55 protein-coding genes (2 of these 55 running past the window's edge) are annotated in these 56756 nt (G+C 64.4%); 25 read left to right on the top strand and 30 right to left on the bottom strand.

What is annotated here, in order from left to right; genetic code table 11:
• From D3D01_RS05665 to D3D01_RS05655, 3 genes are all read left to right on the top strand, one after another.
• Positions 1-778 carry the 3' portion of a threonine-phosphate decarboxylase gene (locus D3D01_RS05665; protein ID WP_121511530.1) on the top strand. 281 nt of this gene lie to the left of the window's left edge, so only the last 778 of its 1059 coding nucleotides appear in the window; its start codon lies beyond the left edge, outside the window; the stop codon is at positions 776-778.
• The gene (locus D3D01_RS05660) at positions 771-1487 is read left to right on the top strand and encodes an adenosylcobinamide amidohydrolase (protein WP_121511529.1); all 717 of its coding nucleotides are present in this window, start codon (positions 771-773) and stop codon (positions 1485-1487) included. The genes D3D01_RS05665 and D3D01_RS05660 overlap by 8 nt, the downstream gene beginning before the upstream one ends.
• Before the next feature lie 69 nt (positions 1488-1556).
• Entirely contained in the window at positions 1557-2207 is a 651-nt protein-coding gene (locus tag D3D01_RS05655) for a cob(I)yrinic acid a,c-diamide adenosyltransferase (RefSeq protein WP_121511528.1), read from the top strand.
• 21 nt (positions 2208-2228) lie between these two features.
• Here D3D01_RS05655 and D3D01_RS05650 read toward each other — a convergent pair whose 3' ends face one another.
• Positions 2229-2498 (bottom strand): hypothetical protein, encoded by a 270-nt coding sequence (locus D3D01_RS05650; protein WP_121511527.1) that lies wholly within the window; start codon positions 2496-2498, stop codon positions 2229-2231.
• 75 nt (positions 2499-2573) lie between these two features.
• On the opposite strand from D3D01_RS05650, the gene D3D01_RS05645 reads away from it, so the two are divergent.
• From D3D01_RS05645 to D3D01_RS05635, 3 genes are all read left to right on the top strand, one after another.
• Complete coding sequence (locus tag D3D01_RS05645) at positions 2574-4052, top strand: cobyric acid synthase (protein WP_121511526.1); 1479 nt, start codon at positions 2574-2576, stop codon at positions 4050-4052.
• A gap of 61 nt (positions 4053-4113) precedes the next feature.
• Positions 4114-4881 carry a P-loop NTPase gene (locus D3D01_RS05640; RefSeq protein ID WP_121511525.1) on the top strand — a complete coding sequence of 256 codons (768 nt, stop codon included), beginning with the start codon at positions 4114-4116 and terminating at the stop codon, positions 4879-4881.
• A complete protein-coding gene (locus tag D3D01_RS05635) occupies positions 4878-5432 on the top strand; it encodes a hypothetical protein (RefSeq protein ID WP_101350833.1) in 555 nt (184 codons plus the stop codon). The genes D3D01_RS05640 and D3D01_RS05635 overlap by 4 nt, the downstream gene beginning before the upstream one ends.
• Before the next feature lie 203 nt (positions 5433-5635).
• Here D3D01_RS05635 and D3D01_RS05630 read toward each other — a convergent pair whose 3' ends face one another.
• From D3D01_RS05630 to D3D01_RS05620, 3 genes are all read right to left on the bottom strand, one after another.
• On the bottom strand, positions 5636-5869 hold the full coding sequence (locus D3D01_RS05630) for an HTH domain-containing protein (RefSeq protein WP_004515058.1): 234 nt from the start codon (positions 5867-5869) through the stop codon (positions 5636-5638).
• A 292-nt stretch (positions 5870-6161) separates the two neighbouring features.
• The gene (locus D3D01_RS05625) at positions 6162-6977 is read right to left on the bottom strand and encodes a winged helix-turn-helix domain-containing protein (protein WP_121511524.1); all 816 of its coding nucleotides are present in this window, start codon (positions 6975-6977) and stop codon (positions 6162-6164) included.
• A 68-nt stretch (positions 6978-7045) separates the two neighbouring features.
• Positions 7046-8641: an FAD-binding domain-containing protein gene (locus tag D3D01_RS05620; RefSeq protein WP_121511523.1), complete on the bottom strand. Its 1596-nt coding sequence runs from the start codon at positions 8639-8641 to the stop codon at positions 7046-7048.
• A 143-nt stretch (positions 8642-8784) separates the two neighbouring features.
• Between D3D01_RS05620 and D3D01_RS05615 the strand changes: the two genes are divergently transcribed.
• Positions 8785-9297 carry a hypothetical protein gene (locus D3D01_RS05615; protein ID WP_101350836.1) on the top strand — a complete coding sequence of 171 codons (513 nt, stop codon included), beginning with the start codon at positions 8785-8787 and terminating at the stop codon, positions 9295-9297.
• A gap of 57 nt (positions 9298-9354) precedes the next feature.
• Here the strand turns inward: D3D01_RS05615 and D3D01_RS05610 are convergent, their stop codons facing one another.
• The 7 genes from D3D01_RS05610 to D3D01_RS05580 are packed head-to-tail and all read right to left on the bottom strand — an operon-like array spanning position 9355 to position 16263.
• Entirely contained in the window at positions 9355-9888 is a 534-nt protein-coding gene (locus D3D01_RS05610; RefSeq protein WP_121511732.1) for a hypothetical protein, read from the bottom strand.
• The gene (locus D3D01_RS05605) at positions 9885-10289 is read right to left on the bottom strand and encodes a hypothetical protein (RefSeq protein ID WP_121511522.1); all 405 of its coding nucleotides are present in this window, start codon (positions 10287-10289) and stop codon (positions 9885-9887) included. The genes D3D01_RS05610 and D3D01_RS05605 overlap by 4 nt, the downstream gene beginning before the upstream one ends.
• Positions 10282-10986 carry a hypothetical protein gene (locus D3D01_RS05600; protein ID WP_121511521.1) on the bottom strand — a complete coding sequence of 235 codons (705 nt, stop codon included), beginning with the start codon at positions 10984-10986 and terminating at the stop codon, positions 10282-10284. Before D3D01_RS05600 ends, D3D01_RS05605 begins: the two co-directional genes overlap by 8 nt.
• Complete coding sequence (locus D3D01_RS05595) at positions 10983-11429, bottom strand: hypothetical protein (protein WP_121511520.1); 447 nt, start codon at positions 11427-11429, stop codon at positions 10983-10985. The genes D3D01_RS05600 and D3D01_RS05595 overlap by 4 nt, the downstream gene beginning before the upstream one ends.
• Positions 11422-12147 (bottom strand): type IV pilin, encoded by a 726-nt coding sequence (locus D3D01_RS05590; RefSeq protein WP_121511519.1) that lies wholly within the window; start codon positions 12145-12147, stop codon positions 11422-11424. Before D3D01_RS05590 ends, D3D01_RS05595 begins: the two co-directional genes overlap by 8 nt.
• Positions 12144-14036, bottom strand: a complete 1893-nt coding sequence (locus D3D01_RS05585) for a type II secretion system F family protein (protein WP_121511518.1) — start codon at positions 14034-14036, stop codon at positions 12144-12146. The genes D3D01_RS05590 and D3D01_RS05585 overlap by 4 nt, the downstream gene beginning before the upstream one ends.
• Positions 14026-16263, bottom strand: coding sequence for a type II/IV secretion system ATPase subunit (locus tag D3D01_RS05580; protein WP_121511517.1), 2238 nt, complete (start codon positions 16261-16263; stop codon positions 14026-14028). The genes D3D01_RS05585 and D3D01_RS05580 overlap by 11 nt, the downstream gene beginning before the upstream one ends.
• A gap of 287 nt (positions 16264-16550) precedes the next feature.
• Between D3D01_RS05580 and D3D01_RS05575 the strand changes: the two genes are divergently transcribed.
• The 5 genes from D3D01_RS05575 to D3D01_RS05555 all read left to right on the top strand — a co-directional run bounded on the left by D3D01_RS05575 (position 16551) and on the right by D3D01_RS05555 (position 21194).
• A complete protein-coding gene (locus D3D01_RS05575; protein WP_233563236.1) occupies positions 16551-17165 on the top strand; it encodes a hypothetical protein in 615 nt (204 codons plus the stop codon).
• An 86-nt stretch (positions 17166-17251) separates the two neighbouring features.
• Positions 17252-17929: a helix-turn-helix domain-containing protein gene (locus tag D3D01_RS05570; protein WP_121511516.1), complete on the top strand. Its 678-nt coding sequence runs from the start codon at positions 17252-17254 to the stop codon at positions 17927-17929.
• Positions 17930-18025: 96 nt separating this feature from the next.
• Positions 18026-18799, top strand: a complete 774-nt coding sequence (locus tag D3D01_RS05565) for an SDR family oxidoreductase (protein ID WP_121511515.1) — start codon at positions 18026-18028, stop codon at positions 18797-18799.
• 237 nt (positions 18800-19036) lie between these two features.
• Positions 19037-20257: an FAD-dependent oxidoreductase gene (locus D3D01_RS05560; RefSeq protein WP_121511514.1), complete on the top strand. Its 1221-nt coding sequence runs from the start codon at positions 19037-19039 to the stop codon at positions 20255-20257.
• A gap of 85 nt (positions 20258-20342) precedes the next feature.
• On the top strand, positions 20343-21194 hold the full coding sequence (locus D3D01_RS05555; protein ID WP_121511513.1) for a translation initiation factor eIF-2B: 852 nt from the start codon (positions 20343-20345) through the stop codon (positions 21192-21194).
• A gap of 6 nt (positions 21195-21200) precedes the next feature.
• Here D3D01_RS05555 and malQ read toward each other — a convergent pair whose 3' ends face one another.
• A complete protein-coding gene (gene malQ / locus D3D01_RS05550) occupies positions 21201-22691 on the bottom strand; it encodes a 4-alpha-glucanotransferase (RefSeq protein WP_121511512.1) in 1491 nt (496 codons plus the stop codon).
• 142 nt (positions 22692-22833) lie between these two features.
• Between malQ and D3D01_RS05545 the strand changes: the two genes are divergently transcribed.
• Positions 22834-23889: a glycosyltransferase family 4 protein gene (locus D3D01_RS05545; protein WP_101350849.1), complete on the top strand. Its 1056-nt coding sequence runs from the start codon at positions 22834-22836 to the stop codon at positions 23887-23889.
• Positions 23890-23899: 10 nt separating this feature from the next.
• Here D3D01_RS05545 and D3D01_RS05540 read toward each other — a convergent pair whose 3' ends face one another.
• The 4 genes from D3D01_RS05540 to malA form a co-directional block, all read right to left on the bottom strand.
• A complete protein-coding gene (locus D3D01_RS05540) occupies positions 23900-24229 on the bottom strand; it encodes a hypothetical protein (RefSeq protein WP_101350850.1) in 330 nt (109 codons plus the stop codon).
• A gap of 129 nt (positions 24230-24358) precedes the next feature.
• The gene (locus D3D01_RS05535; RefSeq protein ID WP_101350851.1) at positions 24359-25303 is read right to left on the bottom strand and encodes a sugar phosphate nucleotidyltransferase; all 945 of its coding nucleotides are present in this window, start codon (positions 25301-25303) and stop codon (positions 24359-24361) included.
• Between the two features lie 50 nt (positions 25304-25353).
• A complete protein-coding gene (locus D3D01_RS05530; protein WP_121511511.1) occupies positions 25354-29889 on the bottom strand; it encodes a glycoside hydrolase family 15 protein in 4536 nt (1511 codons plus the stop codon).
• A 126-nt stretch (positions 29890-30015) separates the two neighbouring features.
• The gene (gene malA / locus D3D01_RS05525; protein ID WP_121511510.1) at positions 30016-32013 is read right to left on the bottom strand and encodes an alpha-amylase MalA; all 1998 of its coding nucleotides are present in this window, start codon (positions 32011-32013) and stop codon (positions 30016-30018) included.
• A 97-nt stretch (positions 32014-32110) separates the two neighbouring features.
• Between malA and D3D01_RS05520 the strand changes: the two genes are divergently transcribed.
• Positions 32111-32446: a hypothetical protein gene (locus D3D01_RS05520; protein WP_121511509.1), complete on the top strand. Its 336-nt coding sequence runs from the start codon at positions 32111-32113 to the stop codon at positions 32444-32446.
• 913 nt (positions 32447-33359) lie between these two features.
• Here D3D01_RS05520 and D3D01_RS05515 read toward each other — a convergent pair.
• The 7 genes from D3D01_RS05515 to D3D01_RS05485 form a co-directional block, all read right to left on the bottom strand.
• On the bottom strand, positions 33360-33680 hold the full coding sequence (locus D3D01_RS05515) for a hypothetical protein (protein WP_121511508.1): 321 nt from the start codon (positions 33678-33680) through the stop codon (positions 33360-33362).
• Positions 33681-33842: 162 nt separating this feature from the next.
• Entirely contained in the window at positions 33843-35792 is a 1950-nt protein-coding gene (locus D3D01_RS05510; RefSeq protein WP_121511507.1) for an aldehyde ferredoxin oxidoreductase family protein, read from the bottom strand.
• A 160-nt stretch (positions 35793-35952) separates the two neighbouring features.
• Entirely contained in the window at positions 35953-36351 is a 399-nt protein-coding gene (locus D3D01_RS05505) for a diol dehydratase small subunit (protein WP_121511506.1), read from the bottom strand.
• Positions 36352-36353: 2 nt separating this feature from the next.
• Positions 36354-36926: a propanediol/glycerol family dehydratase medium subunit gene (locus D3D01_RS05500; RefSeq protein WP_121511505.1), complete on the bottom strand. Its 573-nt coding sequence runs from the start codon at positions 36924-36926 to the stop codon at positions 36354-36356.
• Positions 36927-36928: 2 nt separating this feature from the next.
• A complete protein-coding gene (locus tag D3D01_RS05495; RefSeq protein WP_121511504.1) occupies positions 36929-38656 on the bottom strand; it encodes a propanediol/glycerol family dehydratase large subunit in 1728 nt (575 codons plus the stop codon).
• Positions 38657-38889: 233 nt separating this feature from the next.
• Positions 38890-39300: a heme-binding protein gene (locus tag D3D01_RS05490; protein WP_121511503.1), complete on the bottom strand. Its 411-nt coding sequence runs from the start codon at positions 39298-39300 to the stop codon at positions 38890-38892.
• A 99-nt stretch (positions 39301-39399) separates the two neighbouring features.
• Entirely contained in the window at positions 39400-39825 is a 426-nt protein-coding gene (locus D3D01_RS05485; RefSeq protein ID WP_121511502.1) for an OsmC family protein, read from the bottom strand.
• Between the two features lie 126 nt (positions 39826-39951).
• Between D3D01_RS05485 and D3D01_RS23410 the strand changes: the two genes are divergently transcribed.
• A complete protein-coding gene (locus D3D01_RS23410) occupies positions 39952-40788 on the top strand; it encodes a universal stress protein (protein ID WP_147439899.1) in 837 nt (278 codons plus the stop codon).
• A 31-nt stretch (positions 40789-40819) separates the two neighbouring features.
• On the opposite strand, the gene D3D01_RS05475 is transcribed toward D3D01_RS23410, so the two are convergent.
• Positions 40820-41611, bottom strand: coding sequence for a CbiX/SirB N-terminal domain-containing protein (locus D3D01_RS05475; RefSeq protein WP_121511501.1), 792 nt, complete (start codon positions 41609-41611; stop codon positions 40820-40822).
• Positions 41612-41836: 225 nt separating this feature from the next.
• Here D3D01_RS05475 and D3D01_RS05470 point away from each other — a divergent pair, with 225 nt between their 5' ends.
• The 8 genes from D3D01_RS05470 to D3D01_RS05440 all read left to right on the top strand — a co-directional run bounded on the left by D3D01_RS05470 (position 41837) and on the right by D3D01_RS05440 (position 49645).
• On the top strand, positions 41837-43732 hold the full coding sequence (locus D3D01_RS05470; RefSeq protein ID WP_121511500.1) for a diol dehydratase reactivase subunit alpha: 1896 nt from the start codon (positions 41837-41839) through the stop codon (positions 43730-43732).
• Between the two features lie 112 nt (positions 43733-43844).
• Positions 43845-44216, top strand: a complete 372-nt coding sequence (locus D3D01_RS05465; RefSeq protein WP_121511499.1) for a glycerol dehydratase reactivase beta/small subunit family protein — start codon at positions 43845-43847, stop codon at positions 44214-44216.
• Between the two features lie 54 nt (positions 44217-44270).
• The gene (locus tag D3D01_RS23650; RefSeq protein WP_158600442.1) at positions 44271-44441 is read left to right on the top strand and encodes a hypothetical protein; all 171 of its coding nucleotides are present in this window, start codon (positions 44271-44273) and stop codon (positions 44439-44441) included.
• 7 nt (positions 44442-44448) lie between these two features.
• The gene (locus D3D01_RS05460; RefSeq protein ID WP_121511498.1) at positions 44449-44985 is read left to right on the top strand and encodes a cob(I)yrinic acid a,c-diamide adenosyltransferase; all 537 of its coding nucleotides are present in this window, start codon (positions 44449-44451) and stop codon (positions 44983-44985) included.
• Positions 44986-45087: 102 nt separating this feature from the next.
• Positions 45088-46029 (top strand): alpha/beta hydrolase, encoded by a 942-nt coding sequence (locus D3D01_RS05455; RefSeq protein WP_121511497.1) that lies wholly within the window; start codon positions 45088-45090, stop codon positions 46027-46029.
• Between the two features lie 108 nt (positions 46030-46137).
• Positions 46138-46950: an SDR family NAD(P)-dependent oxidoreductase gene (locus D3D01_RS05450; RefSeq protein WP_121511496.1), complete on the top strand. Its 813-nt coding sequence runs from the start codon at positions 46138-46140 to the stop codon at positions 46948-46950.
• 97 nt (positions 46951-47047) lie between these two features.
• Complete coding sequence (locus tag D3D01_RS05445) at positions 47048-48445, top strand: E3 binding domain-containing protein (RefSeq protein WP_199725370.1); 1398 nt, start codon at positions 47048-47050, stop codon at positions 48443-48445.
• Positions 48446-48565: 120 nt separating this feature from the next.
• A complete protein-coding gene (locus D3D01_RS05440) occupies positions 48566-49645 on the top strand; it encodes a 2,3-butanediol dehydrogenase (RefSeq protein WP_121511495.1) in 1080 nt (359 codons plus the stop codon).
• Positions 49646-49681: 36 nt separating this feature from the next.
• On the opposite strand, the gene D3D01_RS05435 is transcribed toward D3D01_RS05440, so the two are convergent.
• The 5 genes from D3D01_RS05435 to D3D01_RS05415 all read right to left on the bottom strand — a co-directional run bounded on the left by D3D01_RS05435 (position 49682) and on the right by D3D01_RS05415 (position 54429).
• On the bottom strand, positions 49682-50701 hold the full coding sequence (locus D3D01_RS05435; protein ID WP_121511494.1) for an NAD(+)/NADH kinase: 1020 nt from the start codon (positions 50699-50701) through the stop codon (positions 49682-49684).
• Between the two features lie 4 nt (positions 50702-50705).
• Positions 50706-51710, bottom strand: coding sequence for an alpha-ketoacid dehydrogenase subunit beta (locus tag D3D01_RS05430; RefSeq protein WP_121511493.1), 1005 nt, complete (start codon positions 51708-51710; stop codon positions 50706-50708).
• Positions 51707-52753: a thiamine pyrophosphate-dependent dehydrogenase E1 component subunit alpha gene (locus tag D3D01_RS05425; protein WP_121511492.1), complete on the bottom strand. Its 1047-nt coding sequence runs from the start codon at positions 52751-52753 to the stop codon at positions 51707-51709. Before D3D01_RS05425 ends, D3D01_RS05430 begins: the two co-directional genes overlap by 4 nt.
• Before the next feature lie 97 nt (positions 52754-52850).
• Positions 52851-53276 (bottom strand): hypothetical protein, encoded by a 426-nt coding sequence (locus D3D01_RS05420; protein WP_147439898.1) that lies wholly within the window; start codon positions 53274-53276, stop codon positions 52851-52853.
• A 388-nt stretch (positions 53277-53664) separates the two neighbouring features.
• A complete protein-coding gene (locus D3D01_RS05415; protein WP_121511490.1) occupies positions 53665-54429 on the bottom strand; it encodes an IclR family transcriptional regulator in 765 nt (254 codons plus the stop codon).
• Between the two features lie 412 nt (positions 54430-54841).
• Between D3D01_RS05415 and aceB the strand changes: the two genes are divergently transcribed.
• Entirely contained in the window at positions 54842-56149 is a 1308-nt protein-coding gene (gene aceB / locus D3D01_RS05410) for a malate synthase AceB (protein WP_121511489.1), read from the top strand.
• 43 nt (positions 56150-56192) lie between these two features.
• Here aceB and D3D01_RS05405 read toward each other — a convergent pair whose 3' ends face one another.
• Entirely contained in the window at positions 56193-56573 is a 381-nt protein-coding gene (locus D3D01_RS05405) for a VOC family protein (RefSeq protein WP_121511488.1), read from the bottom strand.
• A gap of 102 nt (positions 56574-56675) precedes the next feature.
• On the opposite strand from D3D01_RS05405, the gene D3D01_RS05400 reads away from it, so the two are divergent.
• Positions 56676-56756: the start of an FAD-binding and (Fe-S)-binding domain-containing protein gene (locus D3D01_RS05400; protein ID WP_121511487.1), read on the top strand. 2970 nt of this gene lie beyond the right edge of the window; only the first 81 of its 3051 coding nucleotides appear in the window; its start codon is at positions 56676-56678; its stop codon lies off the right edge, out of view.

Below are 56756 nucleotides of genomic sequence, written 5' to 3'. Positions count from 1 at the left end.
CGGCCTTGAGGCTATTCGCCTATCGATCCAGACGACGATTCAGACGGACGATAGCGTCCTGCTCCCGTATCCGAGCTTCGGCGAGTACGCCCGGGAAGTGCGGCTCCAGGGCGGAACTCCGGAGTTCATCCCGCACGACCAACTGCTTGCCGCCGACCCGGCGGGCCACGCGCTCGTCGTCGTCTGCAATCCGAACAATCCGACCGGCGAGACCGCCGAACCCGGGGCGCTCCGGGACTTCGCCGACCGCTGTCGAGCGGCCGGGACGACGCTGCTCGTCGACGAGGCGTTCCTCGGATTCACCGGCGAGCCGTCGCTGGCCGGTCGCGAGGGCGTCATCGTCGCGCGGTCGCTGACGAAACTGTTCGGCCTGCCCGGGATTCGGATGGGCTACGCCGTCGGGACCGGACAGGAGCGCGACCGCCTCGCGACGGCCCGGCGCGCCTGGTCGATGAGCGCTGCGGCAGCCGCGGTCGGGGCACACTGCTACGGGCAAACGGGGTTCGTCACGGAGACGAAAGCCCGCGTCGCTGAGGAACGAGCGCGGATGCGGGAGCGGCTCGCGACGCGGTTCGACGTGTTCCGTTCTGATGCGCCGTTCCTGCTGCTGTCGGTCAGTGACGCCGACACGTCCGTCGATGGTATCCTTGCCTCGGCCCGTGAGGCTGGCATCGCACTCCGGGACGCCCGGACGTTTCGCGGGCTGGACTCGCACATTCGGGTCGCTGTCAGAGCGCCCGAAGAAAACGACCGGCTGCTGGATGCGCTGGATGTTTGAAACGACCGTTCGGGATGGCGTCTGTCAGATTCGCCGCAAGGGTGCCCGCTGGCTTTCGACAGCGTGGGACGGCGGCTACCGGACCGCAGACGCCGTCTACAACGTCACCGTCCCCGAGGGGTTCGAGCGGACCGACCTCGCCGCCTACCGCGCCGAGCGGCTGTCGGGGGCTGGCTTCGCCATCGGCCCGACACTGCTCACCGGCGTCCACATGGAGCACGCCCGCTGTGCCCGGAGCGGGCCGGTGTCGGTGCTGGCGACAGCGGGCCTCTCGAACCCCGCCGCGTTGCCGATGTCGGCAGCGGGGCCAGCGGACGGCTTCGACGGGCGCGCGTCCGATCCGGCGGACCGCCCCGACTGGCGGCCCGGGACGGTGAATCTCGTCGTCGGGGTTGAGCGCGAACTGGACGATGGCGCGCTGGCGACGCTGCTCGCCAGCGCTGTCGAGGCGAAGGCCGCGACGCTGCTGGACGCGGCAGATGCGCCCGGAACCACATCGGACGCGGCCATCGTCGGCTGTGTCCCGAGCGCCGAGCGCGCGTCGTTCGCCGGGAGTGCGACCGAAATCGGGGCCGCTGCCCGTGTCTGTGTCCGCGACGCTATCAGGGCGAGTCTGGCCACCCGCTACGGGGGCGACGCCCTGCCGACCGTCGACGGCGCGGAGTACGGCGTCGTTACCGACCGGGGCACCGAGGTCTTCGAGCCGTGAAAGCGGAGTGTATCACACGACGGTCCTTCATTCCAAACGGCTAAACAGAATCCCGTCGAACAGGCAGGCATGACCAACAACACGGCCGGCCCGACCGCCGAACCAATCGAGCCGAGCGCGCCCGAGGAGTTCGGGCTGGTGCAGGTCTGGTGGGGCGACGGCAAGGGCAAGACGACAGCGGCGCTGGGGATGGCGACCCGCGCCGTCGGTCACGGCTACCGCGTCCACCTCCTGCAGTTCATGAAAGGCGGGACCAGCACCGTCGAGGACGTGCGCGGCGAGTACAACGCCATTGCCGCGCTGCCGGGCTTCTCATACGAGAACGCGGGCCACTACGGCTGGCACGGCTTCCTCGACGGCAGCGAGGACGACGAGCACGAGGCCCGTGCGAAAGGCGCACTCGACCGGGCACGGGACCTCGTTCAGGCCAGCGCCGACACCGACCTCTCGGAGCCGCTGGACGCCGACGGGCCGCCAGAAGAGGGCGTCAACATGCTCGTCCTCGACGAAATACTATACGCTGCAAACCGCGCCCTCGTCGACCCCGAAGACGTGATTGGGCTCATCGAAGCAAAGCCGGACGACCTCGAACTTGTCCTCACAGGCGGCCACGAGCGGCCGGAGTTCCTGTCTGACCACGCGGACCTCGTTACCGAAGTCAGCAAGGAGAAACACCCAATCGACGCCGGTCAGGGCGCGCGGAAGGGCACGGAGTTCTGAGTACGTTCTCCTCGGACGGAGTTACAGTTCGTCCAGCATGGTATCGACGATCTCGCGAGCCGCGTCGACGTGGTCGTCGGCAACGGCATCGGCAGTGCTCTCGATGTGTGACAGAATGTGGTCGACGGTTATCAGCCGCTCAGCTAGCACGTCTTCGGAGAGTTCACCCGCAGCGATGTCGGCGGCGACGGCCTCCGCCTCTCCGAGCCAGCGGCTGGCCGTGCGTTCGACCGGCCGCTCCCCGGTTTCCGCGAGGTGTCTATGCAGCGCCTGAAGGCGTTCGTCAGTCATAGATAGAACTCGGCGGGTCGGGACAAAGAACCCCTGCCGAATCACTGATGTTCGCGGCGGCCTCAGCACTGCCCGATGGCTCACACGCTGCTGGTCGCCGGGACGGCCAGCCACGTCGGCAAGTCGACCGTCGCGGCCGGACTCTGTCGCTATCTGGCCGACCGTGCTGTTTCGGTCGCGCCGTTCAAGGCCCAGAACATGAGCAACAACGCCCGGGCGACACCGGGCGGCGAAGTCGGGGTCTCCCAGTACGTTCAGGCCCGCGCGGCCGGCGTCGCGCCGTCGACTGACCACAATCCGGTACTCCTGAAACCGCGAGGGGACGGCGAATCCCAGCTCATTCTGGACGGCGAGGCGGTCGGGCATTTCGAGGCCCGTGGATACTACGACGAGCACTGGGAGGACGCGGTTGACACGGCTCGCACAGCCCACGACCGACTCGCCCGGTCCCACGACGTGATTGTCGCCGAAGGGGCGGGGTCGATTGCCGAAATCAATCTGCACGACCGCGACCTGGCGAACGTCGAGACGGCGCGCTTCGCCGACGCCGATATCCTGCTCGTCGCCGACATTGAGCGTGGCGGCGTCTTCGCCTCGCTCGTCGGGACGCTCGAACTCGTCCCCGAGGACGTGCGCGAACGGGTGGCCGGCGCGGTCATCACGAAGTTCCGCGGCGACCGCTCGCTGCTCGACCCGGGCATCGAAGAGTTCGAGGACCGGACCGGCGTCCCCGTCCTCGGCGTGGTTCCCTACGACGACCCGGGCCTCCCCGAGGAAGACAGCGTCGCGCTGCCGCCGGTCGGCGAGCGAGCCGTCGTCGGTGACGGTGACGGCGTTGCCGACGACGAGAGCGTTACCGTCGCGGTCCCGCGGCTCCCGCGTATCTCGAATTTCACCGACCTCCAGCCGCTCGCCCGCGAACCCGGCGTCAGAGTCGCGTACGTGCCACCCGGTGCCACCCTCGACGACGCCGACGCGGTGGTCCTGCCGGGGAGTAAGAACACGGTCGATGATCTGCGAGCGCTTACCGACGCTGGATTCGGGGACCGACTACGGGCGTTCGACGGCCCTGTCGTCGGCCTCTGTGGCGGCTACCAGATGCTCGGTGAGGCGATCACGAACGCCGCGGTTGAGGGGACTGGCGACGCGGACCACATCGAGGGGCTTGGGTTGCTCCCGGTGACGACAGCATTCAGCGAGGCGAAGACGGTCGAACACGTCGAGCGGACACTCAATGGTGTCGGCCCGCTCTCCGGAGCGAGCGGGACCGTCGAGGGTTACGAGATTCATATGGGCGACTCAAAACTGACAGGCGGGGCCGCCCGTCCCTTCGACAGTGACGGGGCGGCGACCGACAGTGTTCTGGGAACATACCTCCACGACCTCTTCGTCAACGACACTGCCAGAGATGCCTTTGTGCGAAACACCTTCGAAAGTGCTGGTATCGCCCTGCCAGAGGCACCCGAACGAGCCGACAGCGACCCGTACGAACGCGCGGCTGGGCTCATCCGCGACCACGTTGACCTGGGACCGCTCGGACTACCCGACCGATGAGTGTTTGATACTTCGTTAACTTCCGGAAATTTATATACAGCTAGCTCGCAATATTCCCTTAATGGTCGAAGTGTTCGCGGTCGCCAGTGGGAAGGGCGGGACTGGCAAGACGACGAGCACCGTCGCCCTCGGGATGGCGCTGTCCGACCGCTACGACGTGACGGTGGTCGACGCCGACACAGGAATGGCGAATCTCCTCTTTCACGCCGGGCTCTCCGACGCCGAGACGACGCTGCACGACGTACTAGCTGCTGACGCGCCGGTCGAGGCAGCCACCTACAACCGGTTCGGGCTGACGGTCGTTCCCTGCGGCACGAGCCTCGACGGCTTCAGGGACGCCGACCCGGCCCGGCTTCGAGACGTGGTTGCGACACTCGCAGCAGACACAGACATCATCCTGCTGGACTCGCCGCCGGCACTCGACAGTCGAACCGCCGTCCTTCCAGTCGTGCTGGCCGACCGTATCGTGGTCGTCCTCCAGCCGACGATTCCCGCTATTTCGGACGGGCTAAAGGTCCAGGAGTACGCGACGACCTACGACACGGACGTAGCGGGGCTCCTGTTCAACAAGGTTCGTGAGTCCGAGTCTATCGAGCAGGTCTCGGAGAAGACTGAGCGGTACTTCGACGGGCCGACGCTCGCATCGGTTCCCGAAAGCGAGCGAGCCCGCGAAGCACGTCGCGCTGGACGGCCGCTCCTTGCACACGCTCCCGAGTGCGAGGCCGCAACGGCCTATCGAGCGGCCGCCGAGGCGCTCACAGTACAGAACGGGACAGCCACCGACGCCGCCGACCGGTTCCAGAGCGCCGTCATCCCTGAGTCGCTATGAAACTCCCCTGCGGCCGACTCGACAAGTCCCGCGTCGTCACGGACCCGCGAGACACGCTCGCTGACGTGCTCAACCGCGAACTGACCGGCTACGCCGTCTTTGAATCTCAGGAGACACTCTTGCTTGACGGCAAGGGGCGGGGTGTCATCACGTTTACCGACGGTGTCCCCGTGCTGGTCTACCACACCGGGACAGACCGCGGTGGCCCGCCGGCGCTTGCTGACCTCGCTATCCCCGGGCCGTACCACGTCTCGTTATACGCACTCGACGCCGCCGACCTCGAATCGGCCCACGAGGCGGCCGACCTCCGAGTCCCACCCGGGATGCCCGCCGAACGGTTGGGCGGCGACCCGGCGCTGGCCGACAGTACCCGACGGGCGGCCCCCGACGAGCGACTGTCGGTAACGGACGACGATGCGACAGCAGTCGAGGACGAAGTCGCCGAGCAGAGTGCCGTCGAAGCGTTCCTTGACGATACCGAGAAAATCGAGGCGATCAAGCAGCAGGCACGTTCAGAGGCCCGCGAGCGCGCCCAACAATGGGATTTCTGACAGTCTCGCGTAAATAGGCTCGCTACAGCACCGGCGCTATCGGTCTGTATCATGACAGGTCTGCAGTACGTACGTCGCGACGCGGCCCCGGCGTCACTCCGAAACCGAACCGGTATGACGGTCCTTCCCTTTCGTAGCCGGTGCACCGGTGCGTGTCGACTCCGAGGCCGATACTGTCCGGCCACAACCGACACCAGTCGATATCAGTCTGCCCGAACCGGGATCCACCACACTCGCGACCGTCCCCCGACTTTCTTGCTCGTGATATCCGTCTCTGATTCGAGGTCGTGGAGTTTGTTCAGTGCTGTCCGGCGCGAACAGCCGAGTCTGTCCGCTACCTCTGACGCCGTGAGTGGCTCCGCGTAATCGTTTCGGTGTTTGAACACCTCGATAACGTCCGATTCAGTGTACTGGATTTCCCGTCCAGGCGGAGACATACTTCTGTCAACGATTGCCACACACTTATACTGTCGGCTATTATTTCATTCTGCGTGAAAATATAGAAACGCAGGCGGTCGTTGTCGCAAAACGGTCCCGGGCGCCGGATCAGAACGGCATGAGCTTTCACGGGTGTTACATACCCTGTAACATGTATTGGGTCCCAAAACAGTTACAGCGAATAAGTATAGACACCTACCGACCAAACTCTGTGTCGGGGGATATGCTATCCCGCCCTCCAGTGAGTGCTGGAACGCCGACCAGTGCTCCCTTCGGCCCTCATACAGCCCGTCACGGATTGTTTTCCTGTACAGGCAGGACTGCTGCGAGCGGCTGTGATCGCTCTTTATACTGGTCGAACACCGTCTCGGCCCAGCAATACACCGCTGTCGCGTCGGACTCCGCTATCGCCCGGACGTTGTTCCGGTCGTCGTAGGCCGCCAGACAGACTCGCGACCGGTCCAGCGCGAGGCCGATATCAAGCGCGGTGTCGTGGACATACGTGTTGATGTTCTCGTGTTCGAGGCCGCGCTCTAGTGCGTCTGAGAAATCGGACACGGACCGTTCGAGCACGCTGTGGTCGATGATGAACTCGATATGTGTCCCTGTTTCGAGGAGTTCCACTGCGGCGTCGTTGAACACTGACGTTACGATCGGTGAGATGGCCCGAACGTCACCCTCGACTTCGTGCATCCAGTCTGTGAACCGGTTGATAGCGGCGAGGGGGTTCTGCTCTGAGGTCGTCGTGAGACAGGCTGGGTCCAGCAGATCCGCCGGGAGTTCACCGGCGATGGAGCCGAGGTGTGCGGCCAGCGGCCCGGCCGCCCGCGCCCGCTCAACCTCGTCGACGAGCGCCCTGTACCGGTCGAACACCCGCTGTCCTGTCACAGTAAGTCGATACTCACCGTCCCGTTTGACGACCCATTGGCGCTCGGAGAAGCCCGCGAGTATCCGCTGAATCGTAGTCCGCGTCGCATCCACCGAGTCACACAGGTCAGTGGGCCGTGCCGGACGCTCCCGGAGCTGGGCCAGCACCGCGAACCGCTGTGGTGACCCAGTAAGGTACCTGCAATCTTCGAAGACGGTGTCAGCCGGACCTTCCGCCATTGGCCATGTCTGAGTGGGCGACCGTCTTAGCCTCTTTGGCCTTTGGCAACACTAGACAGGTCTATAACCTATTCGTCACCGAACGAGTCGAGGCTTGTCTGGGTCCCGTCGTTTCCGGTGCCGTTCGATGCATCCGTTCCGTGTTCGGCGGCGATACGTGCAGCGGCCTCGCGGCCCCCGGAGAACGATGCGCGGCGTGCGATAGTCGAGTCGCTCAGGGCATCGGCCGCATCGGCACGTACTGCCTCGTATCGCCTTTGGAACGCCTGTCGGGCCGCGTCGTAGTCGACGACCGGGTGTGGGTAGTCCTCGCCGATATCGACGCCACAGGACGCCTGCACGTGGACCGGCGTTTGCTCGGGCCGGTCGAGATACTCGTCGGGGAGCGCGTCGAGTTCGGGCACCCACCGACGGATGAACTCGCCGTCCGGGTCCTGGTCGCGGACCTGCTTGCGCGGGTTATACAGCCGGAGAGCCGGCTTGCCAACCAGTCCGCACTGGGACTGCCACTGGGTGTAGTTGATGGCCGCCGAGGCGTCGATGAGGTGGTGGTAGAACCAGTCCGCGCCGAGCCGCCAGGGCTGCTGGAGCAGATGGTAATACACCGATACACACATTGCCCGCATCCGGAAGTTGAGCCAGCCCGTCTGTTTGAGACACCGCATCGACGCGTCGACCATCGGGAACCCGGTCTGGCCGTGCTTCCAGGCGGCAACCAGCTCGGGATCGTACCGCTCCGCGTTGAACCCCACCAACACCGGATTCACCGCCGCATCGAGCCAGCCGGGCCAGTCTTCGAGCTTCTGCTCGTAGTGTTTGTTCCAGAACAGCCGCGAAATGAACATCTCTTTCCCGCGGCCGTCGGGCGCGTGTTCGTCGACGTACTGGAAGACCTGCCGCACGGAGAGACAGCCAAACGCGAGATACGGCGAGAGTCCGCTGGTCCCGTTTCGTGCGTCTGTCGGCGCAGAGATGTTCCCCGGATAGTCGTCGATCCGCTCGATGAACGCCGACAGCCGCTCACGCGCCGGGCCGGTCCCACCGCGAGGCACGTCGGATTTCGACGGTGTGACTGCGTAGTGTTCTTCGACCGCGTCGATGTCGATCCCGCTGTCGAAGCTCCGTGAGGTGACCGTGCTCGGGTCCCAGTTGTACTGGTCGGCGGAGAACCACGCCGATACGTCGTCCTGCCATCCATCGCGAGTCTCCGCTCGGTCACGGACCAAGCCGTCGCCGTCAATGCATGTTACATCACACTGTTCCTGCACGCGGCGGTCCCGTTTCCGACCGTAGCGTCCGGTCGGAACGGCCTTCGTCACGATGTCCCAGCCGGCCCCGCGGAACCGCCCCAGCACGTCCACCGGGTCCCCGTGGGCGTAGGTGAGTCCGCGGCCAGTCGCAGTGTGGTACTGGTCCGAGAGGTCGGCCAGGCAGTCGTGCAGGAACCGAACCCGGCTGTCACAGGCGAGGCCGTCCGCGCCGTAGAACGCCGGGTCGAACACGAACAGCGGGAGCACGTACTCGGACGTCCCAGCCCTCGCGACTGCAGCCTGGTCACGGATCCGAAGGTGTTCACGATGCCAGACGACCGTCCCTGATTCGTCGTCGGCGAGCGTCGGAATCGCGTCCCGCTCCGGCGTGTCCCCTGAGTCCAGTCTTGGCATCCCGTCGTTGGGTCATCGTTGGCCCGCAGCTACCACTGTCTTTCGACTCTCGAAGCTCCGGCCGAACCAGGAGTCCCCGGTGGCCGAGTGGTGTCCGCAGTCGTATCAGAAGGGTTACCCCTCGGGACCCGCGCTAGCCGACAATGGAATTCGAGTCCACGCGCCGCCGCTTCATGCAACTCGCCGGAACGAGCGCGACAGTCTCCCTCGCTGGCTGTAACGCCCTCCAGGGAGGCACCAGCGACGGAATGAACACGGGGACAGAGCCGCAAAACCAGAGCGCGGGCGGGGAGCCTGCAACGGTAACGGTCGGAGTCGAACCTGACCAGACGCAGTTGCGGGACCGACAGCAGGAGATCCAGTCGGAGCTTCAGGCGGGGAACCTCACACAGAGCGAGGCACAGGCAGAGTACCGCACCGCACAGGAGAACCTTGCAGAAGGCGCAATCAGTTCCTTCGAGGAGCGTGCCACATCTGAGCTTGGCCTCACTATCGACGATTCCGTTTCACAGGCGGGTGCGCTGCTGGTCACTGGCCCGCCGACCGGCCTCATCGCTACCCTCTCAGTCGACAGTGTTACTGGACTCTTCCCGCAATCGACGTTCGAACAGATCCGGTCGCAGGTTCGAACTGAAACGCCGGGCGCAGCGGAGTAACTCACACGCCACTGGCCGACTGCCGGCTCGCGCCGAGCGACGGTGTGTGATTTGCACTCACCGGGAGGACTTCCCACTGGTTTCCAGGACCACGGTGACGGTGGTTTCGCCACGCTCGGTTGTTGTCGTCACATCGAAGCTGACGGCGAGAACATGTGTGCGACCCACGCGGTCCTGTCCGACGACGCCGCGGTCGGCGGTACAGTCCCCGAACTGGCGGGCCGGTCCCGACGGACAGTTTTCGTCTTTCCACTGCTGTGCGGCAGTACCGTTGTAGGTTATATTGTAATGGACACCGTCCTCAATGCGGGATGTCTGGAGGCGGTCAAGCCGAGGACCCAGTCCGGTTCGAACGGCCGTCACCGCCGACTCGTTCGCGGTCCAGGCGTATTGGCTCGGGATGGACGTGCTCTCAGTTGCCACGGCTCGCTCAAGGACTCGAAGCGCGTCAGCAGACGAGTCGTCATCGTAGTCGGCCGTCGCCCGAACGTCATCGTGATAGCTCAGTTGGAGCGAGGCGAGCACAATTGGGACGAGCGCTACGGCGATGACCGTGGCCGCAACGAGCACGAGCTGTCCGCGCCGGGTCACGCGTACCACACGGTGATCCGGACACTCCCGTGTTCCGTCGGCACAGTTGCAGTCCCGGTGCTGACGCCCTGTGGCGTCGGTGTTCCGACCGCACCGTGCGGTGTTTCGACCCGGAAGAGCACGTTGTCGGGCAGGATGCGTGTGACCCGGTTCGAAAGCGCGCTCCGTTCGCGGTCGAACGCAGTCGGACTAGACACGACCTCCTGCAGTCGCGTCGCACCGCCGTGTCGCGGCGGGTCAGTAGCGAGAATGGCCGCCGTGTCCGAAGCGTACGCATCAAGTTGCGGCCCCTGTCGGTCCGGCGCTGGCGTCCCCAGGGCGAACCCGAGCGCGACGCTGAGAATCAACACTGTGCCGAGGGCAACTTCCACGAGCGACAGCGGCAGTTGCGCTCTAGACATCGACGGTCACCACCAGCGTCTCTTTCGTCGACCGCGGGGCGTCGTACTCTATGGTCACGTTGCCTGGTTCGAGCTGGCCGGCCCGCTGGAAGCGCAGCGCCGTCGTCTCGTAGGGCACCAGCGGGACCGCGTAGCTGCCGTCCAGCCCGCTCCGGTTGTGCAGGACGACCCGGTCGTTAGCGCGGACCGTCCAGACAGTCGTGCCCGCCGGCGGGTCGATAGTTACGGTGGCCTGTGCGCTCCGGCGAGGGAGCGTCACCGCGTCGGTCGTCGCCAAGTCGGGTGAGAGTGTCCGTGGTTCCCGAGACTCGACCACGACGAGACGGGTGATTTGTGTCCCGCTGTAAACTGTGCCACTGCGTGCGATTTCCTCGTCAGCCAACTCGACGCTGACCGCATACTCACTGGCCGGCGGTGCGCTCCGCTCCAGCGCCGCCTGGTCGAAGTCGTCTACCCGAGATTGATTGAGGACGTTGCTCCGGGCGGTCAGCGGCCCGTCCACCGCGACGAGTCGGTCAGCAATTGCGGCAGCGACCCGTCGCTCGTCGGGGGTCCTATCCGCACCGGTAATCGCGGTGTCGGCCATCGCGACACCCAGACCAGTGACAACAGTCAGGAGCACGAGCGCGATGCCAAGCGCTGGGAGCGACGTCTGGGCACGCATGGTGGCGTCAGAACGATGGTTCGACACGGTCATCGCTCCGCCTCCAGTGTCACCGTCACGCTCCCCGTGGTTCCAGAGACAACGACCACAGTCGGACTGCCCGCCTGCCATTCACCTTCGAGGGTATCGACTCTGTCGGGCAACACCGGCTGTGCTCGGCCGCCGATTTCGGGGTTAGGATGGTCGAGGACGAGAGCATCCCCATCAGTCCGAATACTGTATCCTGCCCCGTCGATAGTCTCCGGGAGCGATACCCGAACAGTCGCCGAGACGGCCGGGGCCTCCGGCGGAATGGCCTGCTCGACGCGGGCCGTCGCTTCGGCGAGCGTTCGGTCGCCGAGTTCCGCCCCGACGGCGGATTGATACGCCGGGACAGTGCCGCCGTACAGCGTGGTCGTCACTACTCCGATGTACAGCAGCACAATCCCCATGCTCAGCAGTTTCTCGACGACCGTGCTGAGCGCGCGGTTATCCATGGCTCACCTCCGTCCGCATATCGTGGCGGACAAGATACAGCGTCCGGCGGCCTGGGAACGTCGCTACGACGCTCTGGACGCCATCGCCGTCGATGTCCCTGACTCGCGTGGTTGCACCGACACGCTGGAAGTAGTCGGTGAACGGCCGTGGAGTCGCCGTCTCGATAGCCACGCTGTAGTTGTCAGGCGGGAGTTGTTCGCGTTCGTGGCTGACGTTCTGGCGGATACCAGCGGACACACCGCCGGTGCCAGACACCGTGCCACCGCTGGCGTTGACAATCGGTGCGCCGACGATGACCGCTGTGTCGTCCCGCGTCGCCGTCACCGGCGGGTCCGTTTCGAGCCACGCGTTCCCCGCGGTCCCGCGGACAACACTCCCGGCGAGAAAACGGACACGGTCGTCGCTGGAATCGTAGATCACTGCGTTGACGGGGACCGTTCGCTGGACGCCGGAGTCGTTGCGGACTCGGAGCTCTCGTTCGACTGTAGTCAGCCGCCCTTCAGTAAACCGAACACGGGCCGTCTGGTGCCCCGTCTGCTCCACTGGTCGGAACGACGTCTCGAACGTGTTAGCGACGCGGGCCTCGTTGGCGGTTGCGGTGTGGCCGTCGACGACAGTCCCGACGACGGCCGTCAGCCCACCGAGCGCGACGACGGTCAGCCCCAGCAGCAACACCACGCCGACAACGTGTGACTGGGCGACGGTATCGCGCTTCAAATCAGACCAGCCCCCGCGAAGACAACGTATGCGACGAGCACCAGCCCCGAGGAGTGCAACAGCGCTTCGTAGGCGCCGCGGCTCGCCGTGCCGGCGAACCAACCACAGGCCAGCATCGTCGCCTGCGTGACGACGTAGAACCGGTGTTGCTCCCGGACGGGTTTGATCGCGCTCGGGTCGAAGGCGATGTTCGCACCGCCAGAGACCGACGACAGTTGTGCGAAGCTATCGAGGACGTAGACGTTGACAGCGACGGTAATGCCGATGACGAGCAGCGCCGTCGTCCAACCGACCGCAACGTAGACGAGCAGGGCTGATCGGATGGATTTCCGCAGATGGTAGAGTTGACCTATCTCTGTCTGGAGCGTCTCGAACACGTCCTCCGCATCGCTCCCCGTATCCAGCGCGCCGACCACAAGCCCGATGGTCTGTTCGGCCATCGGCGTACCGACGCGATCGACGAAGTGGTCCAGCGCCGCGGCCCGGCGGTCGGCCGCGGCGTCGCCGGGGCTATCACCCAGCGACAGTGTGAACGCGAGCGACTGGACATCGCTGGCGAGCGCGCCGAGTTTCACGTCGTCGGCGACACGTCGGACCGCCTCTGGGAACGGGCGGCCCAGCGCGACGTGGCCGGCGACGGCGTGAACAAAGTCCTGTATCTCCCGGTCCTTCGCGTCGTCCGCTCTGGCCCGACGGACCGTTACCAAACCGACGGGGACGCCGACGGTGGTATACGAAAGGAGCGCGACGTTGACCGGACGGTAGCCCAGTGACCAGAGACCCGCGGCGACGACCACGCCCAACGGCACGCAGGCGAGGAGTGCACTTGCTGGGTTCGAGGGAATCGTCATGAGGATTGCGACAGGGCCATTCGGCAGGCCATAGCTCGGAGCGGCCGTGTTCCGCGGACGGAGCGTCGTAACGACAAACGCCGCCAGCAACCCGGCAGCCATCACGAACGCCGCGCTCCCGTAGACGACGATCGCGCGAACGGTCGTTTCGCCCAGCGGCGTCGCAACAGGCTCGGAGAGGCCGGGCGCGAGAATACCCATCACAGTGACGATGAGCACCACGAGCGCAGGCAACACCAGCAACACTACGAACAGTTCCGCGAGCAGTTCGAGATAACCAGTCGCCCGCTCGTGTTGTCGGCTCTGCTCGTGCGAGAGCAAGCGCCCCTCCATCTCCAGATATCCCTCCAGCGCCTCGGCGCTCTGATTCGCATGTTCGCGGAATTTGAGCAGAAACGGGGCCAGCAGGTCTCGCGAAGGTGTCTCGCTGGCGACCCGCTCAATACCAGTGTCGAGACTCCCGGTGAGGATCCCTTGGTTAAGCGCACGTCGGAAGGCGACCGCTGTCTCGCCGTAGGCGTCCTGTTCGGCAACGGCGCGGAGCATCTCTCGCCGGTCGTGGGTTCCGGACGCGAGAACTCTGAGGTAGCGGACGGCACCGGGCAGCGTGGCTGCGATGTCCGCGCGCCGCGCGCTTGCGACCCACGAGAGATACCGGTTGCCGGCGACGAACACGCCACGTTTGAGCGTGAGTCCGGCGACCGCTCCGAGGATAGTGGCCACGAGAAGCCGAGGGACTTCTGGTAGCGCCAGCCGGTTGATCACCGGGAGGCTCTGCTGGAGCACCGCGACGAACGAATCGAAAGTCCCCGGCGGCACGAGCATCGCTATCGTGGCAGTTCCGACAACGCCGACACAGAGCGCTACCCACGAGAGTCCGTACACTCTGGCGACATAGACGCCGAAGCCGGCGCTTGGATAAGCGGCCCGGTAGCGGTCACGCGTGCTTGCGTGGCTGTCATCCTCGGCGTGGTGGGCGAACAGGGCGTACAGACCCCGGTCGAGCAAACCGAGCGTCCCGCCGCTCTCAGTCGTCACCCGTACCGACCTCCAGTTGGGGATTATCGGGGGTACCAGTCTGTCGCCGCAGTCGCTCGACGGTCGCTGCCTCGTTCGTCTCTAGGTCGGCTAGCACGCTGAACAGGTCGTCGAAGTCAGTCAGGCCCTCCTGAACGAGGTACTGTACGTACCGGTGACGACGGTGAAACGCGTCCTCAACGGCTGAGACCGGTTCGTCACGGAGGTCCGAGAGCCGGTCGAAGATACCAGTGTCGACCTGCCGCCGGTCATCGCCGAATTGCGGGTGGTCATAGCCGAATTCGAAGGTCCCGTCAGGCCGCCGCCAGCAGACGCTGTTCCAGTGGATTGTCGTCCCGTCCTTGTGTATCGTCCCACTCCGGTCGTTCCCACCTTCGGCGACGGACGGGTCGTCAACGAACTCGACGACGTCACCGACGTAGCGCTCCCCATCGACGTGCCGAGGGAATACGACGAGATCTATCTCTTCGAGCAGATAGGTCGGCACGCCCTTCTCGATAACGCGGTTGACCAGCGACTCAATGTCGTCAGCGTGGGTCGTCCCGATAACGCCGTGACCCGTGTTGAGCGTCTCAGCGAAGGTCTCGAACGACGCGGCCGTGTTGATTTCGGCGATGACCTCGATATCTGGGTTCAGATAATTGCACTGTGTCATCAGATCGGCCATCGTCACGCGGCGGTGGTCCCGCTCGTGGTCCCGAGTGGTGAGCGAAACGCCTGTCTCGTGGGGAATCCGGACCTCACGCGACCCTTCGTCGATACTGATGGGGCGGTCCCGATACGGGATAAAGGGCATATGGGCGTTCATGAGGGTCGTTTTGCCGGCCCCGGTTGGCCCCGAGAAGAGGACGACGCCGTGAGATTCATACAGGAGCCACAGCAGCGCGACCAGTTCCGTCGGCAGCGAATCACGCTGGACCAGATCGACCGGGGTCATCGCATCGCCCGACTGTTTTCGAATAGAGATGTGGGGACCGCCTTCGCTGATAGTCGGCAGAGCCACGGCACAGCGGATGGTGTCGTCGGTGTCGTGGAGACCGTCCCCATCGGGGTCGATATTGACTTTCGCGCTCGGGTTCGAGGCGTTGAGTTCAACGCCATCATCGGCGGCCAGTTGCGTGACGACATTGACGAATGCGGCCTCCGACTCGAAGGCGAGGTTGGTCGGTACACGGCCGTCGTGACCGAGGTCAGCGCGCGGGAGGACCTTCACGCGTTCGTCGACCCGGTTCGCCTCAATGTCTTCGAGCGTGTGGTCCCGAGTCGGGACAGTGAGTTTCCCGTAGCCGACTAGATCCCGAAGTACGTAGTACAGCAGGTCGTCGAGGCGGTCGTCGGCGAACCGGTGGTCGACCGGCGGGACAGCCAGATCGAGTTCGGCCAGCGCCGACCGGAGTCGGTAGCGGGCGGCGTCGACCCACTCGGTCGTGTTACGGACGGTTAGCTGCCGAGCCAGTAACGAGCGAGCGCGTTCCCGGACGAACTCGACGCGGTCTTCGACGACGCCGTTGACGCCGGTCTCCCAGACACGCTCCTTGCATACCTCGATGAGTTGTTCGTCGCCGGGGAGCAGGTCCGGCTTTCGAACCGCGTACTTCGTCGTGAACGGGTCGGCACCGAGGAGATGCTCGCGGTAGACGACGACCGGAATCTCGAACCCCTGAAACCGGACAGTGTGGCGCTCGACACGCTCGCTCGCGAACCGATTGAGATACGCCGGGTCCGCTCCGAGGTCGGTCTCGGCCGGGGCGTAATCATCGGTATGGACGACGACACCGTCGTCAGTCACGTCGGCGACGTCAATGCGCGAATCCAGCGCGTACGGAGTCAGGTCGTCGAAACACGCCAGCGACGAGAGTGCGTGGTACTCGATTCGGCGGCGGCTCGCCGGCGACGCGTCGATCAATCGGTCGATGACCCGGCGGTGTTTCGCATCGAACCCCCCGTTCATTCGCTCTACCGCCCCCTCACGCGTCCGTGGCCGCTCGATATTCGCACCTGCGAAGTGCGCCTCAACAGTCGACAGTGCGTTAGCTTCTGACGCTGAGAGCACGGGATCACGGACATCGTACCGGAACCTATTTGCACCTCGTCGAACGGTCACGACGACGCCCGGATACACCTCGTCTTGCTCACGAACGTCCGGCGCGTACCAGGCGTCGGCGTCATCCGGTGGCGTCGGTGCGGGGACCTCCGTCGCGGTCTCCGCGGCAGCCTGTGCGGTCATACGCAGTTTTAGTCCAGCAACTGTACTTAAAGTTGTAGACTTACTCTTCCGTAATTTAATTAAAATATAAAGGCTAGGAAAGAGTATATGAGGGGTAGCGGAGACCCGATGAGAGTGGTTTCTCAACATCACATAATCCCGACAGGGTAGGGCCGTCTGATACTGTCGAATAATCGTTGGTGTTGGGTGATAGACGCAGTCTTGCAGGCGTGCTGTCGATTTGAATGTGTATTTTCGTGATATGCACCAGAATTATCATAACCGTGCCCGCGGATCAGGTCATTTGTATGAAACAAACGCAGCCGGCACCGAACGGTGATAGCACAGAGTCGACAACCGCCACACGACGACGGATACTCAAGGGCGCACTTTGTGCGGGGGCGACCGCAGCAGCGGTTCCGAGCCTGAGCGGCGTCGCGGCGGCCCATTTTCCGGTCGAGATCGCAATCGAGATTCAGCCCGGGAACGCGGAGAACTTCATCGACCTATCGGACCACGAAACCGTCACCGTCGCGGTCAAGCAGTCGGAGTTTATCAACAGCGATGGAGACAGTGAGACGTTCGATCCCACTGAGCGGGCTGTGCGCTATCGGTTCGGCTCGCGTCTCGCACTGGAAGACGGCGAGGGCGCTCGGCCCGTCGATGATGGCGAGATCACGGAACCAGAAGACGAGGCTACGGATGACCAGTCGTCCCTCGTTCTCACGTTCCCGGTCGATGAGATGGGGCTCGACGGCGGGGAGGAGACAGCGTGGTTGTACTGGGAGCGGGACGAATCCGGGCACCACGGCTACGCCGGCTTCGATTCCGTGCGGGTATACCGCGGATACTCCAGGGGCAGCGGCCTGATCGAACAGCTACGGCAGTTGCTGGGAGGTGAGGCGGCATCCAGTTCTGACTGAGGGCCTGTGAACCCGGAGCAGTGCTGGCAGCGCGTGCCTGTACTCGCGATGCTGGCGACTATATACGTCGAATCCGATGGGACGCTATGGCTATCGTTGCTGAAATCCTCCTCGCCGACGAAACCCTTCCGCTGGTCGGCGTGGCGGACTCGGTTCCGAGCGGCGAACTTTCGATTTCGAACGCCGTCGGCCTCGAAGACGGAAAGCTGCTGCTGACGGTTAGCGTCGACGCTGACTCCCGCGACGCGTTTGAACGAGAACTGGACGCCCAGCCACAGATCACTGATGCGGCGGAGATTGGACAGACGGCCAACGGCTGGTTCTACAAGATTGTCGTCGACAACGCGTCGAGTCTTATTGCATCTCACGACCCGGCGGAGTTCGAGGGCGTTGCGATGGACGCGACGGTCACCGGCGAGGGGATACGTGAACAGAAAGTCTTCTCCGACTACGACGCGTTCAGTGCGCTACAGGACCGGTGTGCGGTCAACGACATCCCGCTCGAACTGCTGAACATCGCTTCAGACCCCGAGAACCCTGGCGAGCGCGACCAGTTTGGACTCACTGACAGGCAGTATCGAGCGATATCCGTCGCCCTCTCCGCGGGGTATTACGATTCGCCACGTCGGTGCTCGACGGCGGAACTCGCCGACAAACTCGATGTGTCAGCCGCCGCGGCGTCTGATCTCTTGCGCCGAGCCGAAAAACAGCTCATCAGTTCGACGGTCGGCCCCGACCAGTTCCGGAACGCGCTCACGCAGTAGCCGTTCCCCTGTTCGACCGCACCGCCCCTGTCGCCACATAAACGGGCTTATCAGTAAGCGAAGCACGCTCGTGGCCGTCGCACCTACGGGACGACGATGACAGATAAATCTGAGACAGACGACCAGAACACACAGCGACTTGCAGGCGACGTTGCGATTGTCACCGGGGCTTCATCGGGAATCGGTGAGGCAACTGCCGAGGCGCTCGCTGATGCGGGCGCGAGTGTCGCACTCGCCGCTCGACGCGCTGACGAACTGGAAGCACTCGCGGACCGGATCGAGTCATCTGGTGGGGAGGCGCTTGTTGTACCGACGGACGTTGCCGAGGAAGACGACATCGACTCGCTGGTCGAGGCGACGACCGACGAGTACGGTCGCATCGACATCCTCGTCAACAACGCCGGCGTGATGCTGCTCGAACCGCTGGAACGGGCAGACCGGTCGAACCTCAGGCAGATGGTCGAGGTGAACCTGCTCGGGCTGATGAACCTCACCCACGCGGTGCTCCCGGTCATGCAAGAGCAGGAAAGCGGCCACATCGTCAACGTCTCCTCCGTCGCGGGACGCCGTGCGTCGGCCGATTCGAGCGGCTACAACGCGACGAAGTTCGGGGTGAACGCGTTCACTGAGGCAGTCCGGCAGGAAGTGACGACACAGGGCATCCGGACGACGGTTATCGAACCGGGTGCCGTCGATACGGAACTCGCGACGCACGTCCCGGACGAGCAGGTGCTGGAGCGGTTCGCGGAGATGGACCTCCCGATGCTCCACCCCGACGATATCGCTCGCGGCATTGTGTACGCGACGAGCCAGCCCGCCCGCGTGGACGTGAACGAACTCCTGATCAGGCCGACCGGCCAGGATATCTGAGACGGCCACCGCACTTGTCGAACGATGTCGCGACGGTCGGATCGAAACGCCGCCTCCGGTGTAGTTGACACACGCAGTACTGGCCGCCGAAGCCAGCTGTCAGGTGCTAACTGACCGCACTACCACATCGCGTTCGTTGCCGTCGTCTGTGCGATTTCCGCGTGCTGAAACGGGACGTACAGTCGCCGAAACGCCCGGTGTCGGAGGAACCTTACGTCGCCCTCCCTAACCACACACATGGCAATTGAGACGGATGTCCTCGTCGTCGGTGGTGGCGCGACCGGCGCTGGCGTCGCTCGTGACCTCGCACTTCGTGGCGTCGACGTGACGCTCGTCGAGCGCAACGGGCTGACAAGCGGTACCTCCGGGCGCTCGCACGGACTGTTACACAGCGGAGCCCGCTACGCCGAGGCCGACCGGGTCGGTGCCGAGGAGTGCATCGCCGAAAACCGGATACTCAAGGAGATCGCCGGAGCCTGCATCCGTGACACCGGCGGGTTGTTCGTCCAGCTCGCCGCGGACGACCCCGACTACTTCGAGGCCAAGCGGGCGGCCTGTGCGGAGGTCGGTATCCCCGTCGAGACGCTGGACGCCGATGCGGCCCGCGAGCGGGTGCCTGACATCGCCGCAGACGTTGAGCGCGCGTTCGAAGTCCCGGACGCCGTCATCTACCCGTCCCGGCTCGTCGCCGCGAACGCCGCAGACGCTCGCGACCACGGCGCGGACATTCACCCACACGCGCCCGTCGAGGACGTACTTGTCGAGGACGAGCAAGTGGCCCGCGTGCAGGTCGGCGGGACAGTCGAGGATACCATCGAAGCAGACTACGTCGTCAATGCGACCGGGGCCTGGGCTGGCGAGTTTGCCGCGATGGCCGGCCTCAACGTCGAGATGCAACCGACGCGAGGGGTGATGGTCTCAGTCGAGTACGACGCCCTCGGGCCGGTACTCAACCGCTGTCGTGACCCCGACGACGGCGACATCGTCGTGCCACACGAGAACGAGGCCGTCCTCGGAACGACGAGCGTGCCCGTCCGCGACCCGGACGAGTACGAGACGGAGCAGTGGGAGATCGAGGAGAGCATCGAGGAGTGTGCGGCGATGCTGCCGCCAGTTGCAGACGCACCCGAGGTCCGGACCTGGTGGGGCGTCCGACCGCTGTACGCGCCAGACGAGGCGGAGCGCGGCCGCGGTATCTCGCGGGGCTTCTTCCTGCTCGACCATGCCGACGACGGCGTCGACAACATGGCGAGTATCGTCGGCGGCAAGCTGACCACCTATCGGCAGATGGCCGAGGCGACCGCCGACCGCGTCTGTGACAACCTCGGCGTTGACGCTGCCTGTCGGACCGCGGACCAGACGCTCCCGGGCGTCGACGACCCGAAACAACTGGACGCGCTCGTGGCCGAGTTCGACGGTCAGGGCCCGACTGGCCAAGACGTGGTCGGGTCGACGTAACCGTCCATCATGCCCTGATTCAAACCGGAAGCGAGGGGTGTCAGCCGACTGTACCGTTATAAGGGTGGCAGCCGCACGTGCACTCATGATAAACGAGACCGTGCGGCAGATCAAGGAGATGGAGACACAGAGCTCCTCGATTGCCGCCGTGAAAGCTGCCAACGCGCTCCGGGAACTGACAGACCGCGAGTGCCACACGGTCGAGGACTTTCTCCGTGTCGTCGAGCGCAACAGCAGCGCACTCCAGCGGGCGAACCGCTCGCATGCGCCGCTGTACACGACACAGCAACGCATCGTGACGGATCTGAAAGACGCCGACCTCGACTCGGTCCCGGCGGCCAAGGAACGACTGCGTGACACAATCGACGATGTCGTCACGGAAATCGAGACCAGCAAGGATCGCGCAGCGGAGCGAGCGGCGACGCTCATCGACGACGGCGACGTGCTGGTGACACACGAGAACTCCTCGACGGTGATGGCGACGCTCATGGCGGCGCTTGACGACGGCAAGGAGTTCCACCTGTACGCGGGCGAGTCCCGGCCGCATTTCCTGGGCCGTCGAACCGCCCGTCAGCTGGCCGACCGGGACGGGGCCGACGTGACGCTTATTGTCGACGGTGCGACGGGCCACTACCTCTCGGAGGCCGACCGCGTCTTCGTCGGCATGAACTGCCTCATCGACGACGTGGTGTACAACCGTATCGGGACGTTGCCGCTGGCCGCGACGGCCAACGAGCTTGACGTTCCCGTGACCGTCGTCGGGACATCGTCGAAGTTCATCGGGAGCGGCTTCAGCTTCCGGAACACGTTCCGGCAGGGGTCGGACGTGATGCTCGAACCGCCGGAGGGGTTCGATATCGGCAATCCGGGCTACGACGCGACGCCGACCCGCCTGCTCGATACGGTCGTCACTGAAGACGGTATCCTGCAGTTCTGAAGCTGTTCAACGGATCGTCCTGTCGGTGACCCTGCGAAGTCGCTCAGCAACATCAGCGTCGAGCGCCGCATCGGTCACCCGCCACTGCCAGTTCCCGGTTGCCGTGCCGGGGACGTTGAATCGGGCGTCACTACCGAGACCGAGCAGGTCCTGCATGGTCGTCATCGCGACAACCGCGTTCGAGTTCCACACCGCCTCGATGAGATCCCAGTTGATTTCGTCTCCATCAGTGCCGAGGTTGTAGTGGAGGCAGTCGCGCTGGCGGTCGGAAAGCCCGCGGTAGTAGCCGACGATAGTGTCGGTGTCGTGGGTCGACGTGTAGCCGACGGCCGACTCCGGGTAGTGCATCGGCTGGTACATATGCCCCTCCTCGCACCAGTCGGCGTACTGCGGCACGCGCATCCCGGGGAAGCCGAACTGGTCCCGGAGCGCGACGATGCTCTCGTCGAGAAAGCCCAGGTCCTCGACGAAAAACGGGAGTTCGCCGAGTCGGTCTCTGACCGTCTCGAAGAAGTGCGCCCCGGGGCCGTCGCGCCACTGGCCGGCGGCCGGGTCGTCCGCCTCGGCCGGAATCGACCAGAACTCGTCGAAGCCTTTGAAGTGGTCGATGCGGGCGATGTCGACAAGATCGAACAGCCGCTCGAACCGGTCAACCCACCAGCCGTAGTCGTTCGCACGGAGTGTCTCCCAGTCGTACACCGGGTTCCCCCACCGCTGGCCGTCGTCGCCGGGATTGGGCGGGACACCGGCCACCTCCGCGGGGTAGTGGTCGTCGTCGAGTCGGAACACCTCGGGGTATGCCCAGACATCCGCCGAGTCGAGGCCCACGTAGATGGGGAGGTCGCCAACGAGACCGATGTCCCGCTCGGCCGCGTACTCGGCCAGCGCCTCCCATTGGCTGTCGAAGCACCACTGAACGAACTTGTGGTAGCGGATGTCATCGGCCAGTTCCTCCTGATATCGCTCCATGGCCGCTGGCTCGCGCGTTCTGATGTCGTCCGGCCAGTCCATCCAGCCGGCGTCATCGAACTCGGTTTTCAGCGCCGTAAACAGCGCATAGTCGTCGACCCAGCCGGCCTCGCGCTCACAGAACTCGGCGAAAGCGTTCCGGTCCGAGTCGCTTGCGCTCTCGTCGAAGCTCTCGTAAGCGGCCCGGAGCCGGCGCTCCGTGAACTCGGTCACGCGGTCGTAGTTGACGTGCTGTTGCGAGAAGTCACCCGGCGGTTCGACCTCGTCTGCGGTGAGATAGCCGCGGTCGACGAGGTCACGGAGGTCGATGAGCAGCGGGTTGCCGGCGAAGGCGGACGACGACTGGTACGGGGAGTTCCCGTGGATGCTCACCGTGGGACCGAGGGGGCAGAACTGCCACAGCGACTGGTCCGCCCGGTCGAGGAAGTCGACGAACGCCCGCGCGCCGGAACCGAGGTCACCGATACCGTGTGGCCCCGGGAGCGACGTCAGATGGAGAAACACGCCACTCTGCCGTTGGAATTGCATACGCACCTGTTGCCCTGACAGGCATTTCAATGGGCGGGGTTGTTGACTGCCAGCGTGTCTGCTTACAGACGCGGAAACGGGGCGCACGCAAACATATATATTGTATCCATTTGATGCTATGACGAGAGAGTCAGTTACAGAGATGCCACCGAACGTTCTGATGCTTGGCTGGGGGTTCCCACCCAACATCACCGGCGGGCTTGATACCGCTATCGGGGAGCTGTTCGAACAGCTCGAACCGAGAGACGACATCGAGTTCGAGCTGGTGTTGCCCGCGGAGTACGCGCCGCCGGACCGCGACGGCATCCACGGCGTGCCGACAGGCAGCGGCGACATCATCACCCGTATTGGCCGGCTAGCTGGAGAGTTCGCCGACGAAGCGGCCGACGCGGACATCATCCACACGAACGACTGGTTCGGTTACAATCCCGGGTCGCGGGCCAAATCGGCCCACGATGTCGAGTGGATCTCGACGTTCCACTCGCTGTCAGCGGACCGTAACGTGACGCCGCCACAGCGGGAAGTCGAGACGGAACAGCGGGTCGCGAACCGAACGGACCACCTACTCGCGGTGAGTAAGTTCACGCAGCGCCGGATCCGTGAGCAGTACGACGCCGACTCGACAGTTATCTACAACGGGTTCTCGTCGGTAGAGCCGACGGGCCGGGACATCAAGGCGGAACTCGGTATCGACGGGAAGATGCTGTTTTTCGTCGGGCGACACACCGACCAGAAGGGGCTGTCGTACCTGCTGTACGCGCTCTCGAAGCTCGGTCGGGACGACGTGAGCCTCGTACTCGGCGGCTCAGGGCACCTCACCGAACAGCTCGAACGGTTCGCGGAGCTACTGGGAATCGAAGACCGTGTCTACTTCCCGGGGTATCTCCCACAGTCAGAGCTCGGGGACTACTACAACAGCGCGGACCTGTTCGTCTCACCGTCACTTGCAGAGCCGTTCGGGATCACCATCGTCGAAGCGCTGTCGGTCGGGACGCGCGTCGTCGCCTGCGAGAGCGGAGCCGCAGAACTCCTCAACGAGGACTGTGTCATCGAGGTCGAACCCGATTCGGACTCCATCGCCGAGGGGATCGAACACGCCCTATCGCTGTCGACGCCCATCGAGTACGACGTCCGAACCTGGGGCGAAGTCGCTGACGAACACGTCGAGTTCTACCACGAGGTTCTAAACGAGGCCTGACCGGCCGCGCTCACCGGAGAAAGCGAACGTCCGTGACCGGTTCCGGGTGGACGATCAGGTAGCCGTCGGCGGTCGGCTCCAACCCTGTCACGGACGTTGTGTCCGTTTGCGTCCGGTACGGGCTATCGGCGGTCCCGTCAGCCGACTGGTAGGGACTGTCGTACGGTGTCTGCCTGTCCTCCGGGGGGCGGTCGAAATCCTCCGGCGGCAGGTATATTTTTTCGCCCGATTTCGAGCGGACCACGACGGCCGTGTCGCGGTCGCCCGAGACGTCGATTCTGGTCCGGCCATCGTCGATTGTCATCTCAAACGAGACTGGCTCCGTTTCTGTTTGTGCCATGTTATCAGATAGCTCGCCTACCGCGGGTAGATGATGCTCTGTCACTTAGTCCTTCGCCAGCGGTACAGTGACTGGCGGTGGCCCGTCGTGAGTCCTGCATTCGAACAGTGGACCCGTCGTCGCGAGCCATCAGCGGTTGATGATGAGCGACCCCGACATGTTGTACCCCTCAACGGTGACATCCTCACCGAGAATCGTCTCGTCGAGGTCGCAGTCGTTGACCTCGGCGTCGGGGAAGACGATGGTCCGGTCGAGGCTGCTGTCAGTCACTTCCGCCCCAGCCATCACGTGGACAGTGGTCCCAATCTCAGAGTTCTCGACGGTCGCGTCGGGGTGGATGAGCGACCCGCCGTCGAGTTTCCACTCGACGGTCTCGAAATACGACTCAGGTGTCCCGATGTCGAACCAGACATCGTCGAACGTGAACGCGGACACCGGTTCCTGCTGTTGCAGCCAGTCGATGTACCAGCCCGGTTCGTCGGGGTTGTTGTCGCCAGAGAGGTACTCCTCGAAGCGGAGCGAGTCGGCCGGGAAGGCGTAGCAGGCAATCGATACAAGCGTGCTCTTGGGGTTGTCAGGCTTCTCCTGGAAGTCGACGACGCGTTCGCCGTCGAGTTCGACGAGCCCGTATGACTTGGCTTTCTCCCGCGAACCCACGTCGTAAGCAGCGAGTGCCGGCCCGTCGCGGTCCTCGAAGAAGTCGAGGAACTCCGAGGGGTCGAAGCCGATGAGGTTGTCGCCGCCGATGATGAACAGGTCGTCGTCGATGCCCTCGCGCTCGATCAGTTGCGCGAGCGCGCCGACGACGCCGAACTTCTCGTCTTCGTCTTCCGTGCTCTCGACGGAGAGTTGGACCTTTTCGTAGCCCCTCTCGTCGATGTGGGCTTCGAACTCGTCGGCGAAGGCCTCATTCGTACTCAGATACGTCGTCCCGATACGGTCGTCAGCTTCGAGCGACTGCAAGACACCGTCGATGACGGTCGTCTCACCAACCGGGAGTAGCATCTTCGGTCGACGCCGCGTGATCGGCCACAGCCGTGTGGCGTAGCCGCCAGCTAGAACAATCGCGTCCATATCCCACAGTCAGAGGCGAATTATAAAGTGGTTCTCACTTATGAGGGATTCTACAGGTTAAGCTGCCAGACAGTTGTCCCGGCAGTGACCAAGTCTTCGTCGTCTGCGGCGGCAACAATCACTTGATTCTCACCGGGGTCGACATCGACTGCAACCTCGAATTCGCGGTCATCGACGGAGATGTACGTGATGTCGGCGGGCGTTTTGACGACGACACAGACACCAGTGGTCTCGCCGGAGACGACCAGTTCGTTCCCGCGGAACTGCGTATCGACGCGGAGCGCGGGGCTGCGATCAGGAGTGTGGGCCCGTCGCTCCCGGTAGCGGTCGTCAACGAACGCGGGCGTCTCGACCGGTTTACCGGCGCTGATGCCGTGGGCTAACCGCACGTACTGGGCCATCGACCACGCCAACGGCGTCGCCGAGCCGGTCCCTTCGGCGAACTCCCAGTCGTACTCGGTCGCGTGGCCACGGTCCCATATCTGCTCGGCGATCATCCGGCCCGAGTTCGCCACGTCCTGCATCATCCGAAGACAGTTCTCGGGCGGGATGTCCGGGTCGTCGCGGTGGAGTTCGTACTCGGCGCGCTCGCCGGTGAGCAGCGGCCAGAGGCGGCCCTTCCCCTTGTGTTCGACCGTCCACGGTGCGCCCTGGTCGTCCCGACCACGCTCGCCGTAGCCGTCGCCGTTGTACCGGTAGAACCCGGGTGCGTGCTCCGTGTCGACGCTGATGGTGTCGTCGACCTCGACGAGCGAGTTCCGGATGGTCTCGTCGTCGTCGGGCTTGATACCCAGCCGGACGAGTTCGAGGAAGCCACCGTCGATGATGTTGCGTTCGTCCAGCGTCGGACCGTCGTTGGCGAGCGTGCGGAGGTGCCCCATCTCGGGGTTGCCATCGAGCGTTATTCGCGTGTAGTAGGGCGTGTTGGTGTGGCGCTCGGTCCCGGTCTCGGTCGCGGTCCAGGCCTCGACGTTGTTCGCCCACTGGTCGGCCAGCGCCAGCCAGACGAGCGCGTCGGCCTCGTGGCCGGTGTCGAGCGCGAGCTTCGCCGCACACGCAAGCCCCGCGATTTCGGCCGCAATCGAGGACGGCGAGAAGCCGGCCTCCTCCTCCCAGCGCTCCTGTGCGGTCTCGGGGCCGTGGCGGACGACGTACTCAGCCGACCGCCGGACGTTCTCGTAGCTGTACTCAACGTCCTCGAAGTCGACGCCGCTCTCGGCGAGCCGATAGGCCATCACCTGCGGGAACGAGATGTTGTCCATCTGCTCGCCGCCCCAGCGGGTCGTCCCGTTGACGTAGGTGTTCTGCGGGATGAAGCCAGCCTCGTCCTGCTGGTACTCGTAGATGTACTCCAGTTGGTCGGTGGCGATGTCCAGCGACCCGATGGCGTCGAAGACGCTGAACACCTGATAGAGGTCCCGCGACCAGACGAAGTTGTAGCCGTAGCCCTTGGGCTCCTCGGCGTGGACGGCCTCGCCCCACGGCACGGACGGCGAGGCGATAGAGGCCCCGTGGTAGGTCTTGTCCTCGACGGCCAGCAGCGTCATCAGCGCGGTTCTGTACTGGTTCGCCAGCGCTTCGTCGTCAGCAACCGAGTCCGGGAGTTGCTTGTCCGAGAGGAAATCGGCCCAGCTGTCGGCATACTCGGCACGGACCGTCTCGTAGCCGCGGTCGAGCGCGCCGTCGGCTTCGCCCAGCGCGGCAGCGGTGTCAGCCTGTCGCGCGAAGCCGAGCGCGACCGTGTCGCTGACTCTCGTTCCCGAATCCAGCCGACCGATGAGGACGAGGTTCGTCCCGTCGATCGACTCGACCGGGTCCGGGAGATCGCCGTCCGAGTACAGCCCGTCGAGACGGTCGCTGCCGGCCGCACCGACGGTGGCCCAGTCGAAGCGTCCGGCCGCAGCCATCGCCACGGCGATAGAGTAGGCGTCGCCGTTCTCGTCGACGAGCAGGTCGTTGTCCGTCTGGTCGGTGTATGCGCGGGGGTTCCGGCCGACGAGGTGGTAGCTCCCGGGCTGGCCGTATCTGATAGCGCGGTCCTCGGTGACCGTGCTGGTGAGCGCGATGTCCGCGACCGAGAACACGTCGTATGATTTGCCGTCCTCGGCGCTGAAGGACACGTCGGCGACGATGGCGTCGTGCTCGGGGTCAGTCGCGTAGTCGACGGTCAGCGTCCACTCGTGGCCCCGGCCGTCACCGGTCTCGGTGAAGACGTGGCGATAGAGGAGCGCCTCGTCGTCGACGGGCTCGACGCGCCGCCTGACGCTGTCGTCGGTCCGGCGGTTCTCCCGGTGGGTCCGGACGGCGTAGTCCGTCTCGTCCGTACACCGAACCAGGAAATCGAGCGTCCGCAGATTCATGAGGTCGACCTGCGGGTAGCGGGCCTCCGTCAGCGCGCCCTCGGTGAGCGTGAACCAGACGCGCGAGGGGTCCTGCTCGTCGTGGTCGGCGACGGTGCCGACGCCGTACTTCTCCCCGGTCGTCCAGGTCGGTCGCTCGCTCGGCCCCTCAGTTCCGGCTGAGGTCGTCGGGAGTGCGTTCAGTTCACCCAGGCGTGCAGTCGCATGAAGCCGCAACGCATGCGACCAGCCAAGCGGCGTCGCGCTGTCGAGGTCGCCGTCGTCGAAGGCCTGTTCGGCGAGGTAACCGGCGTCGGTCGCAAGCGGTCCGTCGTCCTCAAGCAGTTCGTACAGGTCGCTCGCGCGGTCGAGATAGGCGTCGCCGCTCTCGTCGCGGTCGTTCAGCATGTCGCCGACGCGGGCGGCGGCGAGGGCTCCCATCGCCGTCGTAACCGTCCAGATCTTCTCGCTGTCCTGATGGCCGGTCCGCCAGCGGTCACCCTCGTAGCGGGCCAGTCCCGCGACCCGGCTCTCGGTGGGGTTCCGAAAGAGCGTGTCGAGCGTCGTGCTCACGTGGTCGGCCAGACGGGTGAGGTGCTGGTCGGAGAGCGTCGTCGACTCGACGTTGTCGTACTCCTGCAGCGCGTCCGCGAGGTGGAGTCCCGCAGCGTCGATACGGTGGTCCGGCGTCCCGTTTGTCAGCCCGATCACGTACACGCCCAGATCACTGTCCCAGAGCGTATCGAGCCCATCCAGCAGCCTGTCGGCTGCCGCCAAGCTCCGCTCGCAAACCGACTCGGGCATCGGAGCGCGGCCCACCGCGGCGAAGGCCTCGATGAACGTCGCAGTAGTATGTGTGAACTGGCCGATGGAGTCCTCCCAGACGTTCTGACACGGCTCGGGGAGGCCGTTGGCCGCGATGTCTTCGATGAGCGTGTCAACGGCTGCCTCGATAGTCCCTCGAACTGTCGCTGTCAACTCGGCGTCCATCTTGCTGCGATGCGTTCGCAGCAACGTCGCGAGGAAGGCGGTGACGGTCGCGGTCTGGTCGGCCTGATACTCCGGCGATTCGGCGTTGTGTTCGACCCGAGCGTTGGCCCAGCCCGGGGCGATATCCCCCGTGTCGGCCCAGACGCGGTGGGGCCACCGGCCGTCCGGAAGCTGACTGTCACAGAGGAACTCCGCGCTCTCGGTCAACATTTCGACGGTGTCGATATCGAGTCGGGACCCGGCTTCGAGCAGATGCCGGGAGACGGAGGCGTCGTCGCGGAACCAGACGTAGCCGTAGCCGCCGGAGTTCGAGTAGAAGGGGTCGAACTCCGGGGCGGCGATGCGACCGCCGGTCGGCGAGGACAGCAGGTCGAGCACCCGCAGGTCCATGCGTATCGAGTCTGAGCGTGTCATTGATTCGGACACGTCGATGCGTGTTCGCTCCCGCCCGGCCTGCCGGAGGTCGTCGGAGGTCGTGTGCGCTGTCACGCAGTCGGCGAGGTCCAGAAGCGCCGTTTCCCGGTCGACCTCGTCGTGGTTCGAGAGCTGACTGACGAGCGTCGTGTCCTTGCTGCGCCCGGACCGGTCAAGCGGCGCGGTCACGAGGAAATCGCCGGTGAGCCGGGTCTGGTCGCGCCGTTCGACCGGCTCCGACCGCGGGAACTCGACCGGGCTATCCGAAAGTATCTCTGCGAGCCGTTCCGGTCGCTGTCCGGCGACGGCGTCTAGCCCGGTCGACGAAGCAAGGTAATCGTGCTCCCGCCGGTGGTACACTTCCAGTACCCGCGAGTTGTCGGGCCCGGTGTCTTCGTGAATCAGCGAGCCGACGCCGCCGTCGCTGTTTTCGGGGGCCAGTGTGACGAACGCCACGAGCTTGGCGTTCTGTGGAACCGCCCCGCGCATCGCGACGTGTGTGACGTGTGCCCGTCCAAGCGTCAGGTCGTACTGGTGGACGGTGAACGACCCCGCGTCGTACTCGGTCTCGACGAGCCGCGTCTCGCGGTAGTAGTGCTGTCTGATGGTCTCTAGGTCGCTGAACCACCGTGTTTCGTCTCCAAGCATAACCCCGAGTCGGGAGCGATCGATGCCGGAGAGCCCGGAGAGCGAATCGGAGTAGTCCTGCAGTGTCCCGTCTTCGCCGACGTGTACGAGTCGATCACCGTGCCCTGAGAAAGAGCCTGAAACAGTCCTGCGCTCCTCTGGAAAGCGCTCGTGACGAGTCCGCTTGTATTCGTTGAGCGCTGTCGAAAGCCGCATACACATCAAAGCAGACCAATCTGTATAAACTCCTGTGGTTCGGACAAATTAGTGATACTTCGAGGCCACGACCGCATATCCCGGGAGGGCGGAGCCGCTATCGTTGAACGGACCCGACCGCGCGAATTACTGGCGCAGGTCGCTCCCGGCGGCCGGGAACACACCCACGCTATCGACTGTAACGGTCGCGTTCCCGTCACCAGCACCGCCGCGGTGCTCCCCGGACACAAGGTCGGTGTCGGCGGTCACGGCCGGCAGCTCAACCGTCGTCGGCTCGCTGCTGAAGTTGAGTACCACAACGGCTGCGTCCTCGGCAGTCGCCCGTGCGTACGCGACGACGCGGTCAGACGGCCCGTCTCGGACCTCGTACGGGATGCGGAGCAGGTCCGCGTCGGCCGACAGTGCTGGCTGGTCGTGTCTGGCTGCCGCAAGGTCGCTGACGAACGACTGGAGCGCCTCGTCGGCGTGGTCCCACGCGAGGTCGTCGCGACGGCCGCGCTGGCCGAACTCCTGACCGGCGTATAGTAGCGGCGCGCCCGGAAGCGTGAACAGCGCGCCCGCGGCGGCCTCGGCGGCGTCGCGCCCGTAGTCGACGACGTAGCGAGTCTCGTCGTGGTTCTCAGCGTACAGCATGAACGACGCGTGCTCCGGGAAGCCGATCTCCGCCCGCCCCTCGATGGCACCGAGGACGGCCTCGGCGTCGCCGCCGCCCCCGACTTGCCGGAGCGCGGCGTATGTCGTCGAGTCGAAATGCATATCGAACAGCCCGGCCTGGAAGTCGGGGATGTACGGGATCGTCTCGTCCAGTAGCAGGAACTCGCTGTCGCGGTCCTTGCAGTAGTCGTGGATCTCGCGCCAGAAACTGTTCGGGACGGCCCAGGCCATGTCACACCGGAACCCGTCGACCAGTTCGGCCCACCGCGCGACCGCATCGAGCAGGTGCCGGCGGACCGGCAGGTGATCGAAGTTGAAGTTCGCGATGTGTTCCCATTCGAAGTACGTCTCCGGTTCGGTGTCGGTGCGCCACTCGTACCAGTCGCGGTACTCGCTGTCCGGGTCGTCGCGGGCGGCCTCGAAGTAGGGATGAGTCCGCGCCGAGTGGTTACAGACGAGGTCGAACAGTACCTTGAACCCGCGGTCGTGGGCCGCCTCGATGAACCGCTCGTAGTCCGCCCGGGTGCCCAGGTCCGACGCGATAGCGAAGAAGTCCGTGATGTTGTAGCCGTGGGGCGCGTGGTCGTTCTGCAGGACCGGCGTGAGCCAGAGCACGTCGACGCCCAGGGAGTCGAGGTAGTCCAGTCGGTCGACGATGGCATCGAACGGCGAGTCGTCGCTGTCCCCGGCGAACGTGCGGACGTAAATCTCGTAGATGACCGCGTCCTCGGCCCACTCGGGCGCGTCGTACGGGCGGGTGGCGGCGACGCCGGCCCCGCTGGCCACCGTCTCGACGCCGTCAGCGGTGCGCGTGAACTCGACGGCGTCGGGCACGCTGTAGCCGTGGTCGCCGACCGCGACGGCGTGGATGCGGGCACGCTCCGGGAGCGCGTCCAGCGGGATCCGGAGGGCTGTCCCGTCCCGGGTCACCGCGTCGGCGTCGATGTCGTCGCGGTCGTCGAACAGATACTCGACGGCGAGGTCGGCGGCCGCCTCGCTCCCCTCCGGGTGGGGGCTTCGGTCCGCGCGGACGACGGCCTCGTCGCCCTCGATGGCCGGCTGCAGGGTCAGGCGCGGGCGGCCGCCGCCACCGCCGCCGTCGCTGCTGTCATCTGCCAGCGTGTACTCGTCGTCGCCGCCGGAGCCGCTTTGCCCGCCGGAGACGCCACCGCTTCGACCGCCTGCGCTACCGGAACGTCCAGAGGTGTGTGCCCCGCTCGATTCGAGGGTCCCCGGGAACGCGCGGACGGTGAGGTCGTGCTTGCCGTCCGGTGCGTTAAGACGGATGATGTATCGGCCCGGCGTGTCGGGGACGAAGTGTTCGACCGGGTCGTCTCCGAGTGTGGCAGTGGACTGTACTGGTGCGCGCGCGACGTGCCAACTGTACGTCGCTGTCGGGTCCGGGTCCCGGGGTGCGAGCTCGATCTCGTCACCCGTCGCCACGAACCGCGGCGGTCCAGGATGGTGCATAGGTTCACTGCGATTGTCAGTGTCTTTGTACTTGGGGTCGCCGAGAGCTTCCCACCGCCGGCAGCACCGCTTTCTGGCCGCGGCGTGTACCACCCCTGTGCCCGACTACCGACGCGACGCGGGGTTTGCCCTGCTCTGTGGACTGGCACTCGTCGCGTATCTGCGCCGGGCCGGCGTACTCGACACGCTCTGGTCAGAACCCGCCGTCGCCATCGGCGTGACCGGCGCGCTGGGTGTCGAGGCGCTCTTCGTTCTTGACACACCCGTCACGTCGCTGTGGGAGCGCCGTGGTGTGCGCACGGCTTCGGCAGTCACGCTCCTGGCTTGCGCTGGCGGACTCGCGGTCCGCCTGGGCCCGGTCGTCGTCGCCGCGGCGTGCTGGGGGCTCATAACGTACTTCGTCATCCTCGCTGTGAGCCTGTGTTACCGGTGACCGCCGGCCCCTCAGCGACAGTTCAGTGAACGGTATCGACGGATAGACCGGCGTCGGGTGGTTTTCGGAAGGTGCTCATCTCAATCAGACATCTGCATCTAACGCTCCCACATGTAACTATACGCGTTTACTGGCTGTTTCTATGTCTCTTGATCGGGTTTTCAAACATACACCCGCTCTACTCTGTCTATAACAGCTCATACGTGTATAGATAGGGATATTGTATTCTTCGTTCGCGGTATTTAGACTCTTTTTGAGAATATAAGGATGTAGTCAGCCATTTTTGCCCATACAGAAGCCTGGATTCCGTGAAAGAACGAGGATAGTTGAAACTGTAGTCGTGTGGAACCGTCAGGCAATGATAAGATGTCAGAGGCAGCTCTGCCTCACACCGGAACCCGTTACTCACTCCGGACCCGGAAAACGGGCTGTTAGCACGCCCTCGTCGCCCAGTAACTGTCCTCACGTCGCACCCCCGATGTCCCACAGACTACAGTGTCTTCTCGCCTCGCTTCGGATAACAGTCGTACGGCTATTATTCACTCCGATTACGAGATCCCTGCGGTCGATGTCTGGCCATCGAGCCGTTCTTCCGGGGCTCCGGCATCAAAAACTATAATGAACCAACAATTAGTTTGCGATAGTTCAGTAATCTCGGTGGTTACGCCCGCGTTTCAGACCATTGTCGGACCAAATCAGTCGATTTTCCGCTATCCACCCATATTACATGATTAATCATTTCTATCTTTGGGATATTTGTCGCTCTCTGACAAGAGCCGGGACGGAATCTCCCACGAGAGCAATCAGTAAAGAAACGGTTGTTCACGACGGTTCTCCGTAACATCGCCCTCTCAGTCAGCCGTCCGTTTCAGTCGCCGCCCCGCTAGTATGCGTGCCGGACCCGAAGACGAGATCACAGTCGCGGGTGTGCCTCGACGGCGCGCATGTGTCGACAGGACTGCGGATCGAACGGCCGCTGCGCGACGTGGCAGTTGCAGTCGACGGCCGTTCCACCGTTGACGATGACTGTGTGGGTCACTTCCTGCTCGACAACAGACTCCGTCGTGTCTGTCTCGTCGGCTGGCGAGAGCAACACCGTCCCGTCGTCCACGACTGTGAAGGAGAACCGCTCGCGGTAGTCCGCCCAGTCACGGTCCCGGTTGCGGTCGACCGTCTCCCTGAGCACCTCGATGTGTTCCTGGCCCCGGTCGGGGTCTGCGCCTGTATCGGTCATACGCTGCAGTACGCGAATCCGGAGCTTAGATGTTTTCCCACCGCTATCAGAACGGCTCAACGTCTTTCGTCAGACCGAGCACGCAGCTATACCGACGACTGGGCTAGTAGGTACTACTGCACCGAGGTAGGGTGTCCGAGCGGAAACCGACGCGGGACTGACTCAGTCGTCGCTCGGTGCCGCTGCACCGCCGGAGCTGACGCCGGTTCCCGGGCCGACCTCGATTCCGAGTTCGTCGAGTTTCTCGTCGGTGACGACGCCGTCCGCCCAGCCGCGAACCTCGTAGTACTCCTCTTTCAGTTCGTCAAGCTCGGCAAGGTCACCCTCGGAGCCGCCCTGCGCCGGGACAGCGTGCTCGTTGCCCTCGACGAAGCGTGACGGGAGGTCGTCGTCGGCTCCGTCGAAGCCCGCGAGGTTGTTGTAGTACCGCTCGAGGTTGTAGACGCGTTCGCCGGCTTCCATCAGCTCCTCCTCGCTCACGTCCAGCCCGGTCATGCCGTTGTACTGCAGGACGTACTCCTCGATGCCCTCGGCGAAGGCGTTGAACTTGCAGATGTCGAAGGAGTCGCTGATGGCGTGGAGGTCTTGGAAGGTGGCGCACAGCTCACCTTTGCCCTCCCACTCTCGCGGGTCGACCTTCTCCGGGATGCCCAGAATCTCCGCAGCTGGCGTGTAGCCGCGTAGGTGACACGCCCCGCGGTTCGAGGTCGCGTACCCGATTGCCATCCCCTTCATACACCGCGGGTCGTACGCGGGGATGGACTGGTTTTTGACCGTCAGCGTGTCCGTCGTCACGTCGCCGAACTCCTCGGCGAGGTGTTCCTGCCCTTCGGCCATGTGGTCTGCGAGTTCCGTCTCGCGGTGGGCGACCCTGCCGAGCATGTCGATCATCTCGTCGGCGTCGCCCCACGCAATTCCGTCGTCCAGCTCGTCGAGCTTGCCTTCCTCGGTTAGTTCCATCGCCTGGGCCATCATGTTGCCCGCCTCGATGGTGTCTATCCCGTAGTCGTTACAGCGGTCGATCATCACGGCGATTTTGTCCCGCTCGTCGGTCGCGGAGTTCGGGCCGAGCGCCCACGCGGACTCATACTCGTAGGACTCCATCCGGACGTTCAGCTCCTCGCCCTTGTGCATCGTCTGGACCTCAACCTCCTTCTTGCAGGCGACCGGGCAGGAGTGACAGGTCGGCTCGTCGACCAGGATGTTCTCTCGGACGTTCTCGCCCGAGACGTTCTCCGAGTCGATGATGCGCTCGCCGTCGCCTTCGGCGTCCGAATACGACCGCGTCGAGGAGTACCGACCGTTTTTCGTCGGGAGGCCGTCCATCTCCTCGGTGACGTTCATCAGGACGTTGGTGCCGTACATCGAGAGTCCGCCTTCGTTGGGCGCGGTCACGTCGGACTCCTGGATGACCTGCATCGCCTGCTTGTGGCCCTCCTGGAACGTCTCCTGGTCCTTCGGCTTGGGCATATTGGTGGCCGCTTTTACCACAACGGCCTTGAGGTTCTTGTTGCCCATCACGCAGCCGGTCCCGCCCCGGCCCGACGCGCGGTCGTCCTCGTTGACGACACAGGCGTACTTGACTTCGTTTTCACCGCCGGGCCCGATGGCCATCACCGAGAGGTTCTTGCCCAGCGAACCGCCCTCGATCTCGCCTTCGAGGTCGTCGACCGTATCGTGGACGCCCTGGCCCCAGAGGTGCGAGGCGTCGCGCAGTTCCACTTCGCCATCCTCGACGTACGCATACACTGGCTCGTCTGCCTGGCCCTCGAAGAGGAGTCCGTCGAAGCCCGACCACTTCAGCCGCGCACCCGACCAGCCGCCGTGGTGGGAATCAGTGACCGTCCCTGTCAGCGGCGATTTCGTGCAAATGGCGATACGGCCGCTCATCGTCACCTGCGTTCCGGTCAGCGGCCCGTTCATGAACGCCAGCAGGTTCTCCGGTCCCAGCGGGTCCACGTCGGGTCCCTGGTCGAAGACGTACTTCACGCCGAGTCCGCGTGCGCCGATGTACTTTTTCGCGTCTTCCTCGTCGATGCCCTCGTAGGCTACAGCCCCGTCATCGAGGTCGATACGTGCCACGTGATCGTGGAATCCACCCAGATTAGTCATGATTGTATATTACGTTTCGACGTTATAGCTGAACCCTCTTAGAGATTACCGCTACGACACCGCACCGATGAGTGTATCGGCTGCAGACGGACTGTCGTGTCAGTACCGGTGTGGCCGAGCCGAGGTCGCCGAACACCGGGAGACAGCGACACACCCCGTATCAGACGAGACCTCGCGCCTCGTACACTTCGGCGGCTTCGCGGACGTGCTCGGCGTTGATCTCCGCACCGTACTCGTTTTCCAGTTCGTCGGCGATCTCCTGCAGCGTCTCCTTGTCGGCCCCGCTCGGTCGCAGTGCGTTGTATATCTCGAGAATGCGGTCGTCCGGGACTTCGGTCAGTTCGGCCGCCCGCCGGAAGTTCCGCGCGACCTGGGGTCGCCCCTCCTGTTCAGCGATCTGTGCCTGTTTCTCCAGCGTCTCCGGCGAGATGACGAGCTCTTCGCCGTCGATCTCACCTTCGACGACCTTCTCCAGTGTGATCTCCGAAAGTTTCGTTCCCTCGGGCGTTTCGACGTCGTCCGGATTGTCTGCCAGTGGGTAGTGAATGTCGTCGCTCATTGTTACTCGAAGGCGACCTCCATCTCCATCGGGTCTTTGTCTTCGTTCTTGTACCCCATCTCCTTGATATGCCACAGCGCCGCGAGCGCCTGGTATTTCGGTCGGGCCATTGGGTCGTTGGCGACTGGGACCGGTTCGGGCGTCTCGCCTTTGGCGTACAGCGCCGCGTTCTTGCCGATTGCGCGGTACGTTTTGAGGTCGATCAGCGGGGCCTGGGGGAACAGCTCTAGGTTGCTGAGCGGGACGAGGTCCTCCTGATGGATGAGCGTCGTCCCGCGCGTCTGAATGCCGATAGAGATGCCCGACCCGGAGAGCTTCGCGCCCCTGAGGCCGATGACACCGAGGTCGAGGTTGTCAGTGAAGCGTACCACACGGGCCGTGAGCCCCTCTTCTTCGATGCCGGCCATCATCTCTCGGAGGATCTCGGCGAGTTTGACGCCCGCCAGCGTCTCGTCTTTCATCTCGTTGAACCCCGCGCTGATCGAGATGACGACCTCGTCCGTGTCCGTGCCCTCCTCGGCGACGCCTTTCTCTGACAGGACCAGTGTCCGCTCCTGCTGTTGTGCTTGTGCCATCGTCAGATGTCCTCCGGGTTGACCGCGAACCGAACCTGTTTCTTTTCCTCCCAGTCCTCACCTTCGAGGCGGTGACCCGTCCCGGGACCCTGGTAATCATTGGGGTCGTTGACGGCGCTGACGACGTCGAAGTCGCCGTCGCCCTCGAAGATGCCCGAGGTCTGGATGTAGTCGCCAGCGACGCGGCCCTTGAGGATGCCGAGCAGGTTCTCGGCGATCTCCTCGAAGCCGTTGTCGGCCAGTATCTTCACCAGTTCCGCCCCGTTGAGGCCTTCCTCCATCATCTCCTCGGCGGCTTTGATGTCCTCGGCCGTGCTGCGCTCGGGCATGTCCTTGCTGCCGTCGGCGTAGACGGCGGCCTCGACCTCCTCGTCGGAGATGGGCGGGAACCCGAGTTCCTCGAAGACGGACTGGACGGCCTTGGCGGCCCGCTCGCGGTACTCAAGAACCGTGTCCTCGTCGACGGGTTTCGTGCCGCCCTCGACCTGCAGGTCCCGCTGCATGATGTTGTACTCGTCGAAGTCGTATGAGTCGAACGTCGACCCGGCGAACATGTTGTCGTAGTTTGGGACGGCGCTGTAGCCCGAGAAGATGAAGTCCGTGCCGGCGAGGAACTGCGGCATCATCCGGGCGGTGCGGCGCTTGTCCGAGTGGGTGAACGTCTGGTCGTTCCCGGAGGCGACTTCGAGGTCGGCCATCATCGTGATGAGGTTCTCGGCGGCGACCTCCTTGACGCCGGCCGGGACGGACGTCGGGATGGCGATACAGCTGATACCGCCGTTCTGGAGGCCCTGGACGCCACAACCTTTCGTGACGAGGATACACCGGCTCTCCAGATACAGCATCGACTTGCCTTCCGCCTGGCCCATGTTGAGTTCCGACCCGGCCCCCGACGTGTACCGCATCTTCAGGCCGCGGGAGGCGTACCCGGAGGCGAGGAACGCCTTGGACCACGGCGTGTCGTCGCCGTCCTTGAACACATCTTCGGTGCCATAGACGGAGACGGTCTCCGCGTAGCCGGTCATCCCGCGCATCCCGAGTTCGAGTTCGGTCGCCTCCTCAACGGCACACTGCGTGATGACGCCGCCGCGACCGCACTGGGCCCCGATCTGCTGGGCGAGGGCGGTCAGCGGGGCCATCCGGGCGACCCCGACCGTGTTCTCGATCTCGTAGAACCCCCGGAGCGCGGCCTCCGCGGCGTCCGCGGCGATCTGTGCCACGTTGTCCTCGACGCTGGTGACGTGGCACTGGTTGCCCGGTGTCTGGCGCGTCCGCATCTTCTTCATCGCCATGATGATCTCGGCGGTGTCGAGGTGGTTGACGACCGCCGACAACTTGGCCGGCGTCATCGCGGTCGTCAGTTCGACGATGTCCTCGCGCGGTACGTTGATGTCGACGAGGTCGCGGGCGACCTGTTCGGAATCAGTCGACATCGCCTCCTCGGCCTTGTCGACGTTGATCGCGTAATCGGCGATGAACCGGTCGATGAAGTCGAACTCCTCGCGGTCTTTCCCGTCCATCTCGACGATTTTCCCGTCCTCGACAGTTACGCTCGGATCGGGGTCGTTCGGACTCTCCATCGCGACGAATCCGACCTCCGGCCACTCGTTCACGAACCCGTCTTCTGTGACAGCCCGTTCGTCCAGCGCCTCGAAGCGTTTCGACCGCTTCGGCGCTGTCTCCTCGAGTTCGCCTGAGCCATCGGCTACAGGCTTGTCATCATCTGTCATACACATACCTCATTGGAGTGTCAGGTTATATAATTTTGCGTTTTTATTATTCTCGAATATAAAGAAAATATAAATAAGGCAATTATAGTTGTATTACAGGTCTGGGACGAAGCTATCCGTCAGTACCAGTAAAAAATAGCTATCCGCGCTGGAAAGCTGCCAAGTCGCCGACCGGGCTTGTAGGCATGTCGGGAGGCCGTATTGTTTCTGTCGCCGACGACGCACAGCCGGTCTCAGCCTTCGAAGGCGTCGACACCGGCCTGTGCGACCTCCATGTCCTCCTCGGCACTGCCGCCCGAGACACCGACGCCGCCGACGACGGTGCCATCGGCGTCCTCCAGCGGGTAACCACCCCCGAAGGTGACGATGCGGCCGTCGTTTGTCGTTCCCAGTCCATACAGCGATTCGCCGGGCTGTGAGACTTCGTGAATTGTCTTCGTATCCAGTTTCAGCGACACCGACGAGTAGGCCTTGTTCTGCGCGATGTCGATGCTTGCCAGGAGCGCGCCGTCCATCCGGTGGAAGCCGACGAGGTTCGCCCCGTCGTCCATCACCGCAATGCACATCGGAACGTCTATCTCCTCGGCTTTCTCCTCTGCCGCTGCGATAATCGTCTTTGCAACGTCGAGTGTTACCGCTGTCATAGTGAAGTCCGTCCGCACCGTCGTCGTGACAGAAAATAAAACTATCCCCCCAGTTAGGAGTTCTTCCTTCGAGCGGAGCTTTTCGCTGCCCACGCGCACTCACCCCGAGATGACCTCGTGCTCGACCGAGACCGGGAAGTTGACGGACTGGAGGATGAAACAGTGCTCCCGGGTCCGCTCCAGCAGCACCTCGGCTTTCCTGTCAGGCGACTCGACCTGTAGTTCAACCGTGAGGTCGAATGAGTCAACGGCGGTCGAACCGTCGTCGGGCCGCAGGCGGAGCGTCCCGTCGGCGTTCACCTCCTGAAACGAGAAATCGGAGTTGTCGGCCATAACGGTGAACGTGGCGACGTAGCAGTTCGTGAGCGCGATGGCGTAGTAGTTCTCGGGAGCCGGCCCGTCGAATGTCCCGCCGAACTCCTGCGGGATGCCAACCTCGAACTGCCCACGGGACTCGGTCGTCCAGCGGTCGGTGTCGTCCGTCGCAGTGGCCTGTGCGTGGTAGTCTTCCGAGTACTCGACCATACAGTGACTGATGACTGGACGGAAAAAAGCGTATGCACGGCAGGGCGACCATCTCCCCAGTTCGAGTGTCGGCCCTCAGGCCACTGCCGCCAACGGTATATAGAAGCGGTGTGTTATTGTCACCCAGTGACATACAACCGGGTGCTCGTTCTGATCGGGGACGAGGCAGTCGCAGCGCGAAACGCCGAGGTCGGCATCGCGCTCGCGGAGCGGCTGGACGCCGCCGTCCACCTCCTGCGTGTCGTCGAAACACAGTCGTCCCGCCTCTCGCTAGGTTCGGACGCACCGACCGTCGCGACCAAGCAGGCAGTTCCGCCGGAGGTCGAGAAATTGATCACGGAGGCAGCGGTGGACGGCAGGATACACACCGCCGAGGGACCCCGACAGGAGCAGGTCCTGCGCTACGCGACCGAACAGGACATCGACCTCGTCCTGATCCGGCCACAGGCGAGCACCAGGGCGTTCGACAGCCTCGTCGACGGCGTGGGGCGGGCGGCCGATATCCCGATTCTCGCAGTTCCCGACGACAAGACGCAGATACAGTTCGAGCAGTTGGTCGTGCCCAACCTGGAGACGGTCCCGAGCGAAGCAGCGACCGAGCACGCTGTGGCGGTCGCCGAGGCGCACGGAACAACAGTGCGCGTCGTCACCGTCATCGACCTCCAGCGGGCGGCCGGGCCGTTCAACGCCGGCGGTGTCTCCGAGGAGTTCATCGAGCGCAAGGAACGGGAACTGCGGTCCCCAGTCGAAGCCGTGGGCGACCCGGGCGGCGACCTGACGTTCGAAACGCTCACCGCACTCAGCCGGCCAGAGGAGACACTCGACGAGTACGTCGCCGATGCCGGCGCGGACGCCCTGGTCGTCGGCCACGACAAGACCCCCCCGCTGGTCGGGCGACTCCGTCCGACTGGGGTCACTCGCATTCGGCAGACGGTCGACGTGCCGGTACTGGTCGTTCCGTAGAGACGACCCGACACTGGCACGGGACCCGGACTCAGTCCGATGGTCCCCTGCCGTCAGTCACGACCGGACGGGCCGGAACCGCAGGGGGACGGCTGACGCGGTCCGCACTGTGCTCGTCCGATAGCTGTTCGAGGGCACGGTGTCTCACTACTTCGGCGTGAATCGCGTCGGTGAGGGCTTCGTGTGCGCCGATAGGTGCAGCGTAGTCGATGCCATCGCGGTCGATATCGAGTTTCTCCGGGACGGTTTCCGCCGTGACGGGCGACGGTGCGACGAACACCGGCACCGCGACCACCGCCTCGTTCGAGACGTTGTACCGCGCACACTCGACGACAGGGTCCTGAAGGACGTAACACGACCGCACCTCGTCGTAGGCCGTCCGGTCCCGCAGTCGTTGTTCGTGGTATTCGACCGTCCGCCGCTGGTCCGACAGGGACCCGCTACCGAGGCCGACGAGGAGCAGCGAGGTCTCCGACGGACGGTCGGCGTGTTCGTCCGCGCGCTCCGTGATGATGTCGGTGAGTGCCGGACTGTGGCCGATGGGGTCACAGAGTGACACCGCAGCGCCCCACCGCCGAGCAATCGTGGAGATCACGTGCCTCGTCTCGTTCGTGTACGCAACCGTGAGTGGCACCACCAGCACCGGTCCGTCCGCGCGCTCGGGTGTGGTGTCCGCGACAGTTTCGTCCCACGTCTCGTCGTACGTCTCGACCCGCACCGTGGCTGCGGCGTTCCGGTCGCGCAGACGCGCCGCGTGTGTCTGAATCGGCTGTGGCGATTCCGCCGTCTGCCGACCGACGAGTAGCAGTGTTCCGGGTGTCATGGTGTGGCTCGCTGTGTAAATTCTTTTGTGTTACTACAAGCTCGGTTGTCTTCGTGTCGTGCGTGAGCAAGTGTCAAATAGATTTCGGTCAGCGAGCCGGTTCCCCGTCGGCGACCGGCGACCGGAATTACGACATACCGCGGGACAGCGGGCCGCAGACGCCTCTCCGCGTGTCGCCGTCAGCGCTGGGGAAAGCTATTTGATATTTCCCTCGATAGCAGGGGTATGGCGTATCTCGCAGGTGTCGATATCGGTAATTCCAGTACGGAGGTCGCGCTGTTGCGCCAGCGGGACGGGCATCGCCCGGAGTTCTGTGCCAGTGCCCTCTACAGGACGACCGGGCTGAAAGGGACGAAAAAGAACGTCCCGGGCGTGGTAAGTGCGCTCTCCCGGGCCGCGACTGACGCGGACATCGACGTGGACGATATCGAGACGGTGCTTCTCAACGAAGCCGCACCTGTCATCGGCGACGTGGCGATGGAGACGATCACCGAGACCGTCATCACGGAGTCGACGATGATCGGCCACGACCCGTCGACGCCGGGCGGCGTCGGTCTCGGGAAAGGGACGGGCATCGAAATAACGGCGGCGATGGACGATCACGACCCCGGCGAGCCCGTCGTTTTCCTGGTGCCCGAAACGGTCGATTTCGCCGTCGCCGCCGAAATCATCAACGAATGGTCGGCGGCGGGTTATGAAGTCGCCGGCGCTATCGTCCAGCGGGACGACGCCGTTCTCATTCACAATCGGATCGACATCGACATTCCGATTATCGACGAGGTGTCTGATCTGGGGAAGGTCCCGCGGGGTCAGCCCACAGCCGTGGAGGTCGCGCCCGAAGCGACGGGACGAACCATCGACGAACTGTCGAACCCCTACGGCATCGCGACTGTGTTCGACCTCTCCTCCGAGGAGACCCAGAAGATAATCCCTGTCGCTCGTGCCCTCGTGGGGAATAAATCTGCAGTGGTGATCAAGACGCCGGCAGGCGACGTCGAGGAGCGGACGATACCCGCCGGCGAACTCCGTATTATCGACGAGCGCGGGAACACGACCGAGGTGCCGGTCGACGAAGGAGCGGACGTCATCATGGACGCGGTGATGGACAGCTGGCCGGTGTCAGACGTTCAGGGGGAGAGCGGGTCGAACATCGGCGGCATGCTGAACCGGGCGCGGAGCCAGATGGCCGAAGTCACCGGCCAGCCGGTCGACGCCATCGAGATCCGGGACATCATGGCGGTCGACACGCTCGTCCCGCAGAAGGTCGAGGGCGGCGTGGCCGACGAACACAGCATGGAGAGCGCCGTCGCCCTGGCCGCGATGGTGAAGACCCAGCAGCTCCCGATGCAACAGATCGCGGACGGCATCGAGGACGAAATCGGCGCAGAGGTCGTCATCCAGGGCGTCGAGGCGAACATGGCGGTGCTGGGCTCGCTCACGACACCGGGGACGGACCACCCGCTCGCGATCCTCGACATGGGCGGCGGGTCGACCGACGCGGCGTACATGGACGAGGACAAGGAAATCGATTCGATCCACCTCTCGGGTGCCGGCGACCTGGTCACGATGCTCATCGACTCCGAACTCGGACTGGACGACCGCGACCTGGCGGAGGCGATCAAGAAGTACCCCTCGGCGAAGGTCCAGTCCCTCTACAGCATCCGCGAGGAAGACGGAACGGTCAACTTCTTCGACGATCCCGTCGACCCGAGCCTCTACGGCCGGACGGTCGTCCTCGAAGACGGCGGGAGCATGCGGCCGGTGCCGGTCGACAAATCCCCGGAGGAGATACGCCGCGTCCGGCGGCGGGCCAAACGGAACGTGTTCGTCGAGAACGCCGAGCGCGCGCTCAACATCATCACACCGACGGAGAGCATCCGACGGCTGCCGTTCGTCGTTATGACCGGCCGCTCCGCGCTCGATTTCGAAATTCCGGAGATGATCTCCGACGCGATGGCCGAGTACGGCATCGTCTGTGGCCGGGCGAACGTCCGCGGTGAGATGGGGCCGCGGAACGCCGTCGCGACCGGACTCGTGCTGTCACACGTCGGCGGCGAGGGCTATCTGGACCTAGAGATCCCGTCCGGGCTCTCGACGTCGCTGGAACGGTCCACGGTCTGACACCGCGGCCGTCGTGGGGCCGACACAGCGACACGAACTGTGGCGGGACAGCGTTCGCAAATACGAAACTGCGCCACCCGATTTTATAGTTGTGAGTGTAGAACAGAGACGTATGAGTGGCTGCCGCGGCCCAGTCGACCAGAACGACCAGATCCCGCGCGTGTTCGTGTGGTGCATCGGCGAGGAGCTACCGGACCCAGTGGGGTACATCGAGTACGGCCTAGAAGAGGAGGGCGTCTCGTGGGCGGTCCAATCGGGCTTCGACGGCGACGGTGTCCCGGTCGCCTACGACGCCTCGGTCAGTTCGCCGCTGAAGATCGGTGTGAGCGTAACGCCAGACCGGCGGATCGTCGTCCACCACAGGCAACTGCCCGACGACGACCCGATGTTCGACATTCCCCACGTGACCACTGAGACCGCCCGGAAACTCGGCTCGAACGCCGCCCGGCTCGCGAAGGGGACGCCGCTCAAAACGGTCGCCTGACGGGCCGGGACGGAGACAGTATTTTTTGTCAGGGGGTCGCAACCGGGAGCGTGTATGGCACCGGAACACACGGCCTACATCGAGACGTTAGCACACGTGAACTGCGGCGCGTGTGACGGCTACTGGGGGCTGAGCGACATCACCAGAACAGACCTGACAGACCGTGACTGGACCTGCCCGCACTGCGGGACGGAGAACCGAATCGGCGAGCTCGTCGAGGAGTGACCTGAGTATGAAAATCTACACCCGACGCGGCGACGAAGGACAGACCGACCTGCGGGACATGAGCCGAGTCTCGAAGGGGAGTCCCCGTATCGAGGCGTACGGCAACGCGGACGAACTGAACTCGCTCATCGGGACGATCCGGCCGACGGGCTACGAGGAGATCGACGAGGACCTGGCAGCGGTGCAGAACCACCTCCACATCGTCCAGGCAGACTTCGCCAACCCGGATCCCGACCCCGACGATCCGGTCATCGAGGAGCGACACGTCGACCAGCTGGAGACGTGGATCGACGAGGCCTCGGCGGAGCTCGACCCGCTCGAATCGTTCGTCCTCCCCGGCGGGAGCGACGCCGGGGCGGCGCTCCATCACGCGCGCTCGGTCTGTCGGCGCGCCGAGCGGCGAGCAGTCGCGTTCCAGGCCGAGGCCGACGGGGTCAACGAGCAGGCGGTCGCCTATCTGAACCGGCTCTCGGACCTGCTGTTCACGCTGGCCCGGCTGGTCAACGAGCGAGAGAGCGTCGGCGAGGCGCACCCGACGTACTGACCGGCGATTCGTCACTCAGTTTCCGGGCAGCGACGAGCCGGCCGCTCGCCCCGTCCGGAGATAGAACTATACGTTCGTGCCGAGATAGCGTGGAACAGACCGATGGCGTCGACACTCGATCCGCAAGTGCAGGAGTACCTCCACGGGCTCTCGGAGCAGGGACTGCCGCCGCTGTACCGGTTGCCTCTGGCCGAGGCCCGCAAGACCTACCGCGACCTGAGCGTGCCCGACGAGCCGCCGGAGCCAGTCGACTCGGTCACGGACAGGACCATCCCCGGCCCGGACGGCGAGGTTCCGATCCGCATCTACCGGCCGACGACTGACGGACCGCGACCGGCTATCGCGTTCTTCCACGGCGGCGGCTGGATGCTCGGGGGCATCGAAACCCACGACGCGCTGTGTCGGGCTCTCACCAACGCGGCTGACTGCGTCGTCGTCGCTGTCGACTACCGGCTGGCTCCGGAACACCGGTTCCCCGACGGGCTGGAGGACTGCTACGCCGCGACGCAGTGGCTCGCAGCCAACGCCGAGGAGATCGGTGCGACGCCTGGCGCGCTGGCCGTCGCCGGGGACAGCGCCGGCGCGACGCTCGCACTCGGGGTCAGCCTCCTCGCCCGCGACAGGGGCGGCCCGTCCATCGACTACCAGGTGCTCGCGTATCCGCCCGCGGAGTTCTCCTTCGAGACGGACTCCTACGAAGAGAACGCACAGGGATACTTCCTGACGCGGAAGGACATGGAGCGGTTCTGGAACGGCTACGTCCGGAGCGAACTGGACGGCGATCATCCGTATGCCGCCCCGCTGCAGGCCGACCGACTGGACGGACTGCCGCCAACGTTCCTGCTCACCTGCGGATTCGACCCGCTCCGCGACGACGGCCGCGCGCTCGCGGACCGTCTCGACGCCGCGGGCGTCCCGACCCGCCACGTCCAGTACGACGACATGATCCACGGGTTCCTGACGATGCTTGCCGACCCGGAACTCGACCGTGCGCGGGAGGCCATCGACGAGATCGGCGACGCGGTTCGGTCGGAACTGGGGTGAGACGATCCGGAGTGTAACCCCGGCAGCAGTCGATACGCTGTCGTAGGCAGTCACGCCGCGAGTGCGTCACTATGTTTTATTGTAATAGTTGATAGACATTTTTGTGGGATGGTTGAACAAACCACACTAGACGGAGCTGTATCGATTGTGACGGGCGGGGCCGGCGACATCGGGGGCGGTATCGCCGCCGAGCTCGCGGCCGCGGGCAGCGACGTCGTCATCGCCGACGTGGACGTGATGGAATCGGCGTACAACCAGCGGTCGTCTACCGAGATGGCCGGTACCGAGCGCGCCCAGGATGTCGTCGACCGCGTCGAGTCCGAGGGCCAGCGCGCTCACGTCATCGACTGCGACGTGACGAAGGCAGACCAGGTCGAGGCGATGGTTGAGGAGGTCCTCGACGAGTTCGGCCGCATCGACGTCCTCGCGAACAACGCGGGCGTCATCACCGTCGCCCCGGTCGAGGAAATGGCCGAGGAGGAGTGGGACACGGTCATGGGCGTGAACATGAAGGGGATGTTCCTCACGGCCCGGGCCGCGGCCCCGCATCTCAGGGAAACGGAGGGTTCGATCGTCAACACCGCCTCAATCGCGGGGTCTATCGGGGCCGCCGGCCTCACCCACTACTGCGCGTCGAAACACGCCGTCCTCGGGTTTACCAAGTCGCTGTGTCTCGAACTCGCGCCGGACGTGACGGTCAACGCCATCTGTCCGGGCATCGTCGAGACGCCGATGTGGGAGGACGTGCTGACGCCAGAACTCGACGAATCCTACGAGGAGACCATCGACCGCACCATCCCGATGGGCCGGGACCAGACTCCCGAGGACATGGGTCGGACCGTCGTCTTCCTCGCGGAGAACCGGAACATCACCGGGCAGGCGGTGGTCGTCGACGGCGGCATCTTGCAGAACGTCATCTAGCGAACCGGCCCGCAGCGAACCCGACGGGGGCCGGCCGCTACGACGACCGGTCCCGCCACATGTTTTTTAGTAACCGCGCGGCGATAGGTAGCGTACCGTGTCATACATTGTCAAGATGCCGAAGCTCGGGCTGGAGATGGAACAGGGAACCGTGCTCGAATGGACCGTCAGGCAAGGCGATGAGGTCTCGGAGGGCGAGATGATCGCCGAAGTCGAGTCCGAGAAGAGCATCGGCGAAGTCGAGGCACGCGAGGACGGGACGCTCCGGCGCGTCTACGCCGAGGAGGGGGACGCTGTGCCGCCGGGAACGCCGATCGGCATCTTCGCAGCGCCGGACGCCGACATCGCCGACCTAGAGGCGGAAGCCGAGGCCGAACTGGAAGACGACGCCGAGACGGCTGAGAGCGAGGGCGAAACAGCCGCGACAAAGACGGCAGAAGCATCGGGAGCGGTCGCCGCGACTCCCGAAACGGCAGGGGGCGGCGGTGACGACGGGAGCCAGACGGGCGACACTGGAGGGAGCAGTGACGACGTGAAAGCCTCGCCGCGTGCCCAGAAGCGGGCCGAAGAACTGGGTGTGGATCTGACGACCGTCGAGGGGACCGGGTTCGACAGTGCGGTCACGGAAGACGACGTCGAAGCGGCCGCCGACGCGGCCGAGAGCGAACCGGCGGGCGAAGGCGACACAGAGGAAGTGAAAGCTTCACCGCGTGCGCAGAAGCGGGCCGAGGAGTTAGGCGTCGACCTGACCACCGTCGACGGGACCGGCTTTGAGGGTGCGATTACCGAAAGTGACGTCGAGGCCGCCGCCGAGGCGGAACCGCCCGTCAAGAGGGCCGAGCGACAGCGCGGTGGCGTGGAGTGGCTCTCGGCCGAACGGCCGGAACTGGACCGGTACGAACGGGTCACAGCCACCGCGGACCCTCCCGCCGGTGAGGCGCTGTTCGAGACGATGGAAGCGGTCCGGACGGCCTTCGAGCAACGCGTGACGATGACCGACGTGGCGCTCGTCCTCGCCTCGGCGACGCTCAGCGAACACGCCGTCATGAACGGCACGTTCACCGAGTCGACCCACCAGGTCGCGGAGCCACAGCACATCGCCCTCGTCGCCGACATCAACGGCTCGGTTTCGGGAGTCATCTCCGACGCGGCGAACAAGTCCCTCACCGAGATCGTCGACATCCGCCAGTCGGTCGACGGCGAGAGCGAGCCGTCCCACCAGGCCACCTTCACTGTCACGAACGCCGCCGAGACCGCCGGTAGCGGCCGGCTGATCAATCCGCCGGCCGTCGCGGCGCTGGAGATCGACCCGACCGGCGAGCGGGCCGTCCCGGGCGGGAACGGCGTTACTATCCAGCCGCTCGTGACTGCTAGCCTGACGTATGACACGCGCGCGATTGGTGCCGGGGAGGCGCAGGCGTTCCTCGACGGGTTCTTCGAGCGGGCGGCACGAGCGTCGGAACTCATTCTCGGGTCGTATCGCGGGCGGGAGTGAGTTCGTGGCGTGCGTCGCTGTCTCGGCGCTTCTACCGCAGACCGTCGGCGCCGATCACGCCGTGGCCGATCTATAAAAAGCTAGATATTCATATATAATGAAAAGAAATTGTAGAAAGCTATGCAAGCAGCAACCTATCACGGTCCGAAAGACATTCGGATCGAAGAGGTAGCCGAAGGGAGTGTAGACGCGGGAGAGGTTCGGATCGATATCGACTCGTGCGGGATCTGTGGATCGGATCTCCACGAGTACACCGCCGGCCCCATCTTCGTGCCGGAGGGAGAGCCACACCCAGTATCGGGAGAGAAAGCGCCGATCCGGATGGGACACGAGTACAGTGGCACAATCACTGAAGTGGGTGACGCAGTGACAGACCTGTCCGTCGGGGATGCCGTGGCTATCAATCCCATCCTCTACTGCGGCGAGTGCCGGCAGTGTCACGAGGGGAACTACCACATCTGCGACTCAATCGGTTTCATCGGTCTCTCCGGTGGGGACGGTGGGTTCGCCGAGAGCGCCGTCGTCGACGCTGAGCGGGCTGTCCCGCTGGGCGACGACGTGCCCGTCGAACACGGTGCGTTGGTCGAGCCGCTGAGCGTCGGCCTGCACGCGGTTCGCCGGTCGGAACTACAGGCCGGTGACGCGGTTGCCGTGTTCGGGAGCGGGCCGATCGGTCTCTCGGTGATCCAGTGCGCTCGCGCGGCCGGTGCGGGACGGATTTTCGTCTCCGAACCGCGCGACGCCAGGCGGAACCGGGCCGATGACTGCGGAGCGGATGAACTCATCGATCCGACGACGACTGACCCGGTCGAGTACATCCAGTCGCACACGGACGGCGGAGCCGACGTTACGTTCGAGGTCGCCGGCGTCGAACCCTCGTTCAACGCAGCAGTCGAGAGCACGGCCCCGAGTGGCCGGACGACTATCGTCAGTATCTGGGAGGAAGAGGTGAACACACATCCGAACACCCTCGTCCTCGGTGAGCGGACGGTGACTGGAACGCTCGCTTACCTCGGCGGACCGCGGTCGGGCGAGGAGTACGGAATGGTGATCGACATGCTCGCTGACGGCCGCCTGGACCCCGAACCGTTCATCACTGGCCGAATCGGCCTGGAAGAGATCGTCGAGGAAGGGTTCGACCGGCTCATTGACCCCGAGAGCGACCACGTCAAAATCCTGGTCAAACCCGACATGACGTAGCGGCTCCGACCACACCAAGGGGGAGATTTGGTCCCCTCAGGGGTTCTCGACTGTCGTCGCGTCCTGCAGCAGCGCTCCCGCGTCAGCCGCAGCACCCAGCGCGGCGTCGACGTCCACTAGTCGCGGCCCGTTGGCGACGGGCCGTATCTCCACCGTGGCGTCCACCAGTTCGAGTTCGCGCTCACCGTCCGCGCCGACGACGCCGTCTGTGACTTCGAACGTCGCCGGGTCGTCCCAGCCCAGTCGGTCGTGGCTTGCGACGCCGACTTCCGTGGTCATCCCCGGAGCGAGGATCGCCCGGACCGTCCGGGACGTGTCCGCGGGGTCACTCAGACGAAGCGCCGCGCCGCCCGGCTCGTCGGGGGCCAGCGACTCTAGGCACCCGGCGACGCAGCTGAGGCCGATTTCGGACGGGTGCGCCCGCGAGACGACGCCGCCCAGCAGTTCCGAGGGGTCGATGACGGCGCGGGTCCCCACGAACGGACGGTCCGTGATTTCGACGGCGGCCAGCCCGGTGAGCCGCTTCGTGCCGTTGACGTCGTCGGCCACTACTTCGATTTTCCCGTGTCGATAGGTGACGGAGTCGTCGGCGATGACGTCGCTCGCGACGACGGCCGCGGCCGCGCCGGCGGTCGTCCCGTCGACCGGCGTCGGAACGACGTTGTTCGTCCCGGTCGAAACGGAGACGAGCGGCACGTCGCCGAGTTCCATCGCCGCGTCGCGGGTCGTCCCGTCGCCGCCCAGCACGACCACCGCGTCGGCGTGCTCGCGGAAGTGGGCCGCCGCGCGCCGCGTGTCGGCCGCCGACTTCTCGACGGGCATGTCCACCTGTTCGATAGTGACGCCGTCGGGAGCCTCCGAAACCGCGTGGGCCGCGATACCGGCGTTGTCCGGCATGACCGCGACGCTCGGGGTGTCGGGAACGATGGTCAGGCCCGCCAGGACGCACTCGGCGACGCGGCGCTTGGCGTAGTTGTCGACGACGCTCGCGCCGCCGGTGAGGCGGCGGATGTCGCGACCGGCGGCCGGATTGACGACCAGGCCTACGCGAGCCACGTGTTCAGGTTATCCGCTCGATGGCGTGCTGGACCTCGTCCCCGTCGGGCAGGACCTCCTGTTCGAGCGGCGGGCTGAACGGCATGTGCGTGTCCGGCGTGCCGACCCGCTGGATCGGCGCGTCGAGGCTGAAGAAGGCCTCTTCCTGCGCTCTAGCGGCGACTTCGGCGTGGATGCCGTAGGAGAGCGGGCTCTCGTCGGCGACGACGAGGCGGCCCGTCTTCTCGACGCTCTCGACGATGGTGTCCGTGTCGAGCGGGTACAGCGACCGGGCGTCGATGACCTCGACGTCGACGTCGCCGTCCAGGGTCTCGGCCACGTCCAGCGACTCGCCGACGAGGCGCTGGGTTGCGACGACGGTTACGTCGTCGCCCTCCTGTTCGATGCTCGCCTCACCGATGGGGACGGTAAAGTCCTCGTCGGTCGGGACCGACCCCTTCTGCTCGTAGATCATCTTGTTCTCGAAGACGAACACGGGGTCGTCCGAGCGGATGGCGGCTTTGGTGAGCCCCTTCGCGCTGGCCGCCGTCCCGGGTGCGACCGCTTTCAGGCCGGGGAAGTGGGCGATCCAGGCGTGGACCGTGCCGGAGTGCTGGCTGGCGGCCCCCATGCCGCCGCCCTCGGTCGTCCGGACGGTGACGGGCATCTCCGTCTTCCCGCCGAACATGTAGCGCATCTTCGCCATCTGGTTCATGATCTGCTCCATCGAGACGCCCATGAAGTCGCTGAACATGAGTTCCACGACCGGTCGCGTGCCGGTCGCGGCCGCGCCCGTCGCAGCGCCCATGAACCCGGCCTCGGCGATGGGGGTGTCCCGAACGCGTTCCTCGCCGAACTCCTCGAAGAGGTCGCCGGTCACTTCGAGGACGCCACCGAACAGGCCGACGTCTTCGCCCATGATGTACACGTCCTCGTCGCGCTCCATCTCCTCACGGAGGGCCTGTCTGATGGCCTCCCGAACGGTCATCGTCTCAGTCTGTTCCGGATCGAGTTGCGCCTGTGCAGTCATCGTGTGTCACCTCCGCGCGTCCCCCCGTCGGCACGCGGGCGGGCCGCGAACTGTTCGATTTCGGGGACCGGTTCGCCGAACATGTCCTCGTAGGCCTCGGAGGGATCGGGCATGTCCGCGTCCTGTGCGTAGTCGACGGCGTCGGCGATGGCTTCCTCAACCTCGGACTGGAGCTCTTCGAACTCGGACTCGGTGAGTTCGCCACGGTCGATGAGCCGCTGTTTGAACGACTCGATGGCGTCGCGCTCCTGCCACTGCTCGATTTCATCTTTCGTGCGGTACGGCTGCTCGTCGCCCTCGTAGTGACCGCGGTAGCGATACGTCTCAGCCTCGATCAGCGTCGGCCCGTCGCCCGCCCGAGCGCGCTTCCGGGCCTCCTCGACGGCCTCGGCGACAGCGGTGACGTCCATACCGTCGACGGTGACGCCCGGAATGTCGTAGGCCTGGGCCGTGTCGCTGAGGTTCTCGACGTTGTGCTGTTTGTCGACCGGCGTGGCCTCGCCGTACTGGTTGTTCTCGACCAGGAAGACCGCCGGGAGGTCCCATGTCGAGGCCATGTTGATCGCCTCGTGGACCTGCCCCTGCGCGACGGCCCCGTCGCCGAGGAAGCCAAGGGCGACCTTGTCCAGGTCCTTGTAGTCGATGGTGAGCGCCGCACCGGTCGCCATGGGCGGGCCGGCACCGACGATGCCGTTCGCGCCGAGCATCCCCGAATCGACGTCGGCGATGTGCATCGAGCCCCCCTTGCCGTTGCAGTAGCCGTCCTGTTTGCCGAACAACTCGGCCATCATCAGCTCAGGGTCGAGCCCCTTCGCGATGCAGTGGCCGTGCCCCCGGTGCGTGCTGGCGATGTAGTCGTCCGGATCGAGCGCTGCACAGGCACCGACGCCGACCGCCTCCTCACCGATGTACAGGTGGACGAACCCCGGGATTTCCCCGTCTGCGAAGTACTCGCCTGCTGTCGTGTCGAACTCCCGTATCAGGAGCATCCGACGCAGGGCTTCGAGCCGTCCGTCGTCCGTGGCTAGTGTATAGTCTGCCATACTACGTTAACTGATGACAGTTAACACGATATTAGTAGTATCGATTATTATTTGGTAGTATCAGAAGTTAATATCCCTCGAAGGCGAATATGTAATGCTATCTGATAGAAACCGAGAGTAGTTCCTCGGGTGTCGGGTCCCGAAACCGGTACCGCGTCGGTGACCGTCGGACCGCGAACAGCTCCAAAACGACGACCAGTCGCCGGCCATCGCTGAGCGTTCCGCGACAGAGCGGACCCCGACTCGTGATGACAAGGTACGGCGGGGCTGGGATCGGTCTGCCCTGCACTGTGTCGTTTATCGCTGCCGTCCCAGTCTGTAGCATCCCAAGGAGGTCCGCGGTCAGCCCCTGCTCTCGAAGGAGGCGCTCCAGCGGCTCCGTCACTGCACCGGATTCCTGCACGTCGTCGGTCGGCCAGGCGGTGGCCACCGAGTGGCCGGCGTCGATAACCGACTGCAGGGTCTCGCGATGCGATTCGAGGAGCCGCGTTCGAATTGTCGACTCCAACTGTGTCACAGGCATGTATTGGGAGGGTGCATTCAAAAAGTACACCGTTCTGTCAGGAGTTGTCGACGCAAGCGAAATTTCGGCGTAGTATTATTTAATCCAGTGATATTATCTCCCTTTCCAGAGAGATATCGAAACGATACTCTCTCAACTGTCATCGATACCTGACAGAGCAGAGTATTTAATGAACTATAATCCACTATTTGTCGGCAGATATCAGGTATATGTGAAGAGATGGGCGCTGAAAAAACGGCTGCCCGTTCGAAGCCAGCAGGGGATACCACCACAGGTGGCGGGGTCTCGGCTATCGAATAACAACTGTACTGCTATTAGATTTAACCGGAGAACGGAGAGCCGTCCGGGATTGCTATCAGTTGATCTATCGATAAAACAACCAGTGCTGTCATTCGTGGGCCAGGTTGACCTCGATGACGTTGGCAGCCTGTTGTACCGTGTCGATGAGGTGCGCTTTGCGGCCCGGCGATTGCAACCGATTGATGGGTGCGGTGATACTGATAGCGGCCTCGCGTCGGTCGCCGGTATCGATGGGAACCCCGACACAGCCGGTTCCGTCGACCCGCTCCTCGGTGTCGTCGGCGACCCCCCGCTCTCGGATCGTCTCGAGCTCCGCGAACAGTGCCTCGCGGTCTGTGATGGTATTCTCCGTCTCGGCTGGCAGCCCGCGAGTCTCGATGATTTCCGCGACCCGGTCGTCGTCGAAACTCGACAGGAGCGCCTTGCCGATAGCGGTCTTGTGGAGGTGAATACGCTTCCCGAGGCGCGTATCGAGCGCGACCGCCTGGTCGCCGCTGGTCGTATGGATGTAGATGCCGTAGCCCTGCTCTTCTATCATCAGGTTCGCCAGTTCGCCGGTCTCGACGGCCATCCGCCTGACCTCGGGCTTTGCCACCTCGTAGATGCCGTCGTAACGCTGTGCGATGCCGCCAAACTCCAGCCACCGGAGCCCGATGCGGTACTCGCCGTCCCGTTCCACCACCAGGCCCTCGTCTTCCAGCGTCAGCAGGTGCTTGTATATCGTGCTCTTGGCCGACTCCAGCGAATCGGCGAGCTCCACCAGCGTGGCACTCCCGCCGAGTTCCTTGATACCCGAGAGTACCGCCAGCGAGGTCTGCGTCGCCCGGACCGAGTCCGTTTTTGCCCGTGTCATTAGTCACCAGTTCTTGGGCCGCTCGAATAAAATTGCCGTATCGGCTGTGAAAACCGCTCTGCGCTAGCTTCCGGGGCGACATATCTGGCGAGAGAGGCTCACCGCGTGTTTCGACCGGCAGAGTGATTCGAAAAGACGAAACGGAAAGTCGGGCGCGATGGCGCGATTCCAGCGGCCGAAGTTGCCAGGACTCCGCGACGTGGAGACCGAACGGCCACGAGATACCGACAGATCAGTGTGTGCCGCCGACTGTTGTGTCGTCCGGGCAGACAGCGCACCAATAGTTACCAGAAATATATATTTCGTAAATTCGAATACGGCGGAAGACGGTGGAATAACTGCGCTCGTTGATGTCTCGGTCGACAACGGACGGTAGATTTAACACGGTCCGTTTGGTTCTTTGAGACGAGTTATGAGTGTGACCCGACACTACGAGCGCGAGTTCGTCAGAACGTTCTTTACCTCGCCGACAGCGGTGGACGGCGAGAGCGATTCAGCCAAGATGCTCCGAAGCGCGGGCCAGCTCCGTGGCCTGCAGGCCCCGGATGTCTGGGTCCCGGACAACGAGGACGCGACGGCCCCGAACATGCGAGAAGAGGGCGTCGAGAACATCATCGACGTGGTCTCCGAACAGGGAGCCGACTTCCCCGGCGAGATACACCCGCGCGTCGTCTGGCACCGCGAGTCCCCGACGACCCGCTATCAGGGCTTCCAGCAGATGCTGGAGATAACAGACCCCGACAACGGTGCCGTCGAGCACATCGACGGCTTCGTCATTCCGGAGGTCGGCGATATCGACGACTGGAAGAAGGCCGACGAGTTCTTCACCATCATCGAGAACGAGCACGGGCTCGAAGAGGGGAGTCTCTCGATGTCGGTCATCGTCGAGAGCGGCGAGGCCGAGTTGGCGATGGGCGACCTACGGGACGAGATGGGCAAGCCCTCGAACAACCTCGAACGCATGTTCCTGCTGGTCGACGGCGAGGTCGACTACACGAAGGACATGCGCGCGATGACGCCCACCGGCGAACTGCCGCCGTGGCCGGAACTGCGCCACAACACCTCCCGGGGTGCCAGTGCCGCGGGCCTCATCGCCGTCGACGGTCCCTACGACGACATCCGCGACGTCGAAGGCTACCGCGAGCGAATGAAGGACAACCGCGCGAAGGGGATGACCGGCATCTGGTCGCTGACGCCGGGTCAAGTCGTGGAGGCGAACACGGCCCCGCTCCCGCCCAAGACCGGCAGCTGGCTGCTCGAAGCCGGCGGTCAGGAGGTCGAACTCGAACATGAGGACGGCAGGCAGGTGTACGACGGCGACGACCTCTCGCTGGAGCCGGACGGCGACGGCGGCTACGTCCTTCGGGCAGGCGGTGAGCGGCTGGAACTGGACGAGGATGAACTCACCGAGGAACTGCTCGACCGGACCGCATACATCCCCAGCATGAACGACATCGTCGACTCTATGGAGGAGTTCGAGGCCGCAAAGGAAGCCGGCAAGGGGGCCATCGCGATGACACAGGCCGCGACACTGGTCATCGACGGCGTCGAAGTCGAGGTCAGCAAGGACCGGATGTGGGACGAAGCGACCTATCAGGCCGCCCAGACGCCCATCACGCTGTTTCAAGATGTCTACGAGCACCGGCCGGACCAACACGAAGAACTAGAGGAGATGTACGGAGCCGACGTGGTCGAGCGGGCGACCGCCGTCGGGAACTGACGGGGCCGTTCCGTTTCGCCATTCGAAACGCCGCGGGCGCGGTTCAGTCTTCTAGCGGTTCGATGAGTTCGACGCGATGGCCGTCGGGGTCGGCCACGAAGGCCGTGTACGCGCCGGCTTCCGGCTGTGGCCCCGGCTCCTTGACGACTCCGTGGTGGTCAATGCGCTCGACCGTCGCGTCGACGTCGTCGACGCCGAGCGCGAGGTGGTCCCAGCCGTCTCCCATCTCGAAGCTCGTCTCGCCGTCCGTCTCCGAGAGCTGTAGTTCGACGCCGCTGTCGTCGGCCACGTAGTAGTTCGTCGTCTCGCCGTCCGGCGTCGTGAACTGCCAAGACTCCTCGAAGCCGAACTGTTCGTAGAAGGCAATCGATTCCGCCGCGTCGGCGACGTTCAGGCACATATGGAGCACGCTTGCACTGACCATACACCGCATCCGACGCCCCGGGGCAAATAGCTGGCGGGCTCCCCAGAATGAATTGTGACCGCATGCCACAGACTTTAATGATTATTACCCCTGAATGCTCGTATGGCGATTGAAAACGTCGAGGACACCTGGTCAGCACAGGAACTGGACCTGGATAGACCGGATGTCGACGCGTATCGAGAC

This window comes from Haloarcula sp. Atlit-7R, assembly GCF_003666065.1.
Taxonomy (GTDB): Archaea; Halobacteriota; Halobacteria; order Halobacteriales; family Haloarculaceae; genus Haloarcula; species Haloarcula taiwanensis.
This window is presented reverse-complemented; position numbering and strand designations above follow the sequence as displayed.

Coding starts and splice junctions, on each gene's coding strand:
- D3D01_RS05660 (WP_121511529.1), top strand. CDS start 771: ATGTTTGAAACGACCGTTCGGGATGGCGTCTGTCAGATTCGCCGCAAG.
- D3D01_RS05655 (WP_121511528.1), top strand. CDS start 1,557: ATGACCAACAACACGGCCGGCCCGACCGCCGAACCAATCGAGCCGAGC.
- D3D01_RS05650 (WP_121511527.1), bottom strand. CDS start 2,498: ATGACTGACGAACGCCTTCAGGCGCTGCATAGACACCTCGCGGAAACC.
- D3D01_RS05645 (WP_121511526.1), top strand. CDS start 2,574: ATGGCTCACACGCTGCTGGTCGCCGGGACGGCCAGCCACGTCGGCAAG.
- D3D01_RS05640 (WP_121511525.1), top strand. CDS start 4,114: ATGGTCGAAGTGTTCGCGGTCGCCAGTGGGAAGGGCGGGACTGGCAAG.
- D3D01_RS05635 (WP_101350833.1), top strand. CDS start 4,878: ATGAAACTCCCCTGCGGCCGACTCGACAAGTCCCGCGTCGTCACGGAC.
- D3D01_RS05630 (WP_004515058.1), bottom strand. CDS start 5,869: ATGTCTCCGCCTGGACGGGAAATCCAGTACACTGAATCGGACGTTATC.
- D3D01_RS05625 (WP_121511524.1), bottom strand. CDS start 6,977: ATGGCGGAAGGTCCGGCTGACACCGTCTTCGAAGATTGCAGGTACCTT.
- D3D01_RS05620 (WP_121511523.1), bottom strand. CDS start 8,641: ATGCCAAGACTGGACTCAGGGGACACGCCGGAGCGGGACGCGATTCCG.
- D3D01_RS05615 (WP_101350836.1), top strand. CDS start 8,785: ATGGAATTCGAGTCCACGCGCCGCCGCTTCATGCAACTCGCCGGAACG.
- D3D01_RS05605 (WP_121511522.1), bottom strand. CDS start 10,289: ATGTCTAGAGCGCAACTGCCGCTGTCGCTCGTGGAAGTTGCCCTCGGC.
- D3D01_RS05600 (WP_121511521.1), bottom strand. CDS start 10,986: ATGACCGTGTCGAACCATCGTTCTGACGCCACCATGCGTGCCCAGACG.
- D3D01_RS05595 (WP_121511520.1), bottom strand. CDS start 11,429: ATGGATAACCGCGCGCTCAGCACGGTCGTCGAGAAACTGCTGAGCATG.
- D3D01_RS05580 (WP_121511517.1), bottom strand. CDS start 16,263: ATGACCGCACAGGCTGCCGCGGAGACCGCGACGGAGGTCCCCGCACCG.
- D3D01_RS05575 (WP_233563236.1), top strand. CDS start 16,551: ATGAAACAAACGCAGCCGGCACCGAACGGTGATAGCACAGAGTCGACA.
- D3D01_RS05570 (WP_121511516.1), top strand. CDS start 17,252: ATGGCTATCGTTGCTGAAATCCTCCTCGCCGACGAAACCCTTCCGCTG.
- D3D01_RS05565 (WP_121511515.1), top strand. CDS start 18,026: ATGACAGATAAATCTGAGACAGACGACCAGAACACACAGCGACTTGCA.
- D3D01_RS05560 (WP_121511514.1), top strand. CDS start 19,037: ATGGCAATTGAGACGGATGTCCTCGTCGTCGGTGGTGGCGCGACCGGC.
- D3D01_RS05555 (WP_121511513.1), top strand. CDS start 20,343: ATGATAAACGAGACCGTGCGGCAGATCAAGGAGATGGAGACACAGAGC.
- malQ (WP_121511512.1), bottom strand. CDS start 22,691: ATGCAATTCCAACGGCAGAGTGGCGTGTTTCTCCATCTGACGTCGCTC.
- D3D01_RS05545 (WP_101350849.1), top strand. CDS start 22,834: ATGCCACCGAACGTTCTGATGCTTGGCTGGGGGTTCCCACCCAACATC.
- D3D01_RS05540 (WP_101350850.1), bottom strand. CDS start 24,229: ATGGCACAAACAGAAACGGAGCCAGTCTCGTTTGAGATGACAATCGAC.
- D3D01_RS05535 (WP_101350851.1), bottom strand. CDS start 25,303: ATGGACGCGATTGTTCTAGCTGGCGGCTACGCCACACGGCTGTGGCCG.
- D3D01_RS05530 (WP_121511511.1), bottom strand. CDS start 29,889: ATGCGGCTTTCGACAGCGCTCAACGAATACAAGCGGACTCGTCACGAG.
- malA (WP_121511510.1), bottom strand. CDS start 32,013: ATGCACCATCCTGGACCGCCGCGGTTCGTGGCGACGGGTGACGAGATC.
- D3D01_RS05515 (WP_121511508.1), bottom strand. CDS start 33,680: ATGACCGATACAGGCGCAGACCCCGACCGGGGCCAGGAACACATCGAG.
- D3D01_RS05510 (WP_121511507.1), bottom strand. CDS start 35,792: ATGACTAATCTGGGTGGATTCCACGATCACGTGGCACGTATCGACCTC.
- D3D01_RS05505 (WP_121511506.1), bottom strand. CDS start 36,351: ATGAGCGACGACATTCACTACCCACTGGCAGACAATCCGGACGACGTC.
- D3D01_RS05500 (WP_121511505.1), bottom strand. CDS start 36,926: ATGGCACAAGCACAACAGCAGGAGCGGACACTGGTCCTGTCAGAGAAA.
- D3D01_RS05495 (WP_121511504.1), bottom strand. CDS start 38,656: ATGACAGATGATGACAAGCCTGTAGCCGATGGCTCAGGCGAACTCGAG.
- D3D01_RS05490 (WP_121511503.1), bottom strand. CDS start 39,300: ATGACAGCGGTAACACTCGACGTTGCAAAGACGATTATCGCAGCGGCA.
- D3D01_RS05485 (WP_121511502.1), bottom strand. CDS start 39,825: ATGGTCGAGTACTCGGAAGACTACCACGCACAGGCCACTGCGACGGAC.
- D3D01_RS05475 (WP_121511501.1), bottom strand. CDS start 41,611: ATGACACCCGGAACACTGCTACTCGTCGGTCGGCAGACGGCGGAATCG.
- D3D01_RS05470 (WP_121511500.1), top strand. CDS start 41,837: ATGGCGTATCTCGCAGGTGTCGATATCGGTAATTCCAGTACGGAGGTC.
- D3D01_RS05465 (WP_121511499.1), top strand. CDS start 43,845: ATGAGTGGCTGCCGCGGCCCAGTCGACCAGAACGACCAGATCCCGCGC.
- D3D01_RS23650 (WP_158600442.1), top strand. CDS start 44,271: ATGGCACCGGAACACACGGCCTACATCGAGACGTTAGCACACGTGAAC.
- D3D01_RS05460 (WP_121511498.1), top strand. CDS start 44,449: ATGAAAATCTACACCCGACGCGGCGACGAAGGACAGACCGACCTGCGG.
- D3D01_RS05455 (WP_121511497.1), top strand. CDS start 45,088: ATGGCGTCGACACTCGATCCGCAAGTGCAGGAGTACCTCCACGGGCTC.
- D3D01_RS05450 (WP_121511496.1), top strand. CDS start 46,138: ATGGTTGAACAAACCACACTAGACGGAGCTGTATCGATTGTGACGGGC.
- D3D01_RS05440 (WP_121511495.1), top strand. CDS start 48,566: ATGCAAGCAGCAACCTATCACGGTCCGAAAGACATTCGGATCGAAGAG.
- D3D01_RS05430 (WP_121511493.1), bottom strand. CDS start 51,710: ATGACTGCACAGGCGCAACTCGATCCGGAACAGACTGAGACGATGACC.
- D3D01_RS05425 (WP_121511492.1), bottom strand. CDS start 52,753: ATGGCAGACTATACACTAGCCACGGACGACGGACGGCTCGAAGCCCTG.
- D3D01_RS05420 (WP_147439898.1), bottom strand. CDS start 53,276: ATGCCTGTGACACAGTTGGAGTCGACAATTCGAACGCGGCTCCTCGAA.
- D3D01_RS05415 (WP_121511490.1), bottom strand. CDS start 54,429: ATGACACGGGCAAAAACGGACTCGGTCCGGGCGACGCAGACCTCGCTG.
- aceB (WP_121511489.1), top strand. CDS start 54,842: ATGAGTGTGACCCGACACTACGAGCGCGAGTTCGTCAGAACGTTCTTT.
- D3D01_RS05405 (WP_121511488.1), bottom strand. CDS start 56,573: ATGGTCAGTGCAAGCGTGCTCCATATGTGCCTGAACGTCGCCGACGCG.